Annotated in this window: 25 protein-coding genes (1 of these 25 running past the window's edge); 11 read left to right on the top strand and 14 right to left on the bottom strand. The window is 40.5% G+C overall.

Going from position 1 to position 57,671, the window contains the following annotated elements; all coding sequences use genetic code 11:
• On the bottom strand, nucleotides 1–1,279 hold the 5' portion of the coding sequence (locus tag H6G69_RS00125; protein ID WP_190680338.1) for a serine/threonine-protein kinase. 122 nt of this gene lie to the left of the window's left edge; only the first 1,279 of its 1,401 coding nucleotides appear in the window; it begins with the start codon at nucleotides 1,277–1,279; its stop codon lies off the left edge, out of view.
• Between the two features lie 92 nt (nucleotides 1,280–1,371).
• On the opposite strand from H6G69_RS00125, the gene cbiT reads away from it, so the two are divergent.
• Together cbiT and H6G69_RS00115 are read left to right on the top strand one after the other, a co-directional pair.
• Nucleotides 1,372–1,974 (top strand): precorrin-6Y C5,15-methyltransferase subunit CbiT, encoded by a 603-nt coding sequence (cbiT, locus tag H6G69_RS00120; protein WP_190680336.1) that lies wholly within the window; start codon nucleotides 1,372–1,374, stop codon nucleotides 1,972–1,974.
• 72 nt (nucleotides 1,975–2,046) lie between these two features.
• Nucleotides 2,047–2,943: a phosphatidate cytidylyltransferase gene (locus H6G69_RS00115; protein WP_190680334.1), complete on the top strand. Its 897-nt coding sequence runs from the start codon at nucleotides 2,047–2,049 to the stop codon at nucleotides 2,941–2,943.
• Nucleotides 2,944–2,973: 30 nt separating this feature from the next.
• On the opposite strand, the gene H6G69_RS00110 is transcribed toward H6G69_RS00115, so the two are convergent.
• On the bottom strand, nucleotides 2,974–3,687 hold the full coding sequence (locus H6G69_RS00110) for a DUF2993 domain-containing protein (protein ID WP_190680332.1): 714 nt from the start codon (nucleotides 3,685–3,687) through the stop codon (nucleotides 2,974–2,976).
• A 140-nt stretch (nucleotides 3,688–3,827) separates the two neighbouring features.
• On the opposite strand from H6G69_RS00110, the gene H6G69_RS00105 reads away from it, so the two are divergent.
• Both H6G69_RS00105 and H6G69_RS00100 read left to right on the top strand, forming a co-directional pair.
• Nucleotides 3,828–4,631 (top strand): pseudouridine synthase, encoded by an 804-nt coding sequence (locus H6G69_RS00105; RefSeq protein WP_190680330.1) that lies wholly within the window; start codon nucleotides 3,828–3,830, stop codon nucleotides 4,629–4,631.
• Complete coding sequence (locus H6G69_RS00100) at nucleotides 4,618–5,430, top strand: RodZ domain-containing protein (protein ID WP_190680328.1); 813 nt, start codon at nucleotides 4,618–4,620, stop codon at nucleotides 5,428–5,430. The genes H6G69_RS00105 and H6G69_RS00100 overlap by 14 nt, the downstream gene beginning before the upstream one ends.
• Nucleotides 5,431–5,502: 72 nt before the next feature.
• Here the strand turns inward: H6G69_RS00100 and malQ are convergent, their stop codons facing one another.
• On the bottom strand, nucleotides 5,503–7,011 hold the full coding sequence (malQ, locus tag H6G69_RS00095; protein WP_190680325.1) for a 4-alpha-glucanotransferase: 1,509 nt from the start codon (nucleotides 7,009–7,011) through the stop codon (nucleotides 5,503–5,505).
• Between the two features lie 167 nt (nucleotides 7,012–7,178).
• On the opposite strand from malQ, the gene H6G69_RS00090 reads away from it, so the two are divergent.
• Nucleotides 7,179–7,613: an NUDIX hydrolase gene (locus H6G69_RS00090; RefSeq protein ID WP_190680323.1), complete on the top strand. Its 435-nt coding sequence runs from the start codon at nucleotides 7,179–7,181 to the stop codon at nucleotides 7,611–7,613.
• A 206-nt stretch (nucleotides 7,614–7,819) separates the two neighbouring features.
• On the opposite strand, the gene H6G69_RS00085 is transcribed toward H6G69_RS00090, so the two are convergent.
• The 5 genes from H6G69_RS00085 to H6G69_RS00065 form a co-directional block, all read right to left on the bottom strand.
• The gene (locus tag H6G69_RS00085; protein WP_190680321.1) at nucleotides 7,820–8,410 is read right to left on the bottom strand and encodes a Crp/Fnr family transcriptional regulator; all 591 of its coding nucleotides are present in this window, start codon (nucleotides 8,408–8,410) and stop codon (nucleotides 7,820–7,822) included.
• A 392-nt stretch (nucleotides 8,411–8,802) separates the two neighbouring features.
• Entirely contained in the window at nucleotides 8,803–9,216 is a 414-nt protein-coding gene (locus H6G69_RS00080) for a heavy metal-responsive transcriptional regulator (protein WP_190680319.1), read from the bottom strand.
• A gap of 91 nt (nucleotides 9,217–9,307) precedes the next feature.
• Nucleotides 9,308–9,877, bottom strand: coding sequence for a cupredoxin domain-containing protein (locus tag H6G69_RS00075; RefSeq protein ID WP_199335633.1), 570 nt, complete (start codon nucleotides 9,875–9,877; stop codon nucleotides 9,308–9,310).
• A gap of 41 nt (nucleotides 9,878–9,918) precedes the next feature.
• The gene (locus H6G69_RS00070) at nucleotides 9,919–12,210 is read right to left on the bottom strand and encodes a heavy metal translocating P-type ATPase (protein WP_190680317.1); all 2,292 of its coding nucleotides are present in this window, start codon (nucleotides 12,208–12,210) and stop codon (nucleotides 9,919–9,921) included.
• A gap of 318 nt (nucleotides 12,211–12,528) precedes the next feature.
• The gene (locus tag H6G69_RS00065; RefSeq protein ID WP_190681144.1) at nucleotides 12,529–13,614 is read right to left on the bottom strand and encodes a DNA polymerase beta superfamily protein; all 1,086 of its coding nucleotides are present in this window, start codon (nucleotides 13,612–13,614) and stop codon (nucleotides 12,529–12,531) included.
• Nucleotides 13,615–13,690: 76 nt separating this feature from the next.
• Here H6G69_RS00065 and H6G69_RS00060 point away from each other — a divergent pair, with 76 nt between their 5' ends.
• Entirely contained in the window at nucleotides 13,691–14,050 is a 360-nt protein-coding gene (locus tag H6G69_RS00060) for a DOPA 4,5-dioxygenase family protein (protein WP_190680312.1), read from the top strand.
• A 173-nt stretch (nucleotides 14,051–14,223) separates the two neighbouring features.
• On the opposite strand, the gene H6G69_RS00055 is transcribed toward H6G69_RS00060, so the two are convergent.
• The 3 genes from H6G69_RS00055 to H6G69_RS00045 all read right to left on the bottom strand — a co-directional run bounded on the left by H6G69_RS00055 (nucleotide 14,224) and on the right by H6G69_RS00045 (nucleotide 41,208).
• Nucleotides 14,224–16,260 carry an ABC transporter ATP-binding protein/permease gene (locus H6G69_RS00055; protein WP_190680311.1) on the bottom strand — a complete coding sequence of 679 codons (2,037 nt, stop codon included), beginning with the start codon at nucleotides 16,258–16,260 and terminating at the stop codon, nucleotides 14,224–14,226.
• A gap of 226 nt (nucleotides 16,261–16,486) precedes the next feature.
• The gene (locus tag H6G69_RS00050; RefSeq protein ID WP_190680309.1) at nucleotides 16,487–31,561 is read right to left on the bottom strand and encodes a non-ribosomal peptide synthetase; all 15,075 of its coding nucleotides are present in this window, start codon (nucleotides 31,559–31,561) and stop codon (nucleotides 16,487–16,489) included.
• Nucleotides 31,558–41,208 carry a non-ribosomal peptide synthetase gene (locus H6G69_RS00045; protein ID WP_199335631.1) on the bottom strand — a complete coding sequence of 3,217 codons (9,651 nt, stop codon included), beginning with the start codon at nucleotides 41,206–41,208 and terminating at the stop codon, nucleotides 31,558–31,560. The genes H6G69_RS00050 and H6G69_RS00045 overlap by 4 nt, the downstream gene beginning before the upstream one ends.
• A gap of 1,200 nt (nucleotides 41,209–42,408) precedes the next feature.
• On the opposite strand from H6G69_RS00045, the gene H6G69_RS00040 reads away from it, so the two are divergent.
• Entirely contained in the window at nucleotides 42,409–44,433 is a 2,025-nt protein-coding gene (locus tag H6G69_RS00040) for an ABC transporter ATP-binding protein/permease (protein WP_190680307.1), read from the top strand.
• 212 nt (nucleotides 44,434–44,645) lie between these two features.
• Here the strand turns inward: H6G69_RS00040 and H6G69_RS00035 are convergent, their stop codons facing one another.
• Both H6G69_RS00035 and modD read right to left on the bottom strand, forming a co-directional pair.
• The gene (locus H6G69_RS00035; protein ID WP_206757627.1) at nucleotides 44,646–46,058 is read right to left on the bottom strand and encodes a hypothetical protein; all 1,413 of its coding nucleotides are present in this window, start codon (nucleotides 46,056–46,058) and stop codon (nucleotides 44,646–44,648) included.
• A gap of 432 nt (nucleotides 46,059–46,490) precedes the next feature.
• Nucleotides 46,491–47,345, bottom strand: coding sequence for a ModD protein (gene modD / locus H6G69_RS00030; RefSeq protein WP_190680303.1), 855 nt, complete (start codon nucleotides 47,343–47,345; stop codon nucleotides 46,491–46,493).
• A 265-nt stretch (nucleotides 47,346–47,610) separates the two neighbouring features.
• On the opposite strand from modD, the gene H6G69_RS00025 reads away from it, so the two are divergent.
• The 4 genes from H6G69_RS00025 to bchH all read left to right on the top strand — a co-directional run bounded on the left by H6G69_RS00025 (nucleotide 47,611) and on the right by bchH (nucleotide 55,960).
• Nucleotides 47,611–48,285: a carbonic anhydrase gene (locus tag H6G69_RS00025; protein WP_190680301.1), complete on the top strand. Its 675-nt coding sequence runs from the start codon at nucleotides 47,611–47,613 to the stop codon at nucleotides 48,283–48,285.
• A 312-nt stretch (nucleotides 48,286–48,597) separates the two neighbouring features.
• Nucleotides 48,598–50,685, top strand: a complete 2,088-nt coding sequence (locus tag H6G69_RS00020; protein WP_190680300.1) for a RecQ family ATP-dependent DNA helicase — start codon at nucleotides 48,598–48,600, stop codon at nucleotides 50,683–50,685.
• A 5-nt stretch (nucleotides 50,686–50,690) separates the two neighbouring features.
• Nucleotides 50,691–51,938 carry a DNA-processing protein DprA gene (locus H6G69_RS00015; RefSeq protein ID WP_190680298.1) on the top strand — a complete coding sequence of 416 codons (1,248 nt, stop codon included), beginning with the start codon at nucleotides 50,691–50,693 and terminating at the stop codon, nucleotides 51,936–51,938.
• A gap of 344 nt (nucleotides 51,939–52,282) precedes the next feature.
• Nucleotides 52,283–55,960, top strand: a complete 3,678-nt coding sequence (gene bchH, locus H6G69_RS00010; protein ID WP_190680296.1) for a magnesium chelatase subunit H — start codon at nucleotides 52,283–52,285, stop codon at nucleotides 55,958–55,960.
• 75 nt (nucleotides 55,961–56,035) lie between these two features.
• Here bchH and H6G69_RS34625 read toward each other — a convergent pair whose 3' ends face one another.
• A complete protein-coding gene (locus H6G69_RS34625; RefSeq protein ID WP_190680294.1) occupies nucleotides 56,036–57,553 on the bottom strand; it encodes a S9 family peptidase in 1,518 nt (505 codons plus the stop codon).
• Nucleotides 57,554–57,671 lie beyond the last annotated feature (118 nt).

Raw genomic sequence — 57,671 nt, 5'->3', positions numbered from 1 at the left:
AGATATCTAACTGTGCTGGAACTGTAGTGCGATTACCCTCACTATCTTTAGTAAAATGCTGATGAATAAAAGCTAACTTGCTAATGTTTTCTTTTGGCGATGCTTGAGGCCGATGAAATGTAAAGCCAAACAAACTACGGTTAAAGCTAACTTGCTGATTATCTATACGTAATTGCAGACTGCCAAATAAACCAAATACTATACCCCAAACCATCAAACCTCCAGCACTCCAAAAAGGCAGTGAGAATAAAACAAAGGGAATATTAGCTGGAAAAGGCGCACTTAGAGCAGCAATAGTCCAAAATAAAATAAATGAATTCCAAGCGATCGCAAATCCACCTGTAAATAGCATCGATACTTTAAAACCGCTTGGTGGAATCCTGATTTCTAATGCGTCCCAACTCTTGGTTAATTGAATTTTGCTCCCAGCAGGTTTACCAATAGTTAAAGCAGTAGTTTGTGGTTGCCAATGGGAATCATCTAAAGCTTGTAGGGCTGCATTTGCTGAACTCACTCGCTGATCTAAGCTGGGTTCAGTCAGCCACTTTAACCACCTAGTCAAACTAGAACTGAGATTAACTACGTTATCAAATTGAATTCGCAAATCTTTTTGGGGTAAATCAGCCGGGTGATTGCCTGTAGCTAAATAAATTAAGGTTGCACCTAAGCTATAAAGGTCAGATGCAGGGACAGTGCGTCCACCAAATTGTTCTGGTGGCATATAACCGTAAGTTCCTACTACCGTTCTTGTTCCCCCTTCAGTCGCTAAGACTGTTTGCACAGAACCAAAATCGACTAAATAGACTTGACCAACACTATTACCAGAACGCTCACCCAATAAAATATTGCTAGGCTTAATATCGCGGTGGATGACAGGTGGATTTAAACTGTGTAGGTAAATTAGTATGTTTAAAACTGCTGTAGCTATCTGTTTAACTTCAAATTCTGTAAAAGTCCGCCCAGATTGTAAATATTGCTCTAAAGTTTGGGCTGGGATATAAGTCTGTACTAGAGCAAACCCTCTAATAGTAGGTGCATTAACCTCAAAATAGTTCAAATAACGCGGAATAGCCGGATGGGACAATGATTTTAAGGTTTCGGCTTCGCGCTCAAATAACTTGAGATCGTCCCATTCAAAGTCACTGTTAAATGAGAGTAACTTAATGATGACCAATTCCTGAGTTGTTAAATCATGAGCGATAAAAGTCTTTCGCCCAGGCTTTTTGCCCAACTGTTGTTGGATTTCGTAGCGGTCGTTTAGTATCTGCCCAGTTATCATGATTGCTTATGACGCTACGTTGTCAAACTCTTGATAGTTTATAACTTGTCAAATTTAACAAGCGAATATCTTTAGTATAAATCTGTATTTATATGCCCTCCCAACATTGGCCTTACGTCACCCCTGGAATTCCCGATGAATTATTTGAGCATTTGCCGGGTATTCCCTTCAGCCAAAGAGAAGTGCGGCTGTTGTTAATTTCCCAGCTACGACTACAACCTGATTCTGTATTATGGGACATTGGTGCAGGAACAGGTACGATCCCTGTAGAAGTCGGATTATTGTGTCCCAAGGGCCAAATTATTGCGGTAGAACGAGATGAGGAAGTCGCTAACCTAATTAAGCGAAATTGCGATCGCTTTGAGGTCAAAAATGTCGAAGTTGTTGAAGGTAGCGCGCCTGAATGTTTGCATGAAATTAAGCCTTTACCTCATCGCGTCTGTATTGAAGGCGGACGACCTATCCAAGAAATTTTACAAGCAGTGTGGGATTATTTGCCCCCCTCTGGTCGAGTTATCGCCACAGCTGGTAATTTAGAAAGCCTGTATGCTATTTCTCAAAGCTTTTCGCAGTTACGGGCGAGAAATATTGAAGTTGTGCAATCTGCCGTCAATCGACTAGAAACCCGAGGTTTTTCTCAGACTTTTACCGCAGCTGATCCCATTTTTATCCTCAGTGGTGAGAAACTAGACTAAATCTCAAGGATGAAGTATGAAGTCTAAAGGCTGAAATTCATACTTCATACTTCACACTTCATACTTACTTCTATGCCTTGGTCTCGAATCATTAGTGGAATTATTGCGATCGCCCTTGCTTTGGTAGCCACGCTCTTAGGAGGTTGGTATTTTACCATTGTGATTGCGGTGAGTATCTTTTTGGGTCAGCAGGAATATTTTAATTTAGTGCAAGCTAGGGGCATTGTTCCGGCGGCAAAAACCACTATCTTTGTCAGCCAAATCTTGCTGATCATCTGCACCGTTGATGACAGTTTAGCTGATGCCGTACTGCCTTTAGGTGGAACTGTAATTTGCTTTTACCTGCTATTTCAACCCAAAATGGCCACAATCGCTGATATTTCCGCTTCGATTATGGGACTATTTTATGTGGCCTACCTATCGAGTTACTGGGTAAGATTAAGGGCAATTGGTAGTGCGGCACTCAGCAATATTCCCTTAAAAGGTTACTGGCCAAATTCCTGGGCGGATATTTTAGAGCAAAAAAACCTGGCGGCTTTACCCCAAGGTTTTACATTAACAATATTGGCTTTTTTCTGTATTTGGGCAGCTGATATTGGGGCTTATGTGATTGGTAAATTCTTTGGCAAAACTCCTTTGTCTGACATCAGCCCGAAAAAAACTGTCGAAGGTGCAGTATTTGGCATTGCAGGTAGTGTAGTTGTTGCCATCGCCGGAGCTTATTATCTTCAATTACCCAAATTCCTATTCATCGGTTCAGCCTTGGGTTTACTCATCGGCGTTGCGAGTCTTTTAGGTGATTTAACTGAATCTATGCTCAAGCGTGATGCGGGAGTGAAAGATTCGGGAGACTTGATCCCCGGTCATGGTGGCATTTTAGATCGCACCGACAGTTACATCTTTACAGCCCCTTTGGTTTATTATTTCGTCACGCTGTTATTGCCATTGATATCAGTCAATAGCCAATAGTCATTAGTTCTTATCCCCATTCCCTGACTTTCACGGATTTACATTAATTTTGCCGCGACAAATCAACTGCTCGGGGATCACTGCTAATTCTTGCATATCGACATCAGAACCTAAATCTATGTCGTAAAGATCATTAGTTTCAACTAGTGGTGAGTCATTTTCTAATACCTGAATCTGTGATAACCGTAGTTCATGGTTACTGAGTAAATTCAAACCTAAAGATATTTCCAGAGGTGTATTTTCACTTGAACGTGCTACTATAGCACCCAGGATTATTCGATGATTCTCCAGAATAATTTTTTGCCAAGCAATGGGCTTGGATTTTAGGCGGTGTTCTGGTACAAGTTTAACCAGTACTTCATTTAAAGCAGTCGATAATAGTTCGGATGAGAGGGAACTGTTGAGATCCTTCTGGTCAATGAGTAGTTCGCCAACTACCGGTACTGGTGCTAACAGCCGCAGTGGCTGGCCTTTTAGTACTGCGCCTATATTGACTTGAATATTCTCCGCTACAAGTTGAATTCGTGTAATATGGAGGCCTTGATAGACAGTATTGCTTGCAGAAATAGAAACCCAAGGAATACGACCTGAAAGAAGTTGGCGATCGCTCGCTTTGATATCCACCTCTAACTGGGAAACATGACTCACTTGCGCTCTTAACCAGAGTTTGAGTGCAGTTGTGAGAACATTAGTGATGATTCGTATTTTATTAGCACCTTTTGCTTGGGAATTATTTTCAGGCATGGAAATATTGTGTTGATCAGTATTAGCTCATCAACCGACTGAACTGAATCGACACTTAAATCTAACATTTATGGTGATTCAGTACAAAATGCAAATATTATTATTATTTAAAGATTAGAAAAAACATCAGTAAATTCAACATGGAGGTAAGGTTACAAAAGGCTCTTTCTCAGTTAGGTATTGCGTCACGTCGAGAAGCGGAAGAAATGATTCGGCAATCGCGCGTGCGGGTAAATGGGATATTGGCTCATTTAGGTCAAAAAGTTGACCTACAAAAAGATGCGATCGCGATTGATCAACAGCAAATTTCTCCGCAAAAGCGGCCGTCGTTAGTTTATTTATTACTCAACAAACCAGCGAGAGTAGTCTCGACTTGCGCCGATCCTCAGGGAAGAAAAACAGTTTTAGATTTACTACCCAAAGAGTTAAGTGTAGGTTTAGGTATTCATCCAGTTGGTCGTTTAGATTTCGAGTCCACAGGCGCATTAATTCTCACCAATGACGGAGACCTAACATTTGGACTCACCCATCCTCGACATAGTATTTCTAAAACCTATCGTGTTGTAGTAGAAGGTCATCCATCTAAAGCCGTAATCAACAAGTGGTGTCAAGGTGTGATGTTAGATGGAAGAAAAACACTACCAGCACAAGTAAATCTTATAGAAAGTTTGGCAGAAAAAAGCTGTTTAGAAATAGTTTTAAAGGAGGGCAGAAATCGTCAAATTCGGCGTGTAGCCGAAATTCTGGGACATCCAGTCATCAAATTACATCGAACTGCTATAGGCCCAATTAAATTAAAAAAACCCAAAGAACCCTTGTTAGCTGAGGGTCAATATCGTTTTCTTAAAGATGAAGAAATTCGCTTTTTGCAAAAGTGCATAAAGCAACTACCTATTAAAGATTCAGCTGAGGTAAGGAGTGGAGCAAAGCATGAAGTGGTTTAAACGGAAAAATAAAGAACAGCCTACTACAGCAACTTTGGAGCAACAAAGAGTAGAAAAGCTGAGAGAATTGGGCGCACAACTTTGGGCAGCGCGTCAAGAACGCGGCTTATCTCTAGATGAAATGGTCGTGATAACTAAAATCTCGCGGCGATTATTGCAGGGAATTGAAGAAGGAAATTTAGAAGATTTACCAGAGCCGATTTATATCCAAGGTTTAATTAGGCAATTTGCTGATGCGTTGGGCTTTAATGGTGGGGAATTTGCTAAAGCCTTTCCAGTCGCTGCTGCACCAGTAGTGACTACGCCTGCGGCTCCTACAATTAATCAGTCGCTAGGTATATTACGCCCTATTCATCTTTACTTACTCTATATACTAGTCATAGTTTGCTCTGTCAGCAGCTTATCTAAAATACTTAATCAAGCAGCTGTTAGTGCCAATGACACAGAAACTCAGCCAAAACCGGAAACTGTTTTACAACCAACACCAGCACAGGCACAACCTATAGAAGCTCAACCGGTGAGTGATACTGTTAGCACTACTCAAGATAATCAATCATTACAGATTGGTGTCACTTTGAAAGAAGCATCTTGGATTCGTGTTGTTGCTGATGGGAAAACTCAGTTTGAAGGGATTTTGCCAGAAGGAACCCATCGAGTTTGGAAAGCTCAAGAGCAATTAACAGTCAAAACAGACAATGCTGGTAGTGTGATGATGAGTGTCAATCAGCAGGTAGCCAAACGAATGGGAGAACCAGGCAAAGCCGAAGAAGTCAAGATTGCTGCGGCTAAACCACAGTAATGGTAGAGATAGTCAAGATGGGGAAGACAAGGGAGAATTTTCTTTTCCCCCCTAATCTTCCTAATCTTGAGGCTAGTCTCGGCGGGGAGCGCGACCGTACAATTGTGTGAGAACTTTTAAGCGATCGCTTAGTTCTTTCGTAAGTGCATCTGATTGATAACGCCAGCCCCAGTTACCCTCAGCCACACTTGGGAAATTCATCCGCGCTTCTGTAGGTAAACCCAAAACATCTTGTAAGGGAATAAGGGCTTGATTGGCAATAGAACTTAAAGCCATCCGAATCAAATCCCAATGCACACCATCAGGGCTGAGAGAACCTAAATAAAGCAGTAAATTCTGCTTTTCATAATCACTGGCTTGATCAAACCAGCCAATACTTGTGTCATTATCGTGAGTTCCGGTATAAACGACGAAATTCCGCGAGTAATTGAACGGTAAAAAAGGATTACCAGGATCAGAACCAAAAGCAAACTGTAAAATTTTCATCCCGGGGAATTCATATTTATCCCGCAGTGCTTCTACCTCTGGCGTAATTACACCTAAATCCTCAGCTAAGACAGGTAGTTTGCCCAGTTTTTCTTTAATTGCGTCAAATAATTCTTCCCCAGGTGCTTTGAGCCATTCACCATTGATGGCTGTTTCTTCTCCTTGAGGTACTGCCCAGTAAGCTTCAAATCCACGAAAATGGTCAATGCGGATCACATCTACATAATCCAGCATGGCTTCAAAGCGACCAATCCACCAATTAAAGTTTTGTTTTTGTAACTCCTCCCAGTTATAAACTGGGTTGCCCCACAATTGACCAGTCGCGCTAAAGTAATCTGGTGGTACTCCCGCCATCAGTTTTGGTTCTCTGGTTTCTTCATCTAGACAAAAAATGTCGGGATGCGCCCAGACATCCGAGCTATCTTGAGCTACATAAATAGGAATATCGCCAATAACTTGAATACCGCTCATGTTGGCGTAGGTTTTGAGTTGTGACCACTGGCGGAAGAATTCAAATTGGGCAAATTTGTAATAAAAAATCTCTGCGTTTAACTGTCGCTTTGCTTGCTCAATAGCCTCTGGTTCGCGCTTGACTAATTCTGGCTCCCAAGTGTGCCAGCTAGTACCTGCGTGGGCATCTTTCAATGCCATAAACAAAGCATAATCATCTAACCAATAAGCTTTACTGTCACAAAAACCTGAAAATTCTGTTTGTTGTAAAGGTGTTGCTTGAACTTGAAAATTTTGGCAGGCCTTTTTTAGCAGTTCAACTTTAATGGGGATAACTTTGTCGTAATCTACTTGAGAAACTGCAAATGTTGGCAGGTTATGATAGTCTTCTTCTGTTAATAAACCTTGCTCTTGGAGTTTTTCGGGGCTAATTAGCAGATGATTACCCGCCATTGCCGAATAAGCAGCATAGGGAGAATTACCATAACCAGTTGGGCCTAAAGGTAAAACTTGCCAATATTGCTGGTAACTCTCTCGAAGAAAATCTATAAATTTATAGGCTTCTAAACCTAAATCACCAATACCAAATCGGCTGGGAAAAGAGGTAGGATGCAGCAAAATGCCGCTGGATCTGGGAAAAGGCATATTTATTGTCAACTATAAGCGGAAGCGATTGTCAACAGCGACACGCTACGCGATCGCATCGAATGTATCACAGAAAGGAAGATATGGGCTTTTGTTCTTTGTCATTTGTCATTTATCCCTGGTTAGTGATCTAATAATTATTAGCTAATAACTATAGACTTATAACTATGAGTTATCGTAATCCTGCCCCGACGGTTGATATCATCATCGAATTAGTTGACCGACCACATCGGCCAATAGTGTTAATTGAAAGACTTAATTCTCCACTTGGTTGGGCAATACCTGGTGGTTTTGTTGACTATGGCGAAAGTGTAGAAGTCGCAGCTAAAAGAGAAGCCGAGGAAGAAACAGGTTTGCCAGTGGAGTTAATTGAACAATTATTGGTATATTCTGACCCTAAGCGCGATCCCCGTCAGCATACACTCAGTATTGTGTTTTTGGCGACAGCAACGGGAGAACCAAAAGCCGGAGATGATGCTAAGGGTATAGGCATTTTTGAGTATTGGTGTGTGCCGAGTAATTTATGTTTTGACCACGATCGCATTCTGCGCGATTATTGGTATTATCGGCATTATGGTATACGTCCCAGGTTAGGGGTTTAACCAACTACAAACCATGCGGAATAGTCAGGCACAAATAGAAAAATTTGACAACCAGCCCATAGGTAAATTGCCATTTTTTGCCTTCTTTTTAGTTACAGAAAATTTAATTGCAGCGCGTGGTCGTGGTAGTTAAATCGCAATTTGGTAACAAGAAATAAAACTCAAACTCCGCGTTACTTTGCGCTTAACTTTGCGTACCTTTGCGTTTAAATCTCATAATACCAAATGTCTTCTTCTCGCACCACAATGCGGTGCAACGATAGACGATCAATCAACCCTTCTTCCTCAAATTGACCTAAAATGCGAGTAATAGTAACGCGCGTAGAACCCAGCATTTCTGCTAAGTCTTCATGGGTTAAACGCATATCTATTAAGCGTCCTTTTTCAACATCAGAACCAAATTTTTTGGATAACCACGCTAATAACTTAATCAGCATAGTATCTACTTTTTTATAACTCCGAATTACCATCAACTCTTGAGCTTGTTGAATGTGAGCTAAAAGAGTCTCTTTTGGTTGGAACCATTCTTCTATTGGGATAATACTTACTTCTACCTTTGTTAAGCATTCCATCTGATAAGGTTCCATTTTGGACAAAGCTTTACCTACTGTATCTCCAGGCCCCCATAAGCCTAGCGCAACTGTCGTACCATCTTCTAGATAAGTAAATGTCCGCACGAAACCTTTTTCAATTTGCCAGAGAATATTTTGATGTTCTGGTAAGAATGAACGCCTGGTAAAGTGCTGCTTGGTATTTCTAGTGGTGGAGTTAGACAAGCTAGATTGTAAAGACACCATGATCTATAGTACGTCTATTCGATGTATTAACCGTAGTATACATATAGATCAAGGTAAATGAACTGATGGGTATAAAAAAATCTGTACTCAGAAATAGTCAGAAAACTATCTTAATGTAGTAGCTGAGGTTGACCTTGTTGTGGTAAAGCGAGACAGTTCGCCAAGCCCTGTTGGGGCGGGTGTAGGGGAGAAGAAATAGCCCCAACAACTTTCTTGGTCAGAAGCCGCGCCCTTTCATATCGACAGCGTTGAAATTCTTCTGAATCCTCTTACTTCGCTGTTTTCACTACCCCCTACACCCTGTTCAATGCGGCTGAGAGGCTTGATTGTATTAACGAACCACAGAGGCACACACAAGAGATCAAGGCTGAAATGAACGTAGCCTCATTAATTTATTCATGCTCAATAATTGGACAAATAGTTGAATGATTACTATCAGGCTTAATTTCCCAACCGGAGAGTAAGCCTGATAACTCTTGTCTCAAAATTAGTAATTGCTGAATTTGTTCATCAATCGCTTTTACTTTATCTTCGAGCTTACTTTTAATATGCTCACAAGGTAATTCACCGCTATCATGAACATTGAGAAAGTCTTTAATTTCTGATAGACTCAAACCCAAACTTTGAGCGCGTTTAATAAAGTGTAGTCGTTCTAAAACATCAGAGTTAAACAATCTAAATCCACCTTCTGTTCTGCCTGATGATTTTAGTAGACCAAGTTCTTCATAGTAGCGAATAGTTTTAATTGGTACGCCACTTTCTTTGGCAACTGCACCAATCTGTTTTCCTTCTGCTTGGGCTAACATACTTACCTAGCTTTTAGTGAGATGTTGTTGCTGATTTTATCCTAAACTCTCCATTCAACAGGAGAGTCAAGCAGTACAAATATCATCTCCCTCATGAGACACTAACTTGAGTTGCGGTTGGTTTGTTACTATTATTTGTGGCTTGAACTGCGATCGCACCACGAAACATATTCATCCCACAAGTGAAAGTATATTCACCTGCTGTTTCTGGCATAAATTCCACTGTTGTCACTTGATTCAGTGGTAAATCTGCGGCAATGTGAAAATCAGGAATCAACACTTGTTCTAAGCAACGGCTGGGATCTTTGCGTTCAAATTTCAGTCTTACTAGTGTGCCGGCTTGCACCACAATCCGACTGGGATCATATCCACCATCAACTGTGACAGTAACTTCTTGAAAATTTTCATCTGTTGCAACTGCGGTTTGAGATTTGGGTTTATTGAACAAGAACCACCAAAGTTGTAAGCCGATGAGTCCAACTCCGCCGAGGGTGACGGCTATTTTATTTCTTAATGGCTGTTCAATAGGTTGAAATTGATTTGTTTGGACTATTGCAGATGAGTGCGTCTCCTGAGGTGTTTGAACTGCTGCTTTACCTGATGCGATTCCCAATAAAATTCCCAAACTGGCTATACTGCCGATGAGTGCTGTTTTGTTCATGATTGAAAAACTTCCTGTTTTGAAAGTGCTGATTCAAAAGACTAACTTCCCGTTCCTTTGGGTTGAAAGTTACGTAAACGCAGTGCATTGGTGACTACGGAAACGGAACTAAAGGCCATTGCTGCGCCAGCGATAATTGGGTTGAGTAACCAACCAAAGAAGGGGAATAAAATCCCGGCGGCGATGGGAATACCTGCAACGTTGTAAATGAAGGCGAAGAATAGATTTTGGCGAATGTTGCGAATTGTGGCGCGACTGAGTTGAATGGCTGTAACTATGCTTTGCAAGTCGCCAGAAATTAAGGTGATGTCACTAGCTGCGATCGCTACATCTGTACCAGTCCCAATGGCTATCCCTACATCGGCTTGAGCCAACGCTGGTGCATCATTGATCCCATCACCAACCATTGCCACAATTGAGTGCTGAGTTTTTCTTTTGTTACCTTGCTTTTCGGTTTGCAGAGACTGAATCACCGCCGCCTTTTGCTCAGGACGGACTTCTGCAAAGACGCGTTTTATACCAACTTCTTGGGCAATACTTTCGGCAGTGCGGCGGTTGTCGCCTGTGAGCATAACAACTTCTAAACCGAGTTTTTGCAAGGCTTTGACAGCTTGGGATGAAGTGGGTTTAATGGCATCAGCTATCCCCATCACGCCTTTAACTTCACCGTCAACGGCTAACCACACGGCAGTTTTGCTGAGATATTCTAAGCGTTCTTTGTCTTGTTGCAAGGCTTGGGTATCAATACCTAATTCTTCCATCCAGCGTTGTGTGCCAATCTGCACCAGCCTATTAGCAACAATACCTTGGACACCACTACCTGCGATGGCGGCAAAATCTTTGACATCTACTAATGGTACTTCCTGAGTTTGAGCATATCTAACCACCGCTTCGGCTAAGGGGTGTTCAGAGTTGCGTTCGACTGCGGCGGCTAGTTGGATGAGTTTAATTTCGTTGCCGTTAGCTGTACCGTTAACTGTGACAAAATCTGTTACTGTGGGTTTACCTTGGGTAATTGTGCCTGTTTTATCTAAGACAATAATTTGAATTTGATGTGCTAATTCTAAGCTTTCGGCTCCTTTAATTAAGATGCCATTTTCTGCACCTTTACCTGTACCAACCATGACTGAGGTTGGTGTAGCTAAACCCAAAGCACAAGGACAAGCGATAATTAATACTCCAACAGTGGTGATTAATGCCAAGGTGACATTACCCATGATGTTGTACCAAATGACAAAGGTGAGGATGGCGATCGCAATTACCGCCGGCACAAACCAACCTGTCACTTGGTCTGCTAACCTCTGTATAGGAGCTTTTGAACCTTGAGCTTGCTGCACTAGTTGAACAATTTGCGCCAATACAGTATCTTTACCAACTCTGGTGGCGCGAAATTTAAAACTGCCAGTTTTGTTGATAGTTGCACCAATGACTTCATCTCCTGGTTGCTTTTTCACCGCCACACTTTCACCAGTCACCATCGCCTCATCAACGGTTGATGTTCCTTCAACTACTTCGCCATCAACAGGAATTTTTTCCCCAGGACGCACCAACACTACATCGCCAATTTGTACTTCTGCAATTGGCACATCTATTTCTCTACCATTACGAATCAAGCGTGCAGTTTTCGCTTGCAAACCAATTAACTTACGGATAGCCTCTGAGGTTTGACCTTTGGCGCGATTTTCAAACAGCCTACCTAATAAAATTAAAGTAATAACAATCGCCGCAGTTTCATAATATACATCCGGCATCAATCCCTGAGTAATAAAAAAGCCGGGAAATAAAGTAGCAAATAGAGAATAGAAATAGGCTGCACTCGTACCCAAAGCTATTAAAGTATCCATTGTGGCAGCATGACGCTTCAAAGCTTTCCCAGCATTGACGTAAAAACTCTTACCACACCAAAACTGCACCGGAGTAGTTAACACTAATTGCAGCCAAGGGTTATGCAACCATGAAGGAATCAAAGGTAAGTTTAACCCTGTCATCATTGGTAGTGAGCCAATAATTAACACAGTGCCAATAATGCCGCCTACGGTTAATTTTCGGACTAAATCACGAAATTCTTGCTGGCGATATTTTTTTTCTTCGTCATCTTCTCCCACCATCAAGTTTTGTTCTTGCAGAGGATAGGCAGAATAACCTGCTGCATCCACCGCATTTTGAATAGCTTGTAAGTCTGTTTTTTTGGCATCGTAATCAACGGTTGCTTGTTCTGCGCCAAAATTTACACTACATTCATTTACACCTGGGACAGAACGAATAGCATCTTCTACACTTTTGGCACAAGAGGCGCAACTCATACCGCGCAACTTTAGTGTGGCATTCTCCATTTGTCTACTCCTATTGGGTTTGTTTTCAAACTATTGTTTTAGCCTCCGGGATATCACAGAGTTTGAAAACAGTTCCTAACTAACGACTAACTTTATCTTGAATTCTCCAGTGAACTGGAGAGTCAAGAGGTAATGTTGAAGAATTCCGCCTCAGTTCAAATCCTGTAGTAAAAATGCTAATCAAGTCCGTTCATCAAGGACTTTCCGTCCTACACTATCAACAACTTCATCGACATCAATCTTGAAATTGCCAAAACTCTATATTCTTGTTCCCTGTTTCCTTCCTACAAACCAGGTTACTACATCACTCATAACCTATCACCATCCTCTCATTTCAACTAACTCCATACATAAATCATTAATAGCGTGAGTATTAGGACGATGAGGTAAAGTGGAATTGTTATAAGCTACCTCAATATCTTTTTCTAATTGTTCAGCTAAACTGATGACTTCAGCGTAGGTAAACTCACCATTTAAAATACTTTTTAGTAATGGCGCATCACCAGCTTTTTGTCTATTAGGAGTCAATACGCCAGTTTGTAAAATTTCCATTCCACTTTTGAGCAATCTAACTAAGTGCATAGCGTGTTTAGTATCAAAGCCTGACTTCTTTTCCATTTCGGCTCTGATGGGATTTCTATTTTTTTGCCAACTCAAATATGCTTCCCATTCTCTCAACGCAGTACGATACGCTTGAGTTTTTCTCAGACTATTAAAAAAGTCACTACTACCTTTAGTTAATTGTTGAGTGTAATTAATTGCCTCTGCGTCTAGATTATATTGTTTGAGCAATCCTTTAAAATCAATATCTGCCGTTAATAATTGATATAGTTGCTCTGACTCTTCTAAATATTCTATTTTTCCTCTAATTAAAACATAAAGATATTCCAAAAAAGCATTAACATTATCCTTGGTTAAAGGCTCCTCTTCAATACCAAAGTCAGCCGGGGTAGGTTTTTTCTGTGGAGGATTCAGTAACCATTTTCTGTGGGATTCAATTTTTCTGAGTTGAGCATGACTATAACCAGTAAATGTATGCTTAACTTTTTTGCTCAAAAATATTTGTCTATGATCAACTAAATACTTACCAACTTTAGTTAGCACTAAATATTGATCTAACCACAAAAGCTCTAATATATTAGGGTTGGCATCTTGAGCTAATTTTATATATTTTTTTAGTTCATATAAACAAGTATCTTTATTATTATCCAAAAAAGACAATAACCCTGGTTCATCCCAGCCGCTATCTTTTTGCTCAATTATCGAAAAACCTAAATAATGTTCTTTCTTACCAACAAATATACCTCTATAATCAAAGTCCGATTCAGGTCTATTTAACCCGTAACCATGACTACCTGTTAACCCAACTAAGATTGTTCTTTCCTCTATTTCAATTCTTTTCATATTTTCTGGTTTACCTGGAATTTTCATCTATTATAAGTAAGGGATCTGATATTATCGGGAATAATGTAGTAAGTTTATGAAAGAAAATAGCATCATTACTGGCTTTCATGCCCATATCTACTACGATCCAGAAACTCGTGATATTGCTGCTAAAATCCGTGAAGGATTAGGCTCTAGATTTGATGTCTTATTGGGACGTTGGCACGATTTAGCTATTGGGCCACATCCAAAATCAATGTATCAAGTCGCCTTTGCACCAAACCAATTTCCGCAAGTTGTACCTTGGCTAATGTTGAACCGTGAAGGGTTAGATATTCTGGTTCACCCGGAAACTGGTGATGATGTTACAGACCATACAGCACACGCTCTATGGTTAGGAAATAGGCTGGAATTAAATATTGGCTTTTTGCAAAGAATCAGTCCTAAGGTTTCTTAATTAGGGTTTGCTGAAAAAGGTCAAGATAATTAGCCTATACTAGGAATCTCGTTTGATTTGGGAATTTACTTGTTTAGATAGGGAGTAAGAAAGGTGACTTATCTGGGTGTGCTAATTTTTTTCCCAAATCAAATATTAGTCCTATAGGCAACAAAAAACTTTAACTCTATCCTCTATAAACTGCTATCCTCTTCAACCCTAATCCATTTCAAAACTTTGGGGTCTTTATTATAGCGGTAAGTCACACCATTTCTAATGGTGATAGATTCTCCTTTGCTGGCTTTACTTCTCACTGTTTTAATAGCATAGGAAGATAATTCAGTGATTTCTTTATGAGAAAGTCCTGCGGTAGCTTCTTGATTTGATACTGCTGATAAGTTGGGTGATTCGTTATTAGGAGAAATATCTATATTAACAGTTGGATTTGTAGGTTGATTGGGAATATTTGCTTTTTGTTGACGATAATCTTGTACTGTTAAAAGTTGCCAACTAGAATCATAGGAAAGTTCTAGAACCCATTGATGGTAGCTAAGTAAACTTTCTCGATGACCTACGCTAATAAATGTTGTGTTTGTCGCTTGCAGATGTTGATATAAATTAATTTCATTGGTCAAATCTAAAGCACTTGTAGCTTCATCTAATATTGTAAATCTTGGTTGACTAATTAACAGTCTGGCAAAAGCGAGGCGTTGTTGTTCTCCTAGCGATAATATGTTTTCCCAAGGAACTTCTGAGTCTAAGCTGTCAATTCTACTAAGTAGATTTTGCAGGTTGACTTGTTGCAAAACACGGACTAATTGTGAGTCAGCCATTGGCTGATTTATATTAGGGTAAATTAATTGTTCGCGTAATGTTCCTAAAATAATATATGGTCGTTGGGGTAAAAACAAAACTTCTTCTAATGGAGGTCGCACTAAGTTACCTGTTCCTGCATTCCACAAACCTGCTATCGCTCTTAGCAGAGAACTCTTTCCTCGACCACTTGGCCCCACAATTAATAAACCTTCTCCTGGCTGAACAGCAAGAGATAAATTTTCGACTATTACTTGTTCATAGTTAGGCGTTTGTAAAGTAACATTTTCAAATATTAGTTGATTTGCTTCTGTTGTTTGAATAGTGCTGAGATTTTCTGGTGGTTTAGTAACTATTTCTAAAGCATCTGACAGTTCAACTAAACGCTCAACATAACTAGAAAATCTTCCTGAAGTAGCAAATTCTCTGATTAATTCTGCTATAGCTGTAGCGAATAAATTGCAAGCTAAACTCGCTTGGGCAATTTCTCCAAAACCAATTTCGCCTCTAAGCTCTAAAGGCCCCAAGACGATAAACGGAAATATTTGAATAGCTGCTTGATATCCTCTGTTAAAAATATCTTGAGTTACTTCCCAATTAATCCGGCTTTTAGCACTTTGGATAACATTAATAAATCTGCTGTGAATTATATTTAATTCTTGTTTTTCACCGCGAAAAAAAGCTATCGATTCCGCGTGATTACGCACATGAGTCACACTATAATTATAGCTGGCTTCGTGTTCCAGTTCTTCTTGTTTAATTTTGTTTAATTCTTGTGCTAAATAAATAGAAATTAAATTGCCAATGACAGTATAAACAAATAAGACAATTGCTACAAAATGAGACAGTGACCAAAGAATTACTAGAAAAGTGATCATTTCTAAAACTTTTTCTAAAAAAGTAGCAAAAAATGAAAGTGCATTTCTAGTTAGCGGTTCTATTTGTTGTGATATTCTTTGGTCTGGATTATCGATTTCCGAAATGAAATTAATTTTATAATAAGCACGATTACTTAAATATTTATGTAAAACTTGATTATTCAGCCATTGATACCAATCAAGTGCTATGTGTTTTCTAGTAAATCTTGCAAATCCTAATAAGAGCATTACAGAGACAAGACCAACGCCATACATGGTGACTGTATTCACGAATTTATTAAAGTCTTGCTCTTTGGTAATGATATCGATTAAATAGCGGCTAACAAAGCTATTATATGCTGTAGCAGCCACAAGAAGTATGATTAATACTATTAAAAGAGCCAGCATTCCCCATGTGCGAATGACATCAGCGAATGCTCTAGCGTTTGTATTGGTAGGATACCAAAAAGGAAGCGCGATCGCTCTCAAATTTCCCCAAAAATCATTAGCCGAAGCAGAATCATTGCTTGGTGATTTACCAATAAAAGTTGTAGCTTGCATCTGTTTAAGATTCCATCATTATTCAGATAAATTCTGTAGAAACTCAGCAGTGCTAAGTCTTCTAGCAAAAAACTGATTTTTGAGTTGGAACTCGGTATGGTCAGTTTTTTGCCGTTAATGTTTCTACTGCTATATTTTATATTTACAGAAAATTGACATAAGGGCGCACAATTGTGCGCCCTTACTACTATCTATAAGCTATAAATTGTCATGAGAAAAGCAGCAATTATTTTTCTTTGGGCAGAATTTCTTGGCTCAAATTAGCAAAGAAAGCTTGGAGCAATTGCTCATTAACTTCTGACCAGCGAATTGCGCTATTAGCAATTCCATTCAGTGTGTTTTGGCAATCAAATTTTAAACTAGATGTTGCTTTTGCTTGGGAATTTGAAGATGTATTTTCTCCTGCTAAAGATACAAATGAATACAAGGCGTTATCACTCGAAATTTGGGTATGACGCATTAATTCAGCTTGCCAAGCTTCATAGGAAAGTTGTTGCAATGGATAACCTAAAGAGTGGATACAGTTTATTAACTGGCTCCAAGATGCAGAATTAGAGTTAACTAAATGAAAAGCTTTACCCAAAGATTCTGGTTGCTGCGATAGGTGGACTAATGCTTTGGCTACATAGTCTACAGGTGTAATTTCTGTCATGCTATCCATTTCTGGCGCACACTTGAGTTGAATACAGCCTTTGATGAATCTGTAAAACAGGTCATTTTCATTCCAAACGCCGCTTTGACTGTGCCATGTGACTCTACCAAGCCTGTAGATACTGCAAGGTAAACCGCGATCGCCTGCCATCATCATAATCTTTTCTGCCACCCATTTACTTTGGGTATAGCCACCTAGTAGTCCTTGATAGTGTTCTAGGGGATCGTTTTCTGCAACCATCCCTAATTTGAAATACTCATCTGAGTTAAATACACTCAAAGTAGAAACGAAATGTACAGGCTTAATTTTGACTTGGCTAGCTAATCGCAAGACTTCCTCAGTTCCGCGCACATTTGCAGCTTTAAATAAAGCGTATGGATAAATGTTATTGACTAAAGCACCATTATGGTAAATCCAGTCAATGTTCTTAGCCATCAGGTGAAACTGTTCATCATCAAGACCCAAAAGCGGTTGAGATAAATCTCCCAACACTGGAATAATTCGTGAATTGAAAGATTCCTCCCAGACTAAACTAGCTTTGAGGGTTTCTTCCAGGCGTTGTTTTCCTGCGGTCAAATTAGCACCACGCACCAAACAATAGATATCTGCTTGAGTTTGTTGTAATAATTCCGCCAGCAAAAAAGCACCGACAAAGCCTGTTGCACCTGTGAGCAGAATTGCCTTTGGTTCACTTACAGGTTGGTAAACTAAATTTCCCAGTTGAATTGTCTCGTCTAAGACAACTTCCGCCTGTAAATTTAAGGGAGTAATTTCATCGGCACGAGCAGTAGAATCTGTTCTAGAAGTAGATTCTATAGTTTGAGCCAATTCAGCTACAGTTGGTGCAGTAAATAAGTGGCGCAACGGTAACTGCATCTGGAAAATCTCATTTACCTGAGACATCACCCGAATCGTTGTTAGGGAATGACCTCCTAAATCAAAGAAATTATCAAACACACCCACCTGTTCTAGATGCAGTACATCAGCCCAAATATCCGCTAATACCTTTTCTACATAAGTACGTGGTGCTACAAAACTCCCCGCCAACTGAGTATTTTGAGCATCAGGCATAGGTAAAGCTTTGCGGTCTACCTTACCATTAGGGCTTAATGGTAAAGACTCTAGGCTCACAAAGGCACTTGGAAGCATATACTGTGGTAATTTCTCTTGCAAGAAAATCCGTAGCTCATTGGTAGTGAGAGTTTGTCCCAGATGTGGCGCAAAATAAGCCACTAAGCGTTTTTCTCCTGGGATATCTTCTCTGGCGATGACCACACTTTCCCTAACACCGGGATGCTGACTCAGTATGGCATCAATTTCAGCCAATTCAATACGGAAACCTCTAATTTTTACTTGATTGTCAATGCGTCCTAAGTATTCAATGTTGCCATCTGCTAAATACCTTGCTAAGTCCCCTGTTTTGTATAAAAGTGCTGACTTCTGAGTAGAAGAATGTCCTCCTACCTCCTCAAAAGGATTCGGGATAAATTTTTCTTGTGTTAACTCAGGACGGTTGAGATAGCCTCGTGCTACACCCGCGCCACCAATATGTAGTTCTCCTGGTATACCAATCGGTACTGGTTGTAATTGCGAGTCTAAAATGTAAATTTGGGCGTTGGCAATGGGACGACCAATGGTAACTTTTTCATCTGCTGGCGTACATTTAGCAGTTGTGGCGCAGACGCTTGCTTCTGTCGGCCCATAAGCATTGATAAAGTTTCTGCCAACAGACCAAGTTTTGATCAATTCAGCCGGACAAGCTTCACCTGCAACGATGATTGTTTGCAGTGATGGCAGTTCTTCATCAGGTAGGACTGCTAATGCCGAAGGTGGCAGGGTGACATGGGTAATGCCATTGTCGCGTAATCGCTCGATTAACGGTGTACCCGGTATGATTGAGTCTTTTGTTTCTAGATAGAGTGTTCCTCCTGATGCCCAAGCCATCAAGATTTCCCATATACAAGCATCAAAACTGAAGGAAGCAAACTGGAGAACTCGACTAGCAGAATCTACACCAAAAGCTTGAATTTGCGCTTGAGCTAGGTTTACCAGTCCTTTATGTTCAACCATCACACCTTTAGGTTTACCTGTAGAACCACTGGTGTAAATAAGATTTGCTAGATGAGATGGGGTGACTTCACTAACAGGATTTTTTTGATTTTTCTGGTCAATTTTTGCCCAGATATTATCGATAAAGACTAGTTTTGCTTGATTAGCGGGTAATTTATCTACTAATTTCTCCTGGGTTAGCAGTATCTCAACTTGAGAATCATCAAGCATAAAGCTCAATCGCTCTTGGGGATATTCAGGGTCAAGTGGTAGATATGCACCACCCGCTTTGAGAATACCTAAAAGTCCCACCACCATTTCTAAGGAACGTTCAACGCAAATCCCCACCAGCGTATCTGGTTTCACGCCTAGAGTTTGTAGATAATGTGCTAACCCATTCGCACGACTATTTAATTCGCGGTAAGTCAATTGTTGATTTACTCTCCGAGAAGCCTCGCTGCGCTCGTCTACAAACACCACCGCCACTGTATCGGGTGTCTGTTCCACTTGCTCCTCAAATAATTGATGGATACATTTATGTTGGGGGTAATCTACTGCTGTATCATTCCAGTCAATTAATAACTGTTGTTGCTCAGTTGCTGTGAGTATGGGCAATTGGGAAATGCGATCGCTAGGATTAGTTACAATAGCTTCTAGCAGTGTGACAAAATGCCCCTGCATCCGTGAAATGGTGCTGCTATCAAACAAGTCAGTGTTATATTGCCACCATCCTATTAATCCCGTTGCAGTTTTCTCCATCACTAAAGTTAAATCAAACTTGACGGTGGAAGTTGCAATGGGTAAGTCACTAATAGTTAACCCAGTCAAGTCGAATTGCGATGTGGGAGTATTTTGCAGCACAAACATCACTTGGAATAGCGGTGTATGGCTCATGTCTCGTTCTGGCTGCAATGCTTCCACCAACATTTCAAAGGGCAAATCTTGATGAGCGTAAGCCGACAGTGCGGTTTCCCGAATGTGGGGTAATAATTCGCTAAAGCTGGGGTTTCCTGCCAAGTTAGTTCGCATAACTAAGGTATTGACAAAAAAGCCAATTAACCCTTCTATCTCTTGGCGATCGCGGTTAGCAATTGGTGTCCCTACTAAAATATCTTCTTGCCCAGTGTAGCGATAAAGCAGGGTATTATACGCCGCCAACAAAGTCATAAACAAAGTTACCCCTTGTTGTTGACTCAGTTTTTCCAACTTCTGGGTTAACTCAACAGAAAGCCTAAACTCCAGATGTGCGCCATTGAAAGTCTTCTGGGCTGGTCTTGGTCTATCTGTCGGTAACGGTAAGAACTTGGGTGCATCAGCTAATTGTTGTTTCCAGTAACCCAACTGACTATTGAGTACCTCGCCTTGCAACCATTCTCTTTGCCACAGGGCAAAATCTGCATACTGAATTGCCAGAGGCAACAAGGGAGACTTTTCACCCTGAGAATAAGCATTGTACAGCGTTGTTAATTCATCAACAAACACACCCATTGACCAGCCATCACTGACAATATGGTGCATACATATTATTAACCAATGCTCTGTATCAGAAAGCACCAATAATGTCGCTCTGATTAATGCTTCCTGGGCTAAGTCAAAAGGTTGATTTGCTTGTTGTTGCACTAATTCCTGTGCAGCCGTTTTTTGTTCTTTTATCGGTAAATGCTGCAAATCAACAACTGCAAGTGACCAATTTGGTTCTATTTGAATAACTTGTCTTGCCTGCCCATCAACGGTAACAAAGTTAGTGCGTAATGCTTCGTGGCGATGAATAATTTCCCCCAAGCTTTTTTCTAAAACAGCAACATTCACAGTTCCCACTAACCGCAAAGCAACAGGAATATTGTATGAAGCGCTGTTCGGCTCGAACTTATCTAAAAACCACAAACGCTGTTGAGCATAAGAAAGTGGTAATTCCCCATTCTCTGCCCTCGGTAGGATAGGTGGTGCAGCTAAAGTTAAGTCTTGTTGCTGCCAGCTTTGAATATGTGGCGACAATTGAGCAATTGTTGGTGCAGCAAATAAGCTTTGCAGAGGTAGTTCAACTTGGAAATTACTGCGAATGCGTGAAACCAGTTGCGTTGCTAGCAGTGAATGTCCTCCTAGCTCAAAGAAGTTATCATGTCTGCCCACACGCTCGACTTTCAGGACTTGTTGCCAAATTTGTGCCAAAATTTCCTCAATTGGAGTGCGTGGCGCGACATATTGAGCTAATAATTCACTACTTGGTTCTGGTGCGGGTAAGGCGAGACGGTTGACTTTGCCATTGGGGGTCAAAGGTAGGGCATCCAAGATGACGATCGCCGCAGGAACCATATATTCTGGTAGCTTGGAGGAAAGGAACTCGCGCAGTTCGCTAACTTTAGGTGTTGTCTGTGGTTGAGGAACGATATAAGCCACTAGGCGTTTATTCCCTGGAGTATCTTCGCGGAGGATGACACAATTGGCTTTTACAGATTCATATTGGTTCAATACTGCTTCGATTTCGCCTAACTCAATGCGGAAGCCGCGTATTTTTACTTGATTATCGATGCGTCCCAAGTATTCTATGTTGCCATCTGCTAAATACCGCGCTAAATCCCCTGTTTTGTATAAAAGTGCTGTTAGCGGTAGCGGGGCGTTCAGCCCGTGCTGAATTATATTCTTGCTCCCTGCTCCCTGCCCCCTGCTCCCTGCCTCATCAAAAGGATTGGGAATAAATTTTTCTTGGGTTAATTCTGGTCGGTTGAGGTAGCCTCGCGCCAAGGAAACACCGCCGATGTGCAATTCCCCTGCTACACCCACGGGTACAGGCTGTAAATACTGATCGAGGATGTAAATTTGGGTGTTGGCAATGGGACGACCAATCGAAGGCAGGGCTGGCCAAGTATCTACTGAATCAGGTAGAGTAAAACTGGTGGCTAAATGGGTTTCTGATGGCCCGTAATGATTGTGCAGAGTACAGTCATTTAGCTGACTTAGCCACTGAGAAATAGTAGGGGTAATCTGTAACTGTTCCCCAGCCGTAATGATTTCCTGCAAATGAGTATTGACTAACTCATTACTAACAGCCACTTCCGCTAGTTGCGTGAGCAAGACAACGGGGACAAATATTCTTTGAATGGCTTTTTCTTGGAGAAGACCTAACAAAGCTCTTGTATCGTGACGTAATTCCTCAGCAATGACGAACAATGTACCGCCAGAACACCAAGTAGAGAAGATTTCTTGGCAGGAGACATCAAAGTTAATGGAAGCAAATTGCAGGGTTTTGGCTCCACTGGCAATTTTCAGATTGTCCCGATGCCATAATATCAGATTGCTCAAGGCCAGCTGATTCATAGCTATACCTTTCGGTTGTCCTGTAGAACCAGAGGTGTAAATTATGTAAGTTAAGTTATTGGCTTGGACACCGGAGATGAGATTGTCTTGGCTGTACTGAGAGATTAATTCAGCATCAGTATCTAAACAAACAAGCTGTGCTTGATTTGGCGGCAGTCGGTCAAGAAGTGACTGCACTGTTAACAACACTTGCGCTTGCGTATCTTCTAAGATAAAGCGCAAACGCTCTGTGGGATATTTTGGGTCAAGAGGTACATAAGCAGCCCCAGCTTTGAGAATCGCCAACAGTCCGACGACCATCTCTAAAGAACGCTCTAGATACAAACCGACCAAGGTATCGGGTTTGACACCCAAAGACCGCAAGTGATGCGCCAACTGATTAGCGCGGTTGTTTAATTCACTGTATGTCAGTTGTTGACTTATGGCATCAACTGTGATATCTGCGTCTACAAATTCTACTGCTATGGCATCGGGTATCAGTTCTACTTGCTCCTCAAACAGCTGATAAAGGCACTTATGTAGAGGATAATCAACCTTTGTATCGTTCCACTCGACCAGTAATTTTTGTTGTTCCGGTTGTGTCAGCAGGGGCAATTGGGAAATTTGCTGTTCTGGGTTAGCTACAATGCCTTCTAGCAACGTCACCAAATGACTTGTCATGCGCTCAATGGTACTAGCATCAAACAAGTCGGTGCTGTATTCCCACAACCCCATCAGCCCTGTTGGGCTGTTTTCCATGATTAAAGTTAAATCAAATCTGGAAGTTGTCAGTTTTACTGGCAATGGACTGACATTGAGTCCAGTTAGCTCTAATTCAGATGCGGGCGCATTCTGGAGGGCAAACATGACTTGAAATAGTGGTGTATGGCTGAGATCCCGTTCTGGCTGTAATGCTTCCACCAGCATTTCAAATGGCAAATTCTGATGAGAGTATGCCGCCATTGCCACGTCACGCACACGGCTGAGTAATTCGTTAAAGCTGGGGTTCCCTGCTAAGTCAGTTCGCAAAACTAAGGTATTGACAAAAAAGCCAATTAACCCTTCTATCTCGGAGCGATCGCGGTTAGCAATTGGCGAACCCACTAATATATCTTCTTGCCCAGTGTAGCGATAAAGCAAGGTATTGTATGCAGCCAACAGCGTCATGAACAAAGTCACACCTTGCTCTTGGCTGAGTTTTGTCAACTGATGAGTTAGTTCCAGAGTCAGGGCGAACTCTTGACTTGACCCATTGTAAGTCTGCACCGCAGGTCTGGGTCGGTCTGTGGGTAAGGATAATAAAGTGGGTGCATCTTTGAGTTGTTGTTCCCAGTAACTCAATTGACTTTGCAGTACCTCACCTTGCAACCATTGTCTTTGCCACAGAGCAAAATCTGCATACTGAATTGACAGTGGCGCTAATGGTGACTCTTGACCTTGAGAATAAGCATTGTACAGTGCGACTAACTCTTGAGAAAACACACCCATTGACCAGCCATCAGAAACAATGTGGTGCATAGATACATTCAACCAATGTTCTGTATCAGACAGCACTAATAATGTTGCTCTGATTAATGCACCATCGGCTAAGTCAAACGGCTTAATGGCTTGTTGCTGCACTAATTCCTGTGCAGTTGCTTCTTTTTCTTTTAAGGGTAAATGCTGCAAGTCAACTACTGTAAGTTGCCAATAGGGTTCTAATTGAATAATCTGTCTTGGCTGCCCATCAACACTAACAAAGTTAGTCCGTAATGCTTCATGGCGTTGAATAATTTCCCGGAAACTTTGTTCTAAGGTGCTGACATTCAGAGTTCCCACTAAGCGCAACCCGAAGGGGATATTGTAGAAGGAACTGTTTGACTCAAACTGGTCTAAAAACCATAATCGCTGTTGAGCAAATGAGAGGCTGAGTTCTGCATTCTCTCCCCGTTGGACAATAGGTGGTGCAACCAGGGCTGAGTCTTGTTGCTGTAATTGCTCAATTAGATGCGCCAACTCGCCTACTGTCGCTTGGGCAAAAAATTCCCGCAATGGTAGCTCTACTTGGAAAATGTTGCGAATACGTGAGACTAATTGCGTTGCGAGTAGGGAATGTCCACCTAGTTCAAAGAAATTATCATTAATCCCTACAAGCTCTACTTTCAGCAGTTGCGCCCAAATTTGTGCTAACAGTTCTTCTCTGGGGTTACGTGGGGCAATATATGTATCGGAACTGTTGTATAAATCTGGTGCGGGTAATGCGCGACGGTCTACTTTGCCGTTAGCTGTGAGTGGTAAGGAGCCTAGAATAACAAAGGCGTTGGGTATCATGTACTCTGGCAGCTTGGACTTGACAAATTGACGGAGTTCGCCAACTGTCGGTGTCGATTCTGGATGGGCTACTACGTAAGCAACTAAACGTTTATCGCCTGGGGTATCTTCGCGCAGGATGACGCAACTTGCTTGTACATGACTATGTTGACTCAACAGGGCTTCGATTTCGCCCAGTTCAATGCGGAAGCCGCGAATTTTGACTTGATTATCTATGCGTCCTAAGTATTGAATGTTGCCATCACTGAGATAGCGTACTAAATCCCCTGTTTTATATAATTTTGTCTTTCGACTCTTGAGTTTTGACTTGTCAAAAGGATTGGGGATAAATTTCTCTTGTGTTAACTCCTGGCGGTTAAAATAACCCCTTGCTAACCCTGCACCACCAATATGTAATTCTCCGGGTACACCAATTGGTAATGGTTGCAGATTTTGATCTAAAATGTAAACCTGAGTATTGGTAATGGGACGACCAATGGGAACGGAGACATCAGGACTCAGTGAGTCAGGAATGGGATAACAGCAAGTAAAAGTTGTATTTTCTGTTGGGCCGTAACCATTAATTAGTCGGCAATTTTCTACAGTTTGCAGAAATTTCTGGACATGGGAAACAGATAAAACGTCACCACCGGCGATGAGTTGGCGTAAGGGTTGGAAAGCATGAATATTTTCATCCACCATGAGATGAAATAAACCCGCCGTTAGCCAAAGGGTGGTTACTTGATGTTGCTCAATAACTTTTCCTAGTTGATCAATTGTTGGGGTGGTGGCGGGGTAAATAATTAGTTTTGCACCGTTCAGTAACGCTCCCCAAATTTCAAAAGTGGCTGCGTCGAAGGCAATAGGCGCAACTTGAAGAAAGACTTCTTTTTCACTAAAGCTGACATAGTGATTTTGTTTGACTAATCGCACTACACCTTGATGGATAATGCTTACACCTTTGGGTTTCCCTGTTGAACCACTGGTGTACATCACATAAGCTAAGTTTTGCGCTTTGGTGTTGCTAGTCGGGTTGTATTGTGGTTTTTGAGAGATGGTATCCCAGTTTGAGTCTAAGCTAATGATTTGGATTGTGCGTTTAGCAAAGCCGCACCGGAGGTTTTCGCCCAGCCTATTAATTAATTTTTCTTGCGTCAATATTACTGATAGCTGAGTATCATCGAGCATGAAAGCCAAACGCTCAGTTGGATACTCACTGTCAATTGGCACATAAGCACCACCAGCCTTGAGAATACCCAATAGTCCCACGACCATTTCTAAGGAACGTTCTACACATATTCCTACTAAGGTATCTGCTGTTACACCCAAATCAAGCAAGTAATTTGCTAAGGAGTTCGCACGATGATTTAATTCCTGGTATGTCAATTGTTGATTGCCAAACACTACTGCTATCGCATCGGGTGTCAGCGTCACCTGCTCCTCAAATAATTGATGAATACATTTATCAGCTGGATAGAGAGATTTAGTATCATTCCACTCAAGTAATAACTGTTGTTGCTCAGAAGCAGTCAACATTGGCAATTGCGAAATTTTTTCTTGGGGATTTGTCACAATTGCCTCAAGCAATGTGACAAAATGACCCATCATCCGTTCGATAGTGGTGCTATCAAACAAGTCAGTGTTATACTCCCACCAGCCTATTAGTCCAGTCGCAGAGTTCTCCATCACTAAAGTCATATCGAACTTGGCAGTAGAAATTTCGCTGGGTAATAAACTCACACTTAACCCACTCAACTCAAATTCCGATACAGGCGTATTCTGGAGACTGAACATCACTTGGAATAGTGGTGTATGGCTCATATCCCGTTCTGGCTGCAATGCTTCCACCAACATTTCCAAGGGCAAATCTTGATGAGCATAAGCCGACAGTGCTGTTTCTCGAATGCGCGGGAGTAATTCGTTAAAGGTGGGGTTTTCTGCCAAATTAGTCCGCATGACTAAAGTGTTGACAAAAAAGCCAATTAGTGTCTCTATGTCGGAGCGATCGCGGTTAGCAATTGGTGTCCCTACTAATATATCTTCTTGCCCAGTGTAGCGATAAAGTAGGGTATTATATATCGCCAACAACGTCATAAACAAAGTTACCCCTTGCTGTTGACTGAGTTTTTCCAACTTTTGGGTCAACTCCACAGACAAGGCAAACTTTTTATATGCACCATTGAATGTCTGCACCGCAGGTCTAGGTCTATCTGTGGGTAATGGCAAAAAGGTTGGTGCATCCGCCAACTGTTGTTTCCAGTAACTCAATTGGCTATTGAGTACTTCACCTTGCAACCATTGTCTTTGCCAAACAGCGAAGTCTGCATACTGAATTGTTAGTGGTGGCAAAGGCGACGATTTACCCTGAGCATAGGCATTGTATAGCGCAGTTAATTCATCAACAAATACACCCATTGACCAGCCATCGCTGACAACATGGTGCATACAGACTAATAACCACTGCTCTGTATCAGAAAGTAATACTAATGTTGCTCTGATTAAAGCATCATTCGCTAAATCAAAAGGTTGAATTGCTTGTTGTTTTGCTAACTGCTGTGCAGCAGTTTCTTGCTCTGTTACGGATAAATTTTGCAAGTCAACAATTGATAATATTCCCCTAACCTCATTACCCCAAGTCCATTCCCTAATAATTTGTCTTGGTTGCCCATCAACGACAACAAAATTAGTACGTAATGCTTCGTGGCGATGAATAATTTCTTGGAAGCTCTGTTCTAAAGCAGAAGTATTCACACTTCCCACTAAGCGCAAACCTATGGGGATGTTGTAGAAGGAACTATTTGGTGCAAATTGGTCTAAAAACCACAAACGCTGCTGTGCGAATGACAGTGGTATTTCTGCATTTGCTGATCGTTTTATGATGGGTGGTGCAGCTAGTTCTGAGTCTTGTTGCTGTAATTGCCCAATTAGAGCCGCCAATTCAGTTACTGTAGGGGCAGCAAAAAATTGACGTAATGCTAGTTCCACTTTGAAAATGTTGCGAATACGTGAAACTAATTGCGTTGCTAACAGTGAATGTCCTCCAAGTTCAAAAAAATTATCATTAATACCCACAGGTTCTACTTTCAGAACTTGTACCCAAATTTGTACGAGAATTTCTTCAACTGCTGTGCGTGGGGCAACAAATTTTTCTCGCACTGTTCTCTCTAATTCTGGTGCTGGCAAAGCACGACGGTCTACTTTGCCATTTTGTGTTAGAGGCAAGGACTCCAGCAGCACAAAAGCCTGGGGTACCATATATTCAGGTAGCTTCTTTTGTAGGAAACTGCGAACGTCACTGACTAATGAACTCGAATTACTCCAGGTCGGTTTTACACAATCACTAACTATACTGCTACCAGGCTCTTCTGGAAGGTACTGGTTTATAGATGGTCGTCTGGCATAAATATTGTAGAGTGCAGTATTTTCTAGTAAAGTATCCTGCTCAATAGTTAGGTCGTATCCATGTTCTTTTAACAGGGTGGCAATCTCCTCCAACGTGCCATTAATGTTATGAACCTCTACAACTATCTGCTGAATCTTTTGCCAATCTTGTGGCTGGATGCCAGACAGCACATCCCGTTCACTTTTCTCCACATCGATTTTTAGCAAATCAATCTTCTCAACGCTATGCTCACTTATCACATCAGAAATTGTTCTTAAGTGGCAAGTGAATTGTTGACTCTGCAATCTTTCTGTTAGCAGTTCATCAATTGCTTGACTAGATAATACTGTCTCATTTGCTACAGTACTTTGTTGTTTAAGCAAAAAGGATTTGATGACTTCGCGCTCTTGCTCGGTATCAGCAAAGCGCCCGGAAATAACGGAAACTTGAGGATAATATGTAAAGGTATCACTCTTTGTTTCCCTAGAAAGGCCAAGATTAAATAGCTTCACATTTAAGCCATAGCTCTGGGCATTTATGCGTAGTAAGTCAAAAACAGGTGGAATTGGCTCAAAGGCGTAAATCGAGACATCCTTACGTAGTTGCCCGACAAAGAGTGTGAACATCCCAATATTGGCACCCACGTCAAAGATGCAATCCCCTTCATTGATGGTGATACCATGTTTTAAATAAGTCTCTTCCTCCCACAGTTCCTTGTAGACGAACTCTGTTTCGTTTTTATTTAAATGGGCAATCATCATGCCATTGGGCAACTCATAGAGTAACTCTTCATTCAGCAGACCTTGATTTTTCAAACGAAGTAATTGTAGAACTGGGAAGGCATAATCTCGATTGGGGACAATATATGCTACCAAACGCTTATTGTCAGGCTCGTCTTCTCTGACGATGACTACAGTTTCCCCCACAGCCTCGTGTTGTGTCAGTGCCGCCTCAATTTCTCCTAATTCAATGCGGAAGCCCCGCAGTTTAACTTGATGGTCAATTCGTCCTAAATACTCTAACTCGCCATTGGGTAAGTAACGCGCTTTATCCCCTGTTTTATATAGTTGCGCTTGAGCTTGATTGCTAAACGGGTTAGAGATAAACCTTTGTTGTGTCAGTTCGGGACGATTAAGATAACCACACGCTACACCTTCCCCACCAACATACATCTCGCCAGGAACGCCAATCGGAACTGGTTGTTGATATTCATCCAGTACATAAACTTGTAAGTCTGGTATGGGACGACCGATGACACTGGTTGTGTGATTTAAATCGGCTTTGCTCAAGGGACGATAGGTAACGTGTACGGTGGTTTCTGTAATACCGTACATATTCACTAATTGAGGTGAAGTGTCCCCGTGACGCTCAAACCAAGGCTGTAAACTCTTGATTTCTAAAGCTTCTCCACCGAAAATTACTAGGCGTAAGTTCAAATCACCAGCATTTGTAATTGACTGTTCGGCTTGAATTAACTGGCGGAAAGCAGAAGGTGTTTGATTGAGAATTGTGATTTTTTCTTGACATAATAATTGGTAGAAAGATTCAGGTGATCGAGTCACCAAGTATGGCACTACCACCAGTCGTCCACCATACAGCAACGCGCCCCAAATTTCCCACACGGAAAAGTCGAATGCATAAGAGTGGAACAATGTCCATACGTCTTGAGATTTAAAGTTATACCAAGAGTCTGTGGCCGCAAACAGCCGTACTACATTGGAGTGGTTGACTAAAACCCCTTTGGGTTTACCTGTAGAACCTGAAGTGTAAATTACATAAGCTAGGTTATTGGGTGTTGGGCTGTTTTTCAGGTTTGAGGAGTTGTTTTGAGCAATTTCTTCCCAATCGCTGTCTAAGCAGATGATACGTGCCTGATGTTTGGGCAGAGATTCGACTAATTGCTGTTGGGTTAACAGCACTCCAACAGCCGCATCTTCTAACATAAAGCTCAAACGCTCTTGGGGATACACTGGGTCAATTGGTACATAAGCTCCACCTGCCTTGAGAATTGCCAGTATTGCTACTACCATTTCTAGGGAGCGTTCTACACATATCCCCACTAATACATCTGGTTTTACTCCCAAAGACTGTAAGTAATGTGCCAAAGAGTTAGCACGACAATTTAACTGGTGGTAAGTCAGTTGTTGATTCTCAAACACCACCGCGACAGCATCGGGTGTATGCTGAACCTGCTCCTCAAACAATTGATGAATACACTTATTACAGGCGTAATCTACCCCTGTATCGTTCCATTGGACTAATAATTGTTGCTGTTCCGATTCTGTAAGTATTGGTAACTGGAAAATTTGCCGATCAGGATTAGCAACAATTGCCTCTAACAAGGTCACAAAATGACCAAGCATCCTGCTAATCGTTCCATGCTCAAATCGATTAGCATCGTACATCACCTTCAGTAACAATTGCTCACCAGGGGCAACTACAAGCGCCAGGGGATAATTTGTTTGTTCGATCGCCCGAATATTCGAGATAGCAAAATCGCTATTGGTTTGTAGAACAGCACTATCAACAGGATAGTTCTCAAAAACAACAATACTCTCGAACAAAGGTATTCCTCTGGGGACATCACTTAGCCCCTGAATTTCTATCAATGAGCTATAGGAAAATTGCTCAGACTCCACCTGTTGCGCCTGTAAATCCTTCAACAAACCCAGCAATTGGGTGTTCTCGGAGATTTGCACCCGCACTGGCAAAGTATTGATAAATAACCCCACCATCGACTCTACACCAGCAAGTTCTGGTGGACGACCAGACACAGTTGCACCAAAAACCACATTTGTTTCTTGGCTGTAGCGAGACAGTAACAATCCCCAAGTCACCTGTACTAAATTATTTAGTGTCAATTGATGCTGCTTGACAAAAGAGACTACTGCTGATGTGGCTGATGCAGTTAAGTGAATCTGCTGTTCGCGATCGCCTGAATACTGCTGCGATCTCATTGACAATGGTTTATCTACTGTTAATGGTGTTGGTGTAGTAAAACCTTGGAGCTTTTGTCGCCAAAATTTGGCTGCTAAATCTCGATCCTGTTGCTGTAACCAAGCAATGTAGTTGCGGTAGCTGAAAGTAGGAGTGTGAGATAATCTTTCACCTTGAGAAATTGCTTGATAAAAATCTAACAGGTCTTTGAACACTAAAGGTGACGACCAGCCATCAAGTAATAAATGATGATAACACCAAACAAATTGATAAGTATTTTCTTCTAACTGAATCAGATGTAGGCGCATTAATGGTGCTTGCGACAGTTGGAAACCCTTTTGTCTTTCAGCCTCCAGAAAAGTTCCTAATTGCTGTTGCTGTTCTTGTGCAGATAACTCCTGCCAGTTGTATGTATCGACGGTAACATTGATTTTTCGATACACTACTTGAATCGCCTGGCTTAAAGACTCCCACACAAAAGCTGTACGGAAGATGGAATGCTTATCTACTAACTGCTGCCAAGCTTTTTCAAAAATTTTTACATTTATGTTTCCCGTCAAAGTGCCAATAAACTGCTGAAAATATGCCCCTGAATCTGGAGAATACAAACTTTCAAACAGCATCCCCTCTTGCATAGGAGATAAAGGATAAATATCTTCAATATTTTGACGGTTAGTTGTGTTAAGTTCTAGTGTCATAGATTTTGTAATATTTGATCGATTTCTAATTGATTAAAGTTAATTAAAGGGAAATCTGTAGGTGTAAACTTTGTATTTTCTTGTGATACACAATGAGCAATTATTTCTTGCAAAATTTCGATAAATTCTTGAGCAACATCTTCAATGGTTTCCTGTTGATGGATATTACTGCTATAAGTCCACTCTATTTGTAGTTGTTCGTTATAAATCATGGCATTAACATCTAGCAAATGAGGACGCTGACCTTTTAAACTATCTGTGTTGCCACTAGATTCATTAGCTGGTTGCAACCAAGAAGATTCATCAAGGAGTTGATCAAATTGACCAAGATAATTGAAGCTAATTTCTGCCTGGGGGAAAGCTTGCAATTGAGCAGATATTTCTGCATCTTGGCTCAAATAACGCAACAAGCCATAGCCAATTCCTTTGTTGGGAATTGAGCGTAATTGTTCTTTGATTGATTTTATTAGCGTACCTAAATCATCTGTATTTCCCAACTCAATTATCACTGGGAAAATCGTTGTAAACCAACCAACTGTGCGGGATAAATCTGCACCATCAATAATCTCTTCTCGCCCATGTCCTTCTAAATTGAATAACACTGAATCCGCATCAGTCCATCTATTCAATACCAAAGCTAAAGCTGTGAGTAAGATATCGTTAATTTGTGTTTTATAAGCTTTAGGAACATCTTGCAGCAGTGCTTGGGTTTGGGTTTCGTCTAATGAGACTGTTAATGTCTTAGCTGATGCGGTGATGTTTACTCCTTGAGTGTAATCTATGGGAATAGACTCAACACTTTCATAACGTACACTCAACCAATAATCTAATTCTGAATTTAGAACTTCTGAGTTGGCGTATTGCGTTAACTGTTGCGCCCAATCTTTGAAAGATGTGGTTTTTGCTGGTAGTTGCACTTTCTGACCTTCAGATAGTTGCTGGTAAGCAGTCTGCAAATCTTCTAACAATATGCGCCAGGAAACACCGTCTATTACGAGGTGGTGAATCACGATGAGTAAGCGTGCTTGTTTGTCAATTCCTAACGAGAAAAATGCTACTTTTACGAGATTTTCTGACAGATTTAAACTCGCTTGTATCTGATTTGCTATACTTTCTATGGCAGTTTCTACTTCTGAATCAGCAATTTGTGATAAGTCAAAACGCTGAATTTGAATGTTATTTGTGTGGTCAGTATGATTTTGCTGCCAAGTGCTATCTGTTTGAGTGAATCTCAGCCTTAAAGCATCATGATGAAGAACTATTTGCTGCCATGCTTGCTCTAAGATTTCAATGTTGAGGTCAGATGGCACAGCCAGGAGAAATGATTGATTGAAGTGGTGTCTTTGGGGTAAATTCTGCTCAAAAAACCAATGTTGAATTGGTGTGAGAGGTGATGTGCCTGTAACTAATCCTTGTTGTGTTGAGGTTGCTTTGCTGGGAGTGGCAACTGTGGCTAGTTGGGCAATGGTGGGGTTGGCAAATAATTGTTTGACTGTCAGTTCTATCCCAGCTATTTTGGCGCGGCTGATAATTTGAATGCTGAGGATAGAATCTCCACCGAGTTCAAAGAAGTTATCGTAAATACCTATTTGCTCGATTCTTAATACTTGCGTCCAAATTTGGGCTAGTTTTTCTTCAATTGGCGTGCGTGGTAGCACGATGTCGGTTTCAATTCCGGTGCGGGCTTCTGGTTGCGGTAGGGCGCGGCGATCAATTTTGCCGTTGGGGGTGAGGGGGAAGGATTCGAGGATGGCATAAGCACTCGGAACCATATAATCTGGTAGTCTTTCTTTGAGGAAGCTACGCAGTTCGCTAACTGTGGGTTTTGTCTCTGGTTGGGGTACTATGTAGGCTACTAGGCGTTTACTTCGACTCCGCCCTTCGGCTACGCTCAGGACAGGCTCAGTACGAGTGTTTCCTGGTGTATCTTCACGGGCAATAACACATGATGTTTGCACGTCTTGGTGTTGGTTGAGGGTGGCTTCGATTTCGCCTAACTCGATGCGGAATCCCCGGATTTTTACTTGGTTGTCAATACGTCCCAAGTATTCTATATTACCGTCAGGTAAATAACGGGCTAAATCTCCTGTTTTATATAACAGTGCTGTTAGCGGTAGCGGGGCGTTTAGCCCGTTGTGAGTTATCCCCCTGCTCCCTGCTCCCTGCTCCCTGCATCTTTCAAATGGATTGGGGATGAATTTTTCTTGTGTTAATTCACTGCGGTTTAGGTATCCTCGCGCTAGTCCTATTCCGCCAATGTGAAGTTCTCCTGGTACTCCTAATGGATTGGGGATGAATTTTTCTTGTGTTAATTCACTGCGGTTTAGGTATCCTCGCGCTAGTCCTATTCCGCCAATGTGAAGTTCTCCTGGTACTCCTATTGGTACTGGTTGTAATTGCGAGTCTAATATGTATATCTGCGTGTTGGCAATGGGACGACCAATCGGTACTATTTTGAGATCAGTATCTGCTTCGCACTGCCAGTAAGTAACATCAATCGCCGCTTCGGTAGGCCCGTAGAGATTGTGCAATTCGCACTCTAAAAGTGTAAAAAAGCGTTGTTGCAGTTCCCAAGGCAAAGCTTCGCCACTACAGATAACTCGTTTTAAACTAGTGCAATTTTTTACAGTTTCTTCTTCTACGAAAGCTTGGAGCATAGAAGGGACAAAATGTAATGTAGTAACCTGCTGTTGTTGGATGAGGTTCACCAAGTAAGCACTATCTTTATGTCCACCTGGTTTAGCCAAAACTAAACGCGCTCCTGTGAGCAATGGCCAGAAGAATTCCCAAACTGAAACATCAAAACTAAAAGGAGTTTTCTGTAAAATGCAATCTTCTGTTGTTAATTGATAAGCTTGTTGCATCCACAGCAGGCGATTGCAAATACCTCCGTGGGTATTCATTGCGCCTTTGGGCTTGCCAGTCGAACCAGAAGTATAAATTACATAAGCCAAGTTAGTTGGTTGTAGAGAGGCGATACCTACCTTTGATTGCGCTAAACCTTCATTTTGGCTGAACTGAGAAATAGAATTCCAATCAGTATCTAAGCATATAACCTGCGCTTGATGTTGGGGTAGTCTTTCCAGTAGATGCTTTTGTGTCAGCAGTACTGGAACTGCCGCATCTTCTAACATGAAGCTCAAGCGTTCAATCGGATACTCAGGATCAAGCGGTACGTAAGCCCCACCCGCTTTGAGAATCCCCAATAATCCGACTACCATTTCTAAGGAACGTTCTACACATATCCCCACCATGACATCGGGTTTTACACCCAAAGTTTGCAGATAATTTGCCAATTGGTTAGCACGAGTATTCAACTCTTGGTAAGTCAATTGTTGATGATCAAACACCACTGCTACTGCATCGGGTGTGCGCTCTACCTGCTCCTCAAATAATTGATGAATACATTTATCAAGGGGATAATCTACGGCTGTATCATTCCACTCTATTAATAATTGCCGTTGCTCAGGTTGTGTCAGCATTGGCAATTGCCAAATCTGTTCTTCTGGGTGAGCAACAATTTTCTCAAGTAATGTTTGGAAATGCCCTAACAAGCGAGTAATGACGGCATCATCAAATCGGCTAGTATCGTAGTTAATTTTTACTAACAATTGCTCGCCAGGAACAACTACCAGCGTCAGAGGATAATTAGTTTGTTCAATAGCATGAATATTGTCTAGGGAGAAACTGTATTTGTTTTGTTGCACAGCTTCATCAATAGGATAATTCTCAAAGACAACAATGCTCTCAAACAGTGACTTTCCTCTGGGAACATCACTCAGCCCTTGAATTTCTGCCAATGAGCTATAAGAAAATGGCTCAGACTCTATCTGTTGTGCCTGTAATTCCTTCAACAAAGCTAAGACTTGAGTATCTTCCGACACTTGAACTCGCACTGGCAAGGTGTTGATGAATATCCCCACCATCGACTCAATGCCGAAAATCGCTGGTGGACGAGCCGACACAGTTGCACCAAACACCACATCAGTTTCTTGGCTATAGCGACATAGTAATATTGCCCAAGCTGCCTGTACTAAATTATTCACTGTCAACTGATGTTGCCGTGCAGAAGTCTGTAACTCTGCTGTGGCTGTTGTTGTGAATTGGATTTGTTGTTCGCTATAGGCAGAGCGTTGCTGCTCCTGCATTGATAATGGTTTATCGACAACCAAAGGAGTAGGCGCGCTAAAACCAGCCAACTTCTGCCGCCAAAACTCTTGAGCTTGGGTTAAGTCTTGTTGCTGTAGCCAAGCAATATAGTTGCGATAGCCCAGAATTGGTTGTAACGATAAAGTTTCACCTTGAGTATTTGCTCTATATAACTGCAACAAGTCTTGCAGCAACAATGGCATTGACCAACCATCAAGTAATAAGTGATGGTGATTGAAGATAAATTGATAACTGTCTGCACTTAATTGAATGAGACACAGGCGCATCAATGGTGCTTGCGACAGTTGGAAACCTTGTTGTCGCTGTGACTGTAAAAGTTGCTCTAATTGCTGTTGTTGCTGTTGTGCAGATAGCTTTTGCCAATCGTGGGTTTGTAACTGAACATCCACTTGGCGGTACACTATTTGTAGTGGCTGAGTCAATTCTTCCCACACAAAAGCCGTCCGCAAGATGGAATGTCTTGCTACTACTTGCTGCCAAGCTTGCTCAAATGCTGGCACGTTCAACTGACCATTGACAGTGCAGATCCACTGTTGAAAATATACTCCTGAGTCTGGTGCATACAAACTTTCAAACAGCATCCCCTGTTGTACACCAGAAAGGGGATAAATATCTTCAATGTTTTGCCAGTTAGATGTTGAACTAGCTAAAAGTCGGTCTAGTCCTGGCTGATTGAGCTTGGCTAATGGGAAATCTGAAGGGGTATAACCTCCATTCTCTGGCGATAAACAATGAGCAATTAGCTGCTGCAATGTTTGTACAAATTCTTGTGCCAGAGTTTCAATTGTAATGTCTTGGTGGAAATTGCTGCTGTAAGTCCACTCTATTTGCAACCGTTCCCCGGTAATCATGCTATTTATATCTAGCAGATGAGCGCGGTTGTTCTGCAAACCGTGGATGTGTCCCGTAGACTCACTTGCTGGCTGCAACAGAGAGGATGTATTCACAACTTGATCGAATTGACCAAGATAATTAAAGCTAATTTGGGCTTGGGGTAAAGCCTGCAATTGAGTAGTGATTTCTGCTTCTTGGCTCAAATAACGTAACAAGCCATAGCCGATTCCTTTGTTGGGAATACCTCGTAATTGTTCCTTGACCGATTTTATAACCTCACCTAAATCATTGGTATTTTCTAAATCAATTACCACTGGGAAAATCGTTGTAAACCAACCTACTGTGCGGGATAAATCTACACCATCAATAATCTCTTCCCGCCCATGTCCTTCTAAGTTAAATAAAACCGATTTTTGGTTAGTCCATCTCCTCAATACCAAGGCTAACGCTGTGAGTAAGATATCGTTTATTTGAGTTTTGTAAGCTTTGGGAACATCTTGCAACAGTGCTTGGGTTGCGGCTTCAGCTAAAGAAACTGTGAATGTTTTAGCCGATGCGGTGATGTTGGCTCCTTGGGTATAGTCTACAGGAATAGAGTTAAGGCGATCGCAACCTACACTCAACCAATAATCTAATTCTGATTTCATCACTGCTGACTGGGCATATTCTGTGAGTTGTTGCGCCCAATCTTTGAATGATGTGGTTTTGGCTGGTAGTTCAACTGTGCTGCCTTGGCTGAGTTTTTGGTAAGCAGTCTGCACATCTTCTAACAATATCCGCCAGGAAACACCATCAACTACTAGGTGGTGAATCACGATGAGTAAGCGTGCTTTTTTGTCAATACCCAGCCAGAAAAATGCTATTTGTACGAGATTTTCTGACAGATTTAAACTCGCTTGTAGTTCATTGGCTGTGCTTTCAATGAAGGTTTCTATCTCTGATTCGGGAACTGGCGATAGGTCAACACGCGAGATTGTAATTTTATCTGTTGGGTTGGCATGATTTTGTTGCCAAGTGCTATCTGTTTGAGTGAATCTCAGCCTTAATGCATCATGATGAATAATTAATTGCTGCCATGCTTGCTCTAGTATTTCTAAATTAAGGTCGGATGGCACAGCCAGGAGAAATGATTGATTAAAGTGGTGATTTTGGACTAAGTTCTGCTCAAAAAACCAATGTTGAATTGGCGTGAGAGGTGATGTGCCTGTAACTAATCCTTGTTGTATTGAGTTAGCTTTGGTGGGAGTGGCAACTGTGGCTAGTTGGGCAATGGTGGGGTTGGCAAATAGTTGTTTGACAGTCAGTTCTATGCCAGCAAGTTTGGCGCGGCTGATAATTTGAATGCTGAGGATAGAATCTCCACCGAGTTCAAAGAAGTTATCGTGGATACCTATTGCCTCGATTCTTAATACTTGCGTCCAAATTTGGGCTAGTTTTTCTTCAATTGGCGTGCGTGGTAGCACTATGTCGGTTTCAATTCCGGTGCGGGCTTCTGGTTGCGGTAGGGCGCGACGATCAATTTTACCATTGGGGGTGAGGGGGAAGGATTCGAGGATGGCATAAGCACTCGGAACCATATAATCTGGTAGTCTTTCTTTGAGGAAGCTACGCAGTTCGCTAACTGTGGGTTTTGTCTGTGGCTGCGGTACTATGTAGGCTACTAGGCGTTTACTTCGACTCCGCCCTTCGGCTACGCTCAGGACAGGCTCAGTACGAGTGTTTCCTGGTGTATCTTCACGGGCAATAACACATGATGTTTGCACATCTTGGTGTTGGTTAAGAATTGCTTCGATTTCGCCTAGTTCGATGCGAAATCCCCGGATTTTTACTTGGTTGTCGATACGTCCCAAGTATTCAATGTTTCCGTCAGGTAGATAGCGGGCTAAGTCTCCTGTTTTGTAGAGGCGTTCTTCTCCCCTTCGCCCCTGCACCTCTGTACCTCTGCTTTCACTGAAGGGGTTGGGGATAAATTTTTCTTGAGTTAGTTCGGCGCGGTTGAGGTAGCCTCTTGCTAAACCGGCTCCGCCTATGTGCAGTTCTCCCGGTACACCAACTGGTACTGGCTGTAAGTGCGAGTCTAAAATGTATATCTGCGTGTTGGCAATGGGACGACCAATGGTAACTTTTTCGTCCTCTGGCTGACATTTGGCAATTGTGGCACAAACACTCGCTTCTGTGGGGCCGTAAGCGTTAAAGAAGTTTCTGTCTACAGACCATTGTTGCATCAGTTCAAGCGGACAGGCTTCTCCGGCAACGATGATTGTTGGCCATGTTGGCAGTTGTTCTACTGCCATGACTGCCAATGCTGATGGTGCTAGGGTGACGTGGGTAATACCATCATTTTTGAATCGTTCTATCAAAGGCGCACCCGGCATCAGCGCGTCTTTTGCTCCTAAGTAAAGTCTTGCCCCAGAACCCAACGCCATCAAAATTTCGGATATGCAGGCATCAAAACTGAAGGAGGCAAACTGGAGAACTCGACTAGCAGAATTTACACCAAATGCGTGAATTTGTGCTTGAGCTAGGTTAACTAATCCCCGATGTTCAACCATTACGCCTTTAGGTTTACCTGTTGAACCGGAAGTATAAATTACATTCGCTAGATGAGAAGCGGTGACTTCACTTGCGGGGTTTTCTTGGTTATTTTGACTAATATATGACTCTATTTCATCTAGAAAAACTAGTTTTGCTTTTGTTGCAGGTAGTTTATCTAGTAGTTTCTGTTGTGTCAGCAGTATCTCAACTTGTGTATCATCTAGCATATAGCTCAGGCGATCGCTTGGATACTCAGGATCAAGTGGCACATAAGCCCCACCCGCTTTGAGAATCCCCAATAATCCCACCACCATTTCTAAGGAACGCTCTACACAAATCCCTACTAAGGTATCGGGTTTGACATCCAAAGATTGCAAGTAATGAGCCAATCTATTAGCGTGGCTGTTTAATTCACGGTATGTGAGTTGTTGGTTATCAAACACCACAGCGACAGCATCAGGTGTCTGTTCTACTTGCTCCTCAAATAACTGATGGATACATTTATCTTGGGGATAATCTATTGCTGTCTGATTCCAGTCAACTAACAATTGTTGTTGCTCAAATTCTGTCAACAAAGGTAACTGGTCAATTCGTTGCTGGGGATTTGCCACAATTGCCTCAAGGAGGGTGACAAAATGCCCCATCATTCGTTCAATTGTGTTGCTATCAAATAAGTCGGTGTTGTAATTCCATGTACCCTTGAGTGAGCCAGTCTCCTCTAGAATATTTAGGGTTAAATCACAGGCGGCTCCTTTTGACTCTGGAATCAATGATTCCACAATCAAACCATCGCTTCTTTGTTGAGACTGATTCCAGACAAAGGCTACTTGGTAAAGTGGCGAAAAACTGAGGTTGCGGACAGGTTGTAGTTGCTCTACTAATAAAGAAAAGGGATAATCTTGATGGTCTATGGCTTCTAATATACAGGAGTGCGATCGCTCCAATAACTCTTGAAAAGTTGGTTTTCCTGATAAATCTCCTCGCAAAACCACAGGATTACTAAAGTAGCCGACAATATTTTCCCATTCTGTGCGGTTCCGATTTACCGTCGGATAGCCAATTAAAATATCTTCTTGATTGGTATAACGTAGTAATAATATTTGTAATGCTGTTAATAAAAGAATATCTAGCGATACACGTTCTTTATTCGCTAATTCTGTGAGCTTTTGCCCCAGTTCTTCTTCAATAGTAAAAAAGCGGGAAGCACCATTATAGGTTTGAATCTGAGGTCTTGGTCTATCTGTTGGTAAGTTTAGCAAGGGCAACTCACCAGATAGCTTTTGCTGCCAATAAGTCCACAAATTTTCTCCCTGGGAACTGGCGAGCATTTCCTCTGAAGATTTGACGTAATCTTGATATTGATAGTTGTGTGGTGATAGTTGCGCTATTTTACCTTGGGCGATGGCGTGATATAAAGTTTCGAGTTCACTGGCGATGATTTCTAATGAACGCAAATCTCCTACTATCTGATGTAGGGTAATTAAGAGAATATGTTCTTTTTTGGGTAGTTTATTAGCCTCAACATGGTTAATTAATAAATCAAAGCGTAATACTGGCCCTTGTTCTAAATTTAAAGGGCGATGTCTGACGACAAGCCGCTTCTCTACGAGACGCTGCGCGAACGCGTCTACGCTTTTTTCTGACAGCCAGTTTCTTATTTCATCTTGGCTCAAATCAAAAGCTTCTTGGATAGTAAAGTCAACTTGCTGAAATTCGTGAACTATTTGCACAGGTTCACTATTAATGCTGGCAAAAGTAGTTCTTAAACCTGGATGCCTTGCAACTAAAGCTTGTGCTGCTTGTTTTAAGGCGGGAATGTCTAGATTTGCAGCTAATTTTGCTGCATACAAAGCATTATAAGTAGTATTACCTGGTGCTAATTGATATAAAAACCAAAGTGCTTTCTGACCGTGGGAGAGGGGATAATTTACAGCCTGATTAGTATTTTGAGATAAGATTTTGATAATTTCTGGTTCAGCTTTTTTAATTTTTTCTAATAAATCAATAGGTGGAGAATTTTCGGGAAATTCGTAGTAAAGTTTATCTTCATCGACCCATAATTCAATATTATTAGCTGAAATGTTTTCTAGAAGCTCTGTTAAATTCATAAAATCTACTCTCATCAACCCCAATGGTAATCAATTAATAATTAATCTTTTTTGGAATTTATACTTATTATCAATTCAATAAATAAACTCAAATAACATTTTTTCAGTGTTTTATTTTAATTTATAACTATAAAGTTATTTTTTGATTCACTTTATTATATACAGCAATAATAAATCTGATATTGCTGACAATACATGACACTTTCTAGTATAAAAAATAGCAATCTTCAATAATATTATACTTTTTTATTTAAAAAAAAATCAACATATTAGTCAGATAATTTTAGTTATTCAATTTTTCACTTTACGCCTTATGTCAATTAAAAATTTTCTACCAAGTTTAAAGGTTGCGGACTGAATCTAAATGTTCAAATATAGCCTCCTCAACAAAGTTAAGCTGTTTCAACGTTTAAATCTCATAAGTGCTAATTTACTATTTTAGTTTGGTAATTATCTCATGTTGCCCAGCGAAATACAATACCAATTAAGACACTTAAGAATAAACTTGAACAACTATTGGATTGATGTAATAACTGCTTGGATAAATGCTGTAAATCCTTTACTAGAGTATGTTTTAGCTATTTGATAAATATTTTTATTATCTGAGTTAATGGTGAATAATAAGTATTTAAAGTCACATTTAGCCAGTTAGCAGACAGTTAAGACATTTAGGACAGTTAAGACATTTAGGACAGTTAAGACATTTAGGACAGTTAAGGACTATTGTTGGATTAATGAAAATAAAAGTAAAAATTAAAATTTAGAATGGTAATTATCAGAGATAGGATATTGCCAACACACAGCAATAACTAATGATTGGCATATTAAGATGATTTTACTGTTTGTTTTGTCCACTGTTGCATTTTGTGACCAAACCTGAGATTATCTATTTACTAAATAACAACAATCAACCTTAGTTATTCAGTCAACAGATATTTGAAAATTAGGAGATATTATAAAAAAGCTAAAAAGAAAATTTTTTCGTTAATTTATGTAATCATTATGACTTAACTATATATTCATTCATGTTTTAACCCAAAGTTAACAAGCTTGTATTTAGCCAATATAAGCAAGTATTTCAAAGCAAATATAGTTATGGTTAAGCCGTGCTGAATAGAAGTTTTTCTACTGCAACTTTTGACTTCAGTACAAACTGTACACTAAATTGAGTTACACAAGATATTAGCTTTTCTCTGGAATATGCCTACCCAAGTTATTCAAGCTCAACCTTCAACCAATGCGTTTTTAGGTTTTATTCAATTTTGGAAAGACATAAAAGCGGTAGCCCAACCTTACTGGTATCCAAACGAACCAGGAGATAGAGCATTCTCAGATGTGATTCGCTCATGGGGAATGCTATTTCTCTTAGTCATCTTAATAGTTGCCCTTGTCAGTGCAAATGTTTTTAATAGCTTTATTAATCGCTATTTACTTGACATTATCATTAAAGACAAGGATATTTCTCGGTTCTTTAATGCTTTACTACTATATGGTTCAGCCTTGGTATTGGTAACTCTGTTGGTAGGGTTTTCAAAACTTTTAAGAAAAAAAATTGCTCTTGATTGGTATCAATGGTTAAACAATAAAATTTTATCAAAATATTTAAGCAATCAAGCTTATTACAAAATCGGCTTTAAATCTCATATTGAGAATCCAGATCAACGTTTGGCTCAAGAAATTGAACCAATTGCTAGCAATGCTTTAAGTTTTTCATTTACCTTGCTAGAAAAAATCTTGGAAATGGCAGGATTTTTGATAATTCTTTGGTCAATATCTCAATCAGTTGCATTAATTTTAGTTACCTATACAGTTATAGGTAATTTGATTGCTGTTTACTTATCTCAAGCATTAAATAAAATTAATAGAGAAGAGCTTGAAGCAAAAGCTGAATACAATTATTGTTTGACTCATTTTCGGACTCATGCTGAATCTATCGCTTTTTTTCGGGGAGAAAAGCAAGAGTCAAATATTATTGCTCGCAGATTTAAAATATTGATCCAAAATGCTCGAGAAAGAATTGATTGGGAAAGAAACAACGAAATTTTTAATAGAGGTTATCAGGCAGTCATTCAAATATTTCCATATATAGTATTTGGGCCTTTAGATATTAAAGGCGAAATGGACTTTGGGGAAATTAGCCAAGCTTCTATATGTTGCTATTTTTTTGCTAATGCTTTAGGAGATTTAATTAGTGAATTTGGCAGGTCAGGAAATTTCTCAAGCTATGTTGAGAGATTATCAGAATTTTCTGATGCGTTAGAAGCTGTTAGTAAACAATCAGAAGATGTAAATACTATTAAGTCAGTCGAAGAAAACCACATCGCTTTTGAGAATGTCACTTTAAAAACACCAGACTATGAACAGACAATTGTGGAAGATTTGTCATTGTCTGTCCAACCAGGAGAAGGGTTATTGATTGTGGGCCCTAGTGGTAGAGGTAAGAGTTCTTTGTTAAGAGCGATAGCAGGTTTGTGGAATGCAGGAAGTGGTCGTTTGGTGCGTCCTCCTTTAGAGGAATTCTTATTTTTACCTCAACGTCCTTACATAATTTTAGGCACTTTACGCGAACAGTTGCTTTATCCTAGTACAAATCATTATATGACTGACGCACAACTCAAAGAAGTTTTGCAACAAGTCAACCTCAAAAATTTGTTAAGTCGAATTGAAGGCTTTGATACTGAAGTTCCTTGGGAAAATATACTCTCGCTAGGAGAACAACAACGTTTGGCTTTTGCCCGGCTTTTAGTCACTCATCCAAGGTTCACAATATTAGATGAAGCCACCAGTGCTTTAGATTTAACTAATGAAGGCAATTTATATCAACAGTTGCGAGATACAAAAACAACATTTATTAGTGTTGGACATAGAGAAAGTTTGTTCGATTATCATCAATGGGTTCTAGAACTTACACAAGATTCTAGTTGGCAACTTTCCACTATAGAAGATTATCAAAATCGCCGAAAACCTGCATCTAATTTGCATAACGATGTTTGCATTACTGTAGATACTTTGCCTAAGCATGAATACCGCACCACTCAATCAACAGTATTAGAAGAGACGATTATTAATGAAGGACTTTCTCACAAGGAAATGACCGAATTAACTTTATATGCCATTAATACTGTTAGAAGTAAAGCCAGTAAGGGAGAAATTATTACAACTAAAGACGGTTTCACCTACCGTTATAATAAAGACCCTCAGGTGTTGAAATGGGTAAAAGTGTAGTGATTCGCTATACATAATATCTTGCATGAGGCCAACTGCAGTCGGCCTCATGCAAGATGTAAATAAGTATTCAGGACAGAATGTTAGAAAATTTAATCACATTCTTCTCAAGAAGAATAGACTAATCATCATAAATTACACTTAGATTCTAACTTCTGACTTCTGTGGGCTGAATCCTTACAATTTATATATCCTCTAAAATATATACCCAATTACCATTTTGGACGAGCTATAAACCCACGTCTTTTTGTCCCGTCATAGAAGTATCCAACAATTTGTCCCTGATTGTTAATTCCATAAACGTAGGTAGAATATGCACCAGGTACATTAATCACAGTAAATTTATTACCTTGCTTTAAAAATCCCCGATTTGCCACACCATCATAGAAAAAGCCAACAATATTTCCTTGATTATTGACACTACTTGCATGGGTAAAAATTGCACCGGGAACATCAAAGTTAGTAAAATTATCTCCTTGCTTTAAGAAGGCTTGATATCCTTTTGTGCTTTGAAAAAATCCAACAATATCTCCTCCATCATTAATACCGTTGGCAATTGTATATTGGTAAGTTGTATTGGGGTTATCAAAGGAAGTGTAACTATTACCTTTTTTTAAGAATCCATGAGTTCCGGAACCATCACGGAAAAAGCCAACAACATCGCCTTGATTATTAATATCTCTAGCTGATTGATTGCTAAAAGATTGAGCAAACACTGGATCTAAACCAGGTACATCAATATTACTAAAGCTATCTCCTATCTTTAAAAAGGTGTTGTATACCGTATTTTGATAATAAGAACCGACAACATTAGCTTGATTGTTGATACCGTTAGCATATGTAAGAAGTGCGTTAGGATAATCAAAAGTGCTGAAGTTTCCTGAGTTCCATGAAAAGCCATGATCTCCTGTGCTGTCTCGGAAATATCCAACAATATCTCCTTGGTCGTTGATAGCTTGAGCATCAGTAGCAATTGAATTTGGAATATCAAAAGTACTAAATACAAGTTTGGCGCGGGGAATCAAAGAAGCTTCAGTTTCCGGTGGAGAGACTTCGTTTTTGATGAATTTATTGACAGGAGTAACACTCACATTGTCTAGGTTGTACCAATAAGAGCGTTGTTTACTGGCAAACTTTAATTCTGTAGTGCGCGATTTGGCAACAAAATAGTAAGTATATTTTGTAAAACCTTGAAAAGGAAGATTAACTTTTTCATCAATTAATTGTCCACCTACATAGGTCTGAAATATATTGCTACTGGCTTCATCGTCTGTGTTTGCTAAGTAGTAGCTTAGTTCATATTTCTGACCTGGGATTGTTTTAAGTTTTTGTGAAATGTAAGTAAATGTAGGCCCGTTATCGTCGTAATTGGGGCCGATAAATACACTTAAAGAATAGTTTTCTGCATCATCAACTGTATAATTGTCCAAAGAAGTAGTGGAACTTACATTCTTCGCAACGCTATTATACCATCCAGAAATAAAAGGATTAGTTCTTGTGCGATCGTAAGGGCTAACCAGTGGATCTGCGGCAAAATTTCCGTTAACAACCAAATTATCTACTTGGGGTCTGGAAGTAGCTTGCGCTTTAAAAATATGAGTATTAGTAACCAGAACTGTACTCATACAAAGACTGCTAATTCCAGAAATAATCAATCTAGTTTTTTGGGATGATGCCATCAGAATATACTCCAATTAATATTACACACGACAGTTTTTTACCTTACAAAAATCCTGAGTAAGGCAATTAGAAATATTTGGTAAATCATGTCAAATTTCCTGAAAAAACTTTTCAGGAATTATTTTGCTTTATTTCGCCACAATACTTTAAAGTCACAATACCAAATTTGTTGGTATTAAACAATCCTTTTAGTATTTGTTGTGAAATCATGACTTTTGCGGCAGTGACTATTGAGGAATTTGCCAAAAATACTTCTTGTGTCGGTTGGGAAATATTAATAGCGCATCACCACAAAAAAGAGGGTTAAAGTGCTATTTTTAACATCTCGGCACTTAATAAAAACTCTCATCGCTGGGGATAAGCGAGAGAGTTTGAGATTATTTCGTTGTCAACATTTTGACTGCAATATCAGCAGGCTTACCAAAATAGGGAAAGCTGGTTACTAACAAATCCACACCTGTGCTGGCATAATCTTGAACATTGTCTAAGTTAATACCGCCAGCGACAGCTAGTTTGATGTTGGGATATTGATGCTTGAGTGAAGAGACTACAGGTTTTAGCTCAAGACAAGACACTTTATCAAATTGAATAATATCAACACCAGCTTGTGCGATCGCCATCGCATCTGCAACAGTTTCCACTTCCATAGCGATTTTGTGTTCTTGAAACCGTTGTTTGAGTTGAGGTAAGCATTCTATCAATTTTGACATTCCGCCAAGATAAATTAAATGCTCTTTGAAAATCAGAATACTTTCAGATAAACCCAAACGATGAGGAACAGCACCACCAGCAATTATGGCTTTCACCGATAAAGCACGGGTACTAGGAAATACTTTCCGCGTACCCACAATTCCCACAGCAGGATTAACTTGATGAGCAGCTTTCACCAAATTATTAGTCCGCGTGGCAATCCCTGAGTAATATTCTAATAAATTAAGTGCAATTCTCCAGGCTATATGTAAAGCTTCTGCTGAACCTGTGGCTTTGAGAATTTGTTGTTCTGCTGTTAAATAAGTGCTACTCTCAACACAAAAAAGAACTTCCGCACCACACTGGTGAAAAACTCTAGTTGCTTCTTCTGTAGCACAAACAACCATTGGATGACGGGAATAAAATTCAATTGTGCCTGGTTGCTTACCAATTCCCAGCCCCAATGTCGTCAAATCAAAATAAGGAACGTCCTCCTTAATTAGTTGCTCAATTGCTGCATCTGAAAGTATATTTCCAATCATAGTTTTGATTATTGCTGATGTTTATCTGGAGCAAGCACTTCGTTAGTTTAGCAATCCTCTAATCATTTCTTGTAAAGTGCTTGTCTATCAGGGGAAAGCTTTTTTATATTTTCTTTATTTACTTGTTTACTAATTACACAGAAATTTATCTTTTGTTCTGCACAAAGTATCTTTTTTATAAAAAGTTTAGTTTTTCTGAATCCCTATTATCTGCCTGTTATCTAGAAAACAGATAAAATATTTATGAGAGGCTCAAACTAATTTGATGAAATATCACAACATTGATGATCTTCTGAGAAATAATCAGGTTTGGGTTGCCGAAAAATTGAATCTAGAACCGCATTATTTTGAAGAATTATCTAGAGGGCAAACACCACAGTTTCTTTACATTGGTTGTTCTGATAGCCGCCTACCTCTAACAAATTTTACCCGCACTGAACCAGGAGAGTTATTTGTCCATCGGAATATTGCTAATCAAGTTTCTCTGACAGATATTAACTTTTTAGCTGTTTTAGAATACGCAATCATACACCTCCATGTGAAGCATATTATAGTTTGCGGTCATTATGATTGTGGAGGAATTAAAGCAGCATTAGAATGGCAAACTATTGGAATTATTGATAACTGGGTAAATCCGATTCGTGAATTATATTTAGAGAACAAATCTGAAATTGATGCTCTACCAACTAGAGTTGAACGCTTAAATCGTCTAGCCGAAATTAATGTTGTTGCCCAGGTGAAAAATCTTTATCAAACTTCTATCATCCGTCAAGCACTCTATGAACGCAATGCGCCTCTAGTTCATGGTTGGCTACTAGACATACGCACTGGATTGATCAAAGATTTACAAGTTTCAACTATCCAATGGCAGTTATACCCATGTCCTTTACTGCTTGAGTTGAAATTACGATCTGAAAAATCTCCTGATGTTATAAATTAATCAGCTAATCAACTCTGTTGATTGTGATACGGAATCTTTAATAGTGAGATATTACTGTCAGGACTGACGCAAAATTATGAAGAAACAAACCACATAGACACGTCAGCGGCTTCCTGCAGGGTAGGACGCAAAAGACACCAAGTGATAAGAGTTTGAGAGAGTTCTTGGGTAAGTCCTAACTGTTAACCAATTTATTTGTGAAATAAATATTATATTTTATTTTCTAAAATTTTGCTTGATTACAGCAATAGTATGTTAGTACACACTTAGATAGTAATGTTACAACAAGAATATCTTGTGAAGTGTGCATCTATGAAAGAAGAAGCTTTATCCTTCTTACGCCAAGCTTTAAATAAACCAACAGCAAATTTTCGTCCTGGACAATGGGAATCTATACAAGAGTTAGTTGAGAGGCGATCTCGTTTACTCGTTATTCAACGTACTGGCTGGGGTAAAAGTTTAGTTTATTTTTTAGCAACACGATTACTTAGAGATCAAGGTGCTGGTTGTAGTATTTTAATCTCACCTCTTCTAGCTTTGATGCGAAACCAAATTGCAGCCGCACAACGGATAGGAGTAAAAGCCGCAACAATTAATTCTAGTAATCAAGAAGAATGGGAAGTGGTTAAAATTAAATTGTTAGCAGGAGAAGTAGATATTTTACTAATTTCACCTGAAAGATTAGCTAACGATGAGTTTAGAGAAAATATTTTATTGCCAATATCACAACGTATAGGTTTATTTGTAGTTGATGAAGCACATTGTATTTCCGATTGGGGTCATGACTTCCGTCCCGACTATCAGCGCATTGTCAGAATCTTACAAGCATTACCACAAAATATTCCTGTTCTGGCTACGACTGCTACAGCAAATAATCGAGTCGTTGATGATATTATTAATCAATTAGGAGCTAATCTACAGGTTAGGAGAGGCGATTTAACTAGAGAAAGTTTGCGTCTGCAAAATATTTACCTTCCCAGTCCAGCCCAAAGAATGGCATGGTTAGCTGAAAATTTACCAAACTTACCTGGTAGTGGAATTATCTATACATTAACTGTTAGAGATGCTAATCGAGTTGCTAATTGGTTAACCATCCAAGGTATTAACGTAAAAGCATATCATGGCGATTTAGAAAGTGAGAGTCGTATAACTTTAGAAGACGAACTTCTAAATAATCAAATTAAAGCGTTAGTAGCCACGACTGCTTTAGGTATGGGCTTTGATAAACCAGATTTAGGTTTTGTAATTCATTATCAACGTCCTGGCTCTGTTGTACACTATTATCAACAAGTAGGAAGAGCAGGTAGGGCAGTAGACGCTGCTTACGGAGTCCTTCTCAGTGGTGATGAAGATGATGAAATTACTAATTATTTCATCAATACAGCCTTTCCACCACAAATACATACACAACAGGTATTAGATGCACTCAACCAAGCTACAGAAGGTCTTTCTGTTCCGCAATTAGAACAAAATCTCAATCTTTCACGAGGGCAAATTGATAAAGTTTTAAAACTTTTGTCTCTAGAATTTCCTTCACCAGTAAGTAAGCAAGGTTCAAAATGGTATGCTAACCCCATAAATTATCGACCTGATATTGAAAAGATTACCAAATTAACAGAAATTCGTCGTCAAGAACAAGCCAAAATGTCAGAATATATGCAAAGTACAGAATGCTTAATGGCTTTTTTGGCAAAGGAATTAGATGACCCTCATCCAGTTAATTGCGGTAAATGTGCTGTCTGCTTAAGTATGCCTTTATTACCAGTAACTTGTTCAATTGAGATGGTCAATCAAGCAGTTATATATCTACGTCGTAGCAATCAAATTATTGAACCGCGTAAACAATGGCCATCACAAGCATTGTCAAGTTACAACTTTTCAGGAAATATTAAGAATAACTTAATAGCAGAAGCAGGAAGAGCATTATCTCTGTGGGGTGATGCTGGATGGGGAGAATTAGTGAAGCAAGGTAAATATAGAGATAATCATTTTGATGATGCGTTGGTGCAAAGTATGCGGGAAATGATTCAACGTTGGCAACCACAACCTTTTCCTACTTGGGTAACTTGTGTTCCTTCATTAAATCGACCAGAACTTGTACCTAATTTTGCACAAAGATTAGCTAATCAGTTACGTCTACCTTTTAAACCTATTGTGAGGAAAGTGCATCAAACAAAGTTACAAAAATCTATGAGTAATAGTTATCAACAAGCTCATAATTTAAATGGGGCATTTGTTATTGATACTTTCCCAGGTATGAGTGGTGCTGTCTTTCTTGTAGATGATATGGTAGATTCCCGTTGGACTTTTACAGTAATTGCTGCACTGTTACGTAGTGCTGGTAGTGGTCAGGTTTTTCCTGTAGCCTTAGCACTCAATTCATTAGGACAAGGGGAGTAACAATCATGTTAAACCATGTTTTACCACCAGATACACAAGTAATTTTACTTTTATGTGCCAGCTTTGGGCAAAATCGCCAGATTGAACCTCAACCTCTTACCTTAAATGAGTATAACTCTGTAGCTGAATGGTTGATAGAAAATCAAATGCGTCCAGCAGATTTACTCGAAGCAAATGCAAAATATCTATTACAAAAAGCTAGTTTTAATAAGATTGAAACTGATAGACTATTAGCTCTATTAGAACGCGGTGTAATGCTAAGTTTAGCAGTAGAAAAATGGACGAGTAAGGGTTTATGGATACTTGGTAGAAGTGATAGCAACTATCCAAAACTTCTGAAACAACGCTTAAGACATTCCGCACCAGCTATTCTTTATGGAGTAGGAAATGTTGAATTACTGTCAAGAGGAGGATTAGCAATTGTTGGTTCTCGTGATATTGATGAAGAAATTCTTAATTACACTCAAAAAGTTGCCAAAGCTAGTGCTATGGGAGGAATACAAATAGTTTCAGGAGGAGCGCGTGGGGTAGATCAAGCAGCAATGCTCAGTGTTTTAAATGCAGGTGGAACATCTGTTGGTATACTGGCAGATAGTTTGACTAAAGCAGCAGTTAATAGTAAGTATCGCTCTAGCATTAAAGACGGTAAACTTACCTTAGTTTCTAGTTATGATCCTGACGCTGGTTTTAATGCCGGTAACGCGATGGGACGTAATAAATACATATATAGTTTAGCTGATTATGCCCTTGTAGTTAGCTCATCCTTTGGCAAAGGTGGTACTTGGGCTGGTGCAGTAGAAGCATTATCTAAAATTAAGGAAGTTCCCGTTTTTGTCAGAATGTTTCCTAATGCTGCTGAAGGTAATCAACAATTGTTTAATCAGGGAGCAAAATCATTTCCTTCTGAACCTTGGAATGATTCTTTAAAAGAACTTTTAGAAAAACATAGTTGTTTGATGGAATCTGTTGAATCTCCCAAAATTCAGACAAGTATAAAAGTAAATGTATCCACTGATAATCAAGATTTAAAGGTAATTCCAAAAATTGATATATATACTGCTGTTTTACCTGTAATTCTTAGCCATTTAAATCAACCCAAAGATACGAAATCTTTAGCACAATCTTTGGAAGTTAGACAATCACAGATGCAAGATTGGTTAAATAGAGCAGTGGAAGAAGGAAAAGTCAGAAAAATTACCAAGCCTGTTGCTTATGTAGTAAATCAATCAGCTAATCAACTCTCTTTATTGTGATGTTTAATTTTTTGTTGATATATTAATGATTTTATCGAAAAGTAGGAAGTTGCTGATCGCACCACAACTCCTGTATTTATATCAAAAAAAGCCCCCCGGTAGTTAGCCGAGGGATTCTGCAAGTCGGTAATTGTCGCACAAAGACATTCGCGGATATCACCATACCAACTTAGACTTGAGGAAATCTGCCAAAATGCCAGATTAATCTTTGGGTGGAAAATAGTGATTACCTTGACTCTAAAGACAAACTCTCGGTTACTTGGTGAACTAAAGACAGATGTTTCACAATCAACCCGCAACCACGATTAGAATTTAAGTAAAGAAATATTGCGTAGCTTACGGGCATGAAACGGATTGTCTTAATTGCTGGGTTTGAATCGTTCAACGCTGACTTATACAGAAAAGCGGCAACTGTGGCTGAATCTCGCTGTCCTGATTTAGATATTCGGGTGTTTAGCGATCGCGATATTACCAGTAAGCGTGCGGAAGTGGAAGCAGCACTGCGTGACGCTGACGTATTTTTTGGCAGCTTACTATTTGATTATGACCAAGTTTTGTGGCTGCGCGATCGCCTTAGCCAAGTTCCCATCCGGCTTGTGTTTGAGTCAGCTTTGGAATTGATGAGTTTAACCAAGTTGGGAGACTTTGCCATTGGTGACAAACCCAAAGGAATGCCCAAGCCAGTTAAATTCATCCTCGACAAATTCAGCAATGGACGCGAAGAAGACAAACTCGCAGGTTACATCAGCTTCTTAAAAATCGGCCCGAAACTCTTAAAATTCGTCCCAGTCCAGAAAGTCCAAGACTTACGCAACTGGCTAATTATCTATGGTTACTGGAATGCAGGCGGCCCCGAAAATGTCGCTTCATTATTCTGGACACTCGCAGAAAAATATCTAGGCTTAAAAATTGGCGACATCCCCCCGCCAGTCGAAACCCCCAACATGGGATTACTCCATCCCGACTACCAAGGGTTTTTTGAAACGCCTCGCCAATATTTGGAATGGTATCAAGAAAGAGGCAGGAGGCAGGAGGCAGGAGGCAGAAGGAATGCTTCTAAGTCCTCAGTTGTTGGAATATTGCTTTACCGCAAACACGTCATCACCAAACAACCATACATCCCCCAATTAATTCGCCGCTTTGAAGAAGCTGGCTTAATTCCCTTACCCATTTTCATCAACGGCGTAGAGGGACACGTAGCCGTACGTGACTGGATGACAACCGACTACGAACAGCAACAACGGCAACTCAATAACATTGAAACTCCCTCACTTTCCCAAGATGCAGTTAAAGTTGATGCCATTGTTTCTACCATTGGCTTTCCTTTAGTGGGTGGCCCGGCTGGTTCAATGGAAGCAGGCCGCCAAGTCGAAGTAGCCAAGCGCATCTTAACTGCTAAAAATGTGCCTTATATTGTCGCCGCACCCTTATTAATTCAAGATATCCATTCTTGGACACGCCAAGGTGTCGGCGGCTTACAAAGTGTAGTTTTATATGCTTTACCAGAACTTGACGGGGCGATTGATACCGTTCCCCTCGGCGGTTTGGTGGGCGAAAATATTTATCTGGTTCCCGAACGGGTACAGCGATTAATTGGTAGAGTCAAAAGCTGGATTAATTTACGGCAAACACCAGCATCGGAACGGAAAATTGCCATTATTTTATATGGTTTCCCGCCTGGTTATGGTGCAGCCGGCACAGCTGCATTATTAAATGTTCCCCGCAGCTTAATTAAATTACTTCATGCACTCCAAGACCAAGGTTATAACTTAGGCGACATCCCCGAAGATGGGGAAGAATTAATTCGCCAAGTGAAAGCAGCTGACGAGGGGCTAGAAACAACTTCCTCCCCACTCCCCAATACTGTTAATGCCCGTCAATTAGAAAAATGGTTGGGATATCTCCGCACATCTCGCGTTGAAAAACAATGGAAATCTTTAACAGGAAGCGGGATTAAAACTTATGGGGATGAACTGCACATTGGTGGAGTGCAATTAGGTAATGTCTGGATAGGTGTCCAACCACCGTTAGGCATTCAAGGTGACCCAATGCGGTTAATGTTTGAACGCGATTTAACTCCGCATCCGCAATATGCTGCTTTTTATAAATGGTTGCAAAATGAGTTGCAAGCTGATGCTGTGGTTCACTTTGGTATGCACGGTACTGTGGAATGGTTGCCTGGTTCGCCTTTAGGAAATACGGGTTATTCTTGGTCAGATATTTTGTTAGGTGATTTGCCCAATCTATATATATATGCGGCGAATAATCCTTCGGAGTCAATTTTGGCAAAGCGTCGCGGTTATGGGGTGTTAATTTCGCACAATGTACCGCCTTATGGGCGTGCAGGTTTGTATAAGGAATTGGTGGCATTGCGCGATTTAATTGCAGAGTATCGAGAAGACCCGAAAAAGAATTATGTGCTGAAGGAAGGGATTTGTAAAAAGATTGTTGATACGGGTTTAGATGTTGATTGTCCGTTTGAGGATGCGAAAAAATTAGGCATTCCTTTTACGCCAGAAAATATCAGAATGTTTAGTGGTCATGCTTTTGATGATTATTTGGTGACGTTGTACGAATATTTGCAGGTTTTGGAGAATCGGCTGTTTTCTTCTGGGTTGCATACTTTGGGTGAAGCGCCAAATGAGGAGGAGATGGCGGCTTATTTGGAGGCTTATTTTGGAAACGAACCACAGAGGCACAGAGGACACGGAGAGGAGGAGGAAATTAGAAGTTTATTAAAAAGAACTACGGATGAGTTAACAAATTTGTTGCGGGGGTTGAATGGTGAGTATATTCCGCCTGCGCCTGGTGGTGATTTGTTGCGTGATGGTGCTGGGGTTTTGCCGACGGGAAGGAATATTCATGCGTTAGATCCTTATAGAATGCCTTCACCTGCTGCGTATGAGAGGGGTAGGGAAATTGCCCAGAAAATTATCGCCCAGCATTTAGAAGAACATGGGAAGTATCCTGAGACGGTGGCGGTTTTATTGTGGGGTTTAGATGCAATTAAAACCAAGGGTGAATCTTTAGGAATTCTGCTGGAATTAGTTGGTGCGGAACCTGTGAAGGAAGGTACTGGCCGAATTGTTCGTTATGAATTGAAACCTTTGGCTGAGGTGGGACATCCCCGCATTGATGTGTTGGGTAATTTGTCGGGAATTTTCCGTGATAGTTTTGTGAATATCATCGAATTATTGGATGATTTGTTTTTCCGGGCGGCTGAGGCAGATGAGTCGGAAGAACAGAATTTTATCAGAAAACACGCTTTAGCTTTAAAGGCGCAAGGTGTAGAAAATGCTTCAGCAAGGTTATTTTCTAACCCTGCGGGTGATTTTGGTTCTTTGGTAAATGATAGGGTTGTTGATGGTAATTGGGAATCTGGGGAAGAGTTAGGTAACACTTGGCAAAGCCGCAATGTGTTTAGTTATGGCAGACAAGATAAAGGCCAAGCTAGACCAGAGGTGTTGAATCAATTATTGAAAACGAGCGATCGCATCGTTCAAGAAATTGATTCGGTAGAATATGGTTTAACCGATATTCAAGAATATTACGCCAACACAGGTGGTTTGAAAAAAGCCGCCGAAAAACAAGGCGGTAAAAAGGTAACTACCAGCTTTGTCGAAAGTTTCTCCAAAGACACCACACCCCGCAACCTAGAAGATTTGCTGCGGATGGAATATCGCACCAAATTGCTAAATCCCAAATGGGCGCAAGCAATGGCAAATCAAGGTTCTGGCGGTGCTTATGAAATTTCGCAACGGATGACAGCCTTAATTGGTTGGGGCGGTACTGCCGATTTTAAAGATGATTGGGTATATGACCAAGCCGCAGATACCTACGCTTTAGACCCAGAAATGGCTGAGAAATTACGCCAAGCCAACCCCGAAGCTTTCCGCAATATTATTAGCCGAATGTTAGAAGCATCTGGGCGCGGTTTTTGGGCAGCTGATCAAGATAAATTAGATAAATTGCGTCAGTTATATGAGTTAACTGATGAACAATTGGAAGGAGTAACAGTTTAAAAAATACCAATTTATCAAGGGACTAATTGAGTTGTGTCATATGATTTTTCATGATTTCAATTAGCTCTTCTATGACTATTTCTGCAAAGTTGTGATTGAAGGTTTTAGGTATTTATTATACCAAGCTAAATAACGTTCTAAGACATCACGTTGATAACTCGGTTTGCTGATTCCGTGGGACTGTCCAGGATAAACTACTAGTTGAGTATCAATTCCTAGGCTTTTGAGTGCTTGATACATCTGCTCAGAGTTGTGTAGTGGTACAGAAGCATCCTGATCACCTCCCATAAATATTGTTGGTGTGACAATTCGGTCTGCATGAATGAATGGGAAAGAAATTCGCAGCCATGTATTCAGGTTCTTCCACGGTACACCTAACTCCTGTTCTTCGTCATAAATATATTCATCAGTACCATAGGTTGCAAGAATATTGGATTCACTAGCTCCACTAACTGCGGCTTTAAAACGAGTATCTTGAGCAATAGTATAGTTGGTCAACATCCCGCCATAACTCCAGCCGCCAATTCCTAGATGCGATGGTGATGCAATTCCGGTAGCGATAGCATAATCAGTAGCGGCAATAATATCTTGAGCATCTTTGTTTCCCCAGTCTGCATAAATCGCCTTGGAAAAGGCTTCACCTCTTCCTGAACTACCACGCGGATTCACAGCAACAACGACATAGCCTTGAGAGGCAAACAACTGCCAATTAAACATAAACTGATTGGTGAACTGACCCACAGGCCCGCCGTGCAGCATTAGCAGTGTCGGGTATTTCTTCCCTGGTTGAAAGTTAGGTGGCTTGACGAGAAAGCCGTGAATTTCTGTGCCATCTTTGCTCTTAAAGCTGATTTCATCTATGGTTGCTAAATTTAGCTGCTCTAGCAACTGAGCATTTTGGTGCGACAATGGACGCAAATCTTTACCTCTGAGGGCGAAGACTTCATTTGGTTGTTGTGGTGTTGAGGAAACTAAAGCGATTTTGTCATCACGTCCTAAATCAAAATTGCTAATATTTCGCCTTCCTGTTAACAATCGCTCAATTTTACCCCCGGCTGAAGGGATCTTGGCGAGGTGAACGTTGCCATCATCTTCGATTAAAAATAGTATTGATTTACCATCTGTTGTAAAGTGCGGTTTCACAACGTTGCGATCTAGACTGGCAGTCAGCAGACGTGGAGTACCACCCTTGGCAGGGATGACGGCAAGATGGTAAACGGCGTATTCAATGAGCTTGGGTGAACCTCCTTGAAGATAAGCAATTAACTTACCATCAGGACTCCAAGCCGGACGACTATTCCAATCAGGATTACTATCAGGGCCAGAAAAGATGGTTAGTTGATGGGCTTTTGCGCCAGCTTGGGCCGCGATGACGTAGATATCCCAATTATTGTGGCGATCGCTATTTTGCCCACGTTTACTCACAAAAGCAATATTTTTGCTATCAGGTGACCAGGCTGGTAAATACTCATTGAATGAACCTGGGGTGAGAATATCTGCTTTGCGAGTTGCTAAGTCCAATACATAAAGATGTTCACGGCTTTTGTCAATAAAACCAACACCATCTTCTTGAAAGTGAAACTGATCAATCACAATCGGTGGTGGAGCTTGACTAAGTAGCCAAATTCTTATCTAAACTTATTCATAGCTAACCATAGTGAGTAAGTTTATGTGGAAAGTGTCTGAGTTTGGCGATTTAGTGGGTATTTCG

It is taken from the genome of Nostoc sp. FACHB-110 (genome assembly GCF_014697425.1).
GTDB lineage: Bacteria > Cyanobacteriota > Cyanobacteriia > Cyanobacteriales > Nostocaceae > Nostoc_B.
Note: the sequence above shows the minus strand (reverse complement) of the source record. Positions and strands in the feature narration are given on the sequence as shown.

Excerpts from the sequence above, each read along its gene's own strand:
- H6G69_RS00100 (WP_190680328.1), top strand. The coding sequence starts at position 4,618 with ATGAAGTGGTTTAAACGGAAAAATAAAGAACAGCCTACTACAGCAACT.
- H6G69_RS00025 (WP_190680301.1), top strand. The coding sequence starts at position 47,611 with ATGAAATATCACAACATTGATGATCTTCTGAGAAATAATCAGGTTTGG.
- H6G69_RS00080 (WP_190680319.1), bottom strand. The coding sequence starts at position 9,216 with ATGTTAGCCCAAGCAGAAGGAAAACAGATTGGTGCAGTTGCCAAAGAA.
- H6G69_RS00075 (WP_199335633.1), bottom strand. The coding sequence starts at position 9,877 with ATGAACAAAACAGCACTCATCGGCAGTATAGCCAGTTTGGGAATTTTA.
- modD (WP_190680303.1), bottom strand. The coding sequence starts at position 47,345 with ATGATTGGAAATATACTTTCAGATGCAGCAATTGAGCAACTAATTAAG.
- H6G69_RS00040 (WP_190680307.1), top strand. The coding sequence starts at position 42,409 with ATGCCTACCCAAGTTATTCAAGCTCAACCTTCAACCAATGCGTTTTTA.
- H6G69_RS00035 (WP_206757627.1), bottom strand. The coding sequence starts at position 46,058 with ATGAGTACAGTTCTGGTTACTAATACTCATATTTTTAAAGCGCAAGCT.
- H6G69_RS00085 (WP_190680321.1), bottom strand. The coding sequence starts at position 8,410 with ATGGTGTCTTTACAATCTAGCTTGTCTAACTCCACCACTAGAAATACC.
- H6G69_RS00090 (WP_190680323.1), top strand. The coding sequence starts at position 7,179 with ATGAGTTATCGTAATCCTGCCCCGACGGTTGATATCATCATCGAATTA.
- H6G69_RS00015 (WP_190680298.1), top strand. The coding sequence starts at position 50,691 with ATGTTAAACCATGTTTTACCACCAGATACACAAGTAATTTTACTTTTA.
- H6G69_RS00045 (WP_199335631.1), bottom strand. The coding sequence starts at position 41,208 with ATGAATTTAACAGAGCTTCTAGAAAACATTTCAGCTAATAATATTGAA.
- cbiT (WP_190680336.1), top strand. The coding sequence starts at position 1,372 with ATGCCCTCCCAACATTGGCCTTACGTCACCCCTGGAATTCCCGATGAA.
- H6G69_RS00060 (WP_190680312.1), top strand. The coding sequence starts at position 13,691 with ATGAAAGAAAATAGCATCATTACTGGCTTTCATGCCCATATCTACTAC.
- H6G69_RS00110 (WP_190680332.1), bottom strand. The coding sequence starts at position 3,687 with ATGCCTGAAAATAATTCCCAAGCAAAAGGTGCTAATAAAATACGAATC.
- H6G69_RS00055 (WP_190680311.1), bottom strand. The coding sequence starts at position 16,260 with ATGCAAGCTACAACTTTTATTGGTAAATCACCAAGCAATGATTCTGCT.
- H6G69_RS00065 (WP_190681144.1), bottom strand. The coding sequence starts at position 13,614 with ATGAAAAGAATTGAAATAGAGGAAAGAACAATCTTAGTTGGGTTAACA.
- H6G69_RS00070 (WP_190680317.1), bottom strand. The coding sequence starts at position 12,210 with ATGGAGAATGCCACACTAAAGTTGCGCGGTATGAGTTGCGCCTCTTGT.
- H6G69_RS00115 (WP_190680334.1), top strand. The coding sequence starts at position 2,047 with ATGCCTTGGTCTCGAATCATTAGTGGAATTATTGCGATCGCCCTTGCT.
- malQ (WP_190680325.1), bottom strand. The coding sequence starts at position 7,011 with ATGCCTTTTCCCAGATCCAGCGGCATTTTGCTGCATCCTACCTCTTTT.
- H6G69_RS00020 (WP_190680300.1), top strand. The coding sequence starts at position 48,598 with ATGAAAGAAGAAGCTTTATCCTTCTTACGCCAAGCTTTAAATAAACCA.
- H6G69_RS00105 (WP_190680330.1), top strand. The coding sequence starts at position 3,828 with ATGGAGGTAAGGTTACAAAAGGCTCTTTCTCAGTTAGGTATTGCGTCA.
- bchH (WP_190680296.1), top strand. The coding sequence starts at position 52,283 with ATGAAACGGATTGTCTTAATTGCTGGGTTTGAATCGTTCAACGCTGAC.
- H6G69_RS00050 (WP_190680309.1), bottom strand. The coding sequence starts at position 31,561 with ATGACACTAGAACTTAACACAACTAACCGTCAAAATATTGAAGATATT.